The 57,326-nt window shown below is 43.7% G+C and carries 54 protein-coding genes and 2 tRNA genes (2 of these 56 only partly in view); 24 read left to right on the top strand and 32 right to left on the bottom strand.

The genetic code is table 11. From position 1 onward, the window contains the following. On the top strand, positions 1–392 hold the 3' portion of the coding sequence (locus ACPD8L_RS15375; protein ID WP_423944355.1) for a toxin-antitoxin system YwqK family antitoxin. Its footprint begins 250 nt before the window's first position; the window shows 392 of its 642 coding nt (coding positions 251–642); the start codon falls outside the window, past its left edge; its stop codon occupies positions 390–392. Between the two features lie 53 nt (positions 393–445). On the opposite strand, the gene ACPD8L_RS15370 is transcribed toward ACPD8L_RS15375, so the two are convergent. After that, entirely contained in the window at positions 446–634 is a 189-nt protein-coding gene (locus tag ACPD8L_RS15370; RefSeq protein ID WP_423944352.1) for a hypothetical protein, read from the bottom strand. A gap of 252 nt (positions 635–886) precedes the next feature. Here ACPD8L_RS15370 and ACPD8L_RS15365 point away from each other — a divergent pair, with 252 nt between their 5' ends. Next, on the top strand, positions 887–1,765 hold the full coding sequence (locus tag ACPD8L_RS15365; RefSeq protein ID WP_423944349.1) for a DUF5694 domain-containing protein: 879 nt from the start codon (positions 887–889) through the stop codon (positions 1,763–1,765). Positions 1,766–1,913: 148 nt separating this feature from the next. Then, positions 1,914–2,783, top strand: a complete 870-nt coding sequence (locus ACPD8L_RS15360; protein ID WP_423944346.1) for a polysaccharide deacetylase family protein — start codon at positions 1,914–1,916, stop codon at positions 2,781–2,783. A 99-nt stretch (positions 2,784–2,882) separates the two neighbouring features. Here the strand turns inward: ACPD8L_RS15360 and ACPD8L_RS15355 are convergent, their stop codons facing one another. Next, entirely contained in the window at positions 2,883–4,466 is a 1,584-nt protein-coding gene (locus ACPD8L_RS15355) for a spondin domain-containing protein (protein WP_423944344.1), read from the bottom strand. 226 nt (positions 4,467–4,692) lie between these two features. Here ACPD8L_RS15355 and ACPD8L_RS15350 point away from each other — a divergent pair, with 226 nt between their 5' ends. From ACPD8L_RS15350 to egtD, 4 genes are read left to right on the top strand one after another with little or no spacing between them, the layout of a single operon-like run. Then, positions 4,693–5,406 (top strand): response regulator transcription factor, encoded by a 714-nt coding sequence (locus ACPD8L_RS15350; RefSeq protein WP_423944341.1) that lies wholly within the window; start codon positions 4,693–4,695, stop codon positions 5,404–5,406. A gap of 10 nt (positions 5,407–5,416) precedes the next feature. Continuing rightward, positions 5,417–6,910 carry an ATP-binding protein gene (locus tag ACPD8L_RS15345; RefSeq protein WP_423944339.1) on the top strand — a complete coding sequence of 498 codons (1,494 nt, stop codon included), beginning with the start codon at positions 5,417–5,419 and terminating at the stop codon, positions 6,908–6,910. A 35-nt stretch (positions 6,911–6,945) separates the two neighbouring features. Next, positions 6,946–8,106 (top strand): ergothioneine biosynthesis protein EgtB, encoded by a 1,161-nt coding sequence (egtB, locus tag ACPD8L_RS15340; protein WP_423944336.1) that lies wholly within the window; start codon positions 6,946–6,948, stop codon positions 8,104–8,106. Between the two features lie 16 nt (positions 8,107–8,122). Continuing rightward, positions 8,123–9,088, top strand: coding sequence for an L-histidine N(alpha)-methyltransferase (gene egtD / locus ACPD8L_RS15335; protein ID WP_423944334.1), 966 nt, complete (start codon positions 8,123–8,125; stop codon positions 9,086–9,088). 62 nt (positions 9,089–9,150) lie between these two features. On the opposite strand, the gene ACPD8L_RS15330 is transcribed toward egtD, so the two are convergent. Both ACPD8L_RS15330 and ACPD8L_RS15325 read right to left on the bottom strand, forming a co-directional pair. Then, entirely contained in the window at positions 9,151–9,447 is a 297-nt protein-coding gene (locus tag ACPD8L_RS15330; RefSeq protein ID WP_293302996.1) for an isoamylase early set domain-containing protein, read from the bottom strand. A gap of 156 nt (positions 9,448–9,603) precedes the next feature. After that, positions 9,604–10,683, bottom strand: a complete 1,080-nt coding sequence (locus ACPD8L_RS15325) for an aminotransferase class V-fold PLP-dependent enzyme (RefSeq protein ID WP_423944331.1) — start codon at positions 10,681–10,683, stop codon at positions 9,604–9,606. Positions 10,684–10,737: 54 nt separating this feature from the next. Here ACPD8L_RS15325 and ACPD8L_RS15320 point away from each other — a divergent pair, with 54 nt between their 5' ends. Together ACPD8L_RS15320 and ACPD8L_RS15315 are read left to right on the top strand one after the other, a co-directional pair. After that, on the top strand, positions 10,738–11,130 hold the full coding sequence (locus ACPD8L_RS15320; RefSeq protein WP_116217288.1) for a 2TM domain-containing protein: 393 nt from the start codon (positions 10,738–10,740) through the stop codon (positions 11,128–11,130). Then, complete coding sequence (locus ACPD8L_RS15315; protein ID WP_421810880.1) at positions 11,127–11,618, top strand: dihydrofolate reductase; 492 nt, start codon at positions 11,127–11,129, stop codon at positions 11,616–11,618. The genes ACPD8L_RS15320 and ACPD8L_RS15315 overlap by 4 nt, the downstream gene beginning before the upstream one ends. 3 nt (positions 11,619–11,621) lie before the next feature. Here ACPD8L_RS15315 and murI read toward each other — a convergent pair whose 3' ends face one another. The 8 genes from murI to ACPD8L_RS15275 form a co-directional block, all read right to left on the bottom strand. Then, the gene (gene murI, locus ACPD8L_RS15310) at positions 11,622–12,401 is read right to left on the bottom strand and encodes a glutamate racemase (protein WP_423944327.1); all 780 of its coding nucleotides are present in this window, start codon (positions 12,399–12,401) and stop codon (positions 11,622–11,624) included. 95 nt (positions 12,402–12,496) lie between these two features. After that, positions 12,497–13,006: an OmpH/Skp family outer membrane protein gene (locus ACPD8L_RS15305; protein ID WP_293303006.1), complete on the bottom strand. Its 510-nt coding sequence runs from the start codon at positions 13,004–13,006 to the stop codon at positions 12,497–12,499. Positions 13,007–13,049: 43 nt separating this feature from the next. Then, positions 13,050–13,886, bottom strand: coding sequence for an OmpH/Skp family outer membrane protein (locus ACPD8L_RS15300; protein ID WP_116217284.1), 837 nt, complete (start codon positions 13,884–13,886; stop codon positions 13,050–13,052). 100 nt (positions 13,887–13,986) lie between these two features. Next, a complete protein-coding gene (locus tag ACPD8L_RS15295) occupies positions 13,987–16,659 on the bottom strand; it encodes a BamA/OMP85 family outer membrane protein (protein ID WP_423944323.1) in 2,673 nt (890 codons plus the stop codon). Beyond that, complete coding sequence (locus ACPD8L_RS15290) at positions 16,631–17,374, bottom strand: isoprenyl transferase (RefSeq protein ID WP_423944635.1); 744 nt, start codon at positions 17,372–17,374, stop codon at positions 16,631–16,633. Before ACPD8L_RS15290 ends, ACPD8L_RS15295 begins: the two co-directional genes overlap by 29 nt. 1 nt (position 17,375) lies before the next feature. After that, on the bottom strand, positions 17,376–18,059 hold the full coding sequence (gene porG / locus ACPD8L_RS15285) for a type IX secretion system protein PorG (RefSeq protein WP_116217281.1): 684 nt from the start codon (positions 18,057–18,059) through the stop codon (positions 17,376–17,378). A 112-nt stretch (positions 18,060–18,171) separates the two neighbouring features. Next, the gene (locus ACPD8L_RS15280) at positions 18,172–19,053 is read right to left on the bottom strand and encodes an NAD kinase (protein WP_116217280.1); all 882 of its coding nucleotides are present in this window, start codon (positions 19,051–19,053) and stop codon (positions 18,172–18,174) included. A 1-nt stretch (position 19,054) separates the two neighbouring features. Next, a complete protein-coding gene (locus ACPD8L_RS15275; protein WP_423944318.1) occupies positions 19,055–19,711 on the bottom strand; it encodes a CBS domain-containing protein in 657 nt (218 codons plus the stop codon). A gap of 86 nt (positions 19,712–19,797) precedes the next feature. Here ACPD8L_RS15275 and ACPD8L_RS15270 point away from each other — a divergent pair, with 86 nt between their 5' ends. The 7 genes from ACPD8L_RS15270 to clpX all read left to right on the top strand — a co-directional run bounded on the left by ACPD8L_RS15270 (position 19,798) and on the right by clpX (position 26,894). After that, positions 19,798–20,514 carry a pyridoxine 5'-phosphate synthase gene (locus ACPD8L_RS15270; RefSeq protein ID WP_423944316.1) on the top strand — a complete coding sequence of 239 codons (717 nt, stop codon included), beginning with the start codon at positions 19,798–19,800 and terminating at the stop codon, positions 20,512–20,514. After that, a complete protein-coding gene (locus ACPD8L_RS15265) occupies positions 20,514–21,284 on the top strand; it encodes an alpha/beta fold hydrolase (RefSeq protein WP_421810875.1) in 771 nt (256 codons plus the stop codon). The genes ACPD8L_RS15270 and ACPD8L_RS15265 overlap by 1 nt, the downstream gene beginning before the upstream one ends. A 137-nt stretch (positions 21,285–21,421) precedes the next feature. Continuing rightward, a complete protein-coding gene (locus tag ACPD8L_RS15260; protein ID WP_423944313.1) occupies positions 21,422–22,939 on the top strand; it encodes an SGNH/GDSL hydrolase family protein in 1,518 nt (505 codons plus the stop codon). A 79-nt stretch (positions 22,940–23,018) separates the two neighbouring features. Beyond that, positions 23,019–23,363, top strand: a complete 345-nt coding sequence (locus ACPD8L_RS15255; protein ID WP_116217275.1) for a phage holin family protein — start codon at positions 23,019–23,021, stop codon at positions 23,361–23,363. Positions 23,364–23,461: 98 nt separating this feature from the next. Continuing rightward, a complete protein-coding gene (gene tig, locus ACPD8L_RS15250) occupies positions 23,462–24,784 on the top strand; it encodes a trigger factor (protein WP_421810873.1) in 1,323 nt (440 codons plus the stop codon). A gap of 90 nt (positions 24,785–24,874) precedes the next feature. Then, entirely contained in the window at positions 24,875–25,555 is a 681-nt protein-coding gene (gene clpP / locus ACPD8L_RS15245; RefSeq protein WP_116217273.1) for an ATP-dependent Clp endopeptidase proteolytic subunit ClpP, read from the top strand. A gap of 103 nt (positions 25,556–25,658) precedes the next feature. Next, positions 25,659–26,894, top strand: coding sequence for an ATP-dependent Clp protease ATP-binding subunit ClpX (gene clpX / locus ACPD8L_RS15240; RefSeq protein ID WP_116217272.1), 1,236 nt, complete (start codon positions 25,659–25,661; stop codon positions 26,892–26,894). 3 nt (positions 26,895–26,897) lie between these two features. On the opposite strand, the gene ACPD8L_RS15235 is transcribed toward clpX, so the two are convergent. Together ACPD8L_RS15235 and ACPD8L_RS15230 are read right to left on the bottom strand one after the other, a co-directional pair. Then, entirely contained in the window at positions 26,898–27,437 is a 540-nt protein-coding gene (locus tag ACPD8L_RS15235) for a hypothetical protein (RefSeq protein ID WP_116217667.1), read from the bottom strand. Between the two features lie 163 nt (positions 27,438–27,600). Continuing rightward, complete coding sequence (locus tag ACPD8L_RS15230) at positions 27,601–29,115, bottom strand: GH3 auxin-responsive promoter family protein (protein WP_293303033.1); 1,515 nt, start codon at positions 29,113–29,115, stop codon at positions 27,601–27,603. Positions 29,116–29,212: 97 nt separating this feature from the next. Here ACPD8L_RS15230 and ACPD8L_RS15225 point away from each other — a divergent pair, with 97 nt between their 5' ends. The 3 genes from ACPD8L_RS15225 to ACPD8L_RS15215 all read left to right on the top strand — a co-directional run bounded on the left by ACPD8L_RS15225 (position 29,213) and on the right by ACPD8L_RS15215 (position 31,097). Continuing rightward, positions 29,213–30,007 carry a DUF2797 domain-containing protein gene (locus tag ACPD8L_RS15225; RefSeq protein WP_421810872.1) on the top strand — a complete coding sequence of 265 codons (795 nt, stop codon included), beginning with the start codon at positions 29,213–29,215 and terminating at the stop codon, positions 30,005–30,007. A gap of 95 nt (positions 30,008–30,102) precedes the next feature. Further along, positions 30,103–30,294, top strand: a complete 192-nt coding sequence (locus ACPD8L_RS15220) for a hypothetical protein (protein ID WP_421810871.1) — start codon at positions 30,103–30,105, stop codon at positions 30,292–30,294. Between the two features lie 38 nt (positions 30,295–30,332). Then, positions 30,333–31,097: a DUF6090 family protein gene (locus ACPD8L_RS15215; protein ID WP_421810870.1), complete on the top strand. Its 765-nt coding sequence runs from the start codon at positions 30,333–30,335 to the stop codon at positions 31,095–31,097. A gap of 31 nt (positions 31,098–31,128) precedes the next feature. Here the strand turns inward: ACPD8L_RS15215 and ACPD8L_RS15210 are convergent, their stop codons facing one another. From ACPD8L_RS15210 to sppA, 3 genes are read right to left on the bottom strand one after another with little or no spacing between them, the layout of a single operon-like run. Beyond that, positions 31,129–33,816 carry an AsmA-like C-terminal region-containing protein gene (locus tag ACPD8L_RS15210; protein WP_423944307.1) on the bottom strand — a complete coding sequence of 896 codons (2,688 nt, stop codon included), beginning with the start codon at positions 33,814–33,816 and terminating at the stop codon, positions 31,129–31,131. A gap of 36 nt (positions 33,817–33,852) precedes the next feature. Continuing rightward, entirely contained in the window at positions 33,853–34,560 is a 708-nt protein-coding gene (locus ACPD8L_RS15205; RefSeq protein ID WP_421810868.1) for a queuosine precursor transporter, read from the bottom strand. Positions 34,561–34,563: 3 nt separating this feature from the next. Continuing rightward, on the bottom strand, positions 34,564–36,324 hold the full coding sequence (sppA, locus tag ACPD8L_RS15200) for a signal peptide peptidase SppA (protein ID WP_423944304.1): 1,761 nt from the start codon (positions 36,322–36,324) through the stop codon (positions 34,564–34,566). Positions 36,325–36,393: 69 nt separating this feature from the next. On the opposite strand from sppA, the gene folK reads away from it, so the two are divergent. Further along, positions 36,394–37,539, top strand: a complete 1,146-nt coding sequence (gene folK, locus ACPD8L_RS15195) for a 2-amino-4-hydroxy-6-hydroxymethyldihydropteridine diphosphokinase (protein ID WP_423944301.1) — start codon at positions 36,394–36,396, stop codon at positions 37,537–37,539. Positions 37,540–37,641: 102 nt separating this feature from the next. Here the strand turns inward: folK and ACPD8L_RS15190 are convergent, their stop codons facing one another. Further along, entirely contained in the window at positions 37,642–38,196 is a 555-nt protein-coding gene (locus ACPD8L_RS15190; protein WP_423944299.1) for an RNA methyltransferase, read from the bottom strand. A gap of 282 nt (positions 38,197–38,478) precedes the next feature. Between ACPD8L_RS15190 and mutS the strand changes: the two genes are divergently transcribed. The 3 genes from mutS to ACPD8L_RS15175 all read left to right on the top strand — a co-directional run bounded on the left by mutS (position 38,479) and on the right by ACPD8L_RS15175 (position 41,333). After that, entirely contained in the window at positions 38,479–41,061 is a 2,583-nt protein-coding gene (gene mutS, locus ACPD8L_RS15185) for a DNA mismatch repair protein MutS (RefSeq protein ID WP_423944296.1), read from the top strand. Positions 41,062–41,135: 74 nt separating this feature from the next. Then, positions 41,136–41,208: transfer RNA gene (locus ACPD8L_RS15180), tRNA-Gly, on the top strand. A gap of 40 nt (positions 41,209–41,248) precedes the next feature. Then, positions 41,249–41,333 (top strand) — tRNA-Leu (locus tag ACPD8L_RS15175). Positions 41,334–41,418: 85 nt separating this feature from the next. On the opposite strand, the gene ACPD8L_RS15170 is transcribed toward ACPD8L_RS15175, so the two are convergent. From ACPD8L_RS15170 to ACPD8L_RS15110, 13 genes are all read right to left on the bottom strand, one after another. Beyond that, a complete protein-coding gene (locus ACPD8L_RS15170; protein ID WP_423944293.1) occupies positions 41,419–41,727 on the bottom strand; it encodes a hypothetical protein in 309 nt (102 codons plus the stop codon). Between the two features lie 6 nt (positions 41,728–41,733). Continuing rightward, entirely contained in the window at positions 41,734–43,755 is a 2,022-nt protein-coding gene (locus tag ACPD8L_RS15165; RefSeq protein ID WP_423944290.1) for an AAA family ATPase, read from the bottom strand. A gap of 160 nt (positions 43,756–43,915) precedes the next feature. Next, positions 43,916–44,527 carry a hypothetical protein gene (locus tag ACPD8L_RS15160; RefSeq protein WP_423944287.1) on the bottom strand — a complete coding sequence of 204 codons (612 nt, stop codon included), beginning with the start codon at positions 44,525–44,527 and terminating at the stop codon, positions 43,916–43,918. Then, a complete protein-coding gene (locus tag ACPD8L_RS15155; protein WP_423944285.1) occupies positions 44,506–44,817 on the bottom strand; it encodes a hypothetical protein in 312 nt (103 codons plus the stop codon). Before ACPD8L_RS15155 ends, ACPD8L_RS15160 begins: the two co-directional genes overlap by 22 nt. 18 nt (positions 44,818–44,835) lie before the next feature. Further along, positions 44,836–45,153, bottom strand: coding sequence for a hypothetical protein (locus ACPD8L_RS15150; protein WP_423944283.1), 318 nt, complete (start codon positions 45,151–45,153; stop codon positions 44,836–44,838). Beyond that, complete coding sequence (locus tag ACPD8L_RS15145; RefSeq protein ID WP_423944281.1) at positions 45,137–45,388, bottom strand: hypothetical protein; 252 nt, start codon at positions 45,386–45,388, stop codon at positions 45,137–45,139. The genes ACPD8L_RS15150 and ACPD8L_RS15145 overlap by 17 nt, the downstream gene beginning before the upstream one ends. 116 nt (positions 45,389–45,504) lie before the next feature. Next, positions 45,505–45,768 carry a hypothetical protein gene (locus tag ACPD8L_RS15140; RefSeq protein WP_423944279.1) on the bottom strand — a complete coding sequence of 88 codons (264 nt, stop codon included), beginning with the start codon at positions 45,766–45,768 and terminating at the stop codon, positions 45,505–45,507. A gap of 392 nt (positions 45,769–46,160) precedes the next feature. Next, on the bottom strand, positions 46,161–46,439 hold the full coding sequence (locus ACPD8L_RS15135) for a helix-turn-helix domain-containing protein (protein WP_423944277.1): 279 nt from the start codon (positions 46,437–46,439) through the stop codon (positions 46,161–46,163). Between the two features lie 86 nt (positions 46,440–46,525). Further along, positions 46,526–47,260, bottom strand: coding sequence for a hypothetical protein (locus ACPD8L_RS15130; RefSeq protein WP_423944274.1), 735 nt, complete (start codon positions 47,258–47,260; stop codon positions 46,526–46,528). Then, positions 47,253–48,587: a tyrosine-type recombinase/integrase gene (locus ACPD8L_RS15125; protein WP_423944271.1), complete on the bottom strand. Its 1,335-nt coding sequence runs from the start codon at positions 48,585–48,587 to the stop codon at positions 47,253–47,255. The genes ACPD8L_RS15130 and ACPD8L_RS15125 overlap by 8 nt, the downstream gene beginning before the upstream one ends. A 359-nt stretch (positions 48,588–48,946) precedes the next feature. Beyond that, entirely contained in the window at positions 48,947–50,503 is a 1,557-nt protein-coding gene (locus ACPD8L_RS15120; protein WP_423944268.1) for a purple acid phosphatase family protein, read from the bottom strand. 250 nt (positions 50,504–50,753) lie between these two features. Further along, the gene (locus ACPD8L_RS15115; RefSeq protein ID WP_147300825.1) at positions 50,754–52,202 is read right to left on the bottom strand and encodes a hypothetical protein; all 1,449 of its coding nucleotides are present in this window, start codon (positions 52,200–52,202) and stop codon (positions 50,754–50,756) included. A gap of 17 nt (positions 52,203–52,219) precedes the next feature. Then, on the bottom strand, positions 52,220–55,033 hold the full coding sequence (locus ACPD8L_RS15110) for a TonB-dependent receptor plug domain-containing protein (protein ID WP_293303062.1): 2,814 nt from the start codon (positions 55,031–55,033) through the stop codon (positions 52,220–52,222). Positions 55,034–55,552: 519 nt separating this feature from the next. On the opposite strand from ACPD8L_RS15110, the gene ACPD8L_RS15105 reads away from it, so the two are divergent. Next, positions 55,553–56,806, top strand: a complete 1,254-nt coding sequence (locus ACPD8L_RS15105; RefSeq protein ID WP_423944265.1) for an NRAMP family divalent metal transporter — start codon at positions 55,553–55,555, stop codon at positions 56,804–56,806. 1 nt (position 56,807) lies between these two features. Here the strand turns inward: ACPD8L_RS15105 and ACPD8L_RS15100 are convergent, their stop codons facing one another. Next, positions 56,808–57,326 carry the final stretch of an OmpA family protein gene (locus tag ACPD8L_RS15100; protein ID WP_423944262.1) on the bottom strand. Its footprint extends 1,428 nt past the window's final position, so only the last 519 of its 1,947 coding nucleotides appear in the window; its start codon lies off the right edge, out of view; its stop codon occupies positions 56,808–56,810.

Genomic DNA, 57,326 nt, shown 5'->3' with positions numbered 1-57,326 from the left:
ACTCGGTTTCTGACTCAATATTGATAATCGGAACACGGAAATACAGAATACTTGAGTATTCCCAAAACCAATTCTCCATGGAAGAGGTGGGCGATTTAGTTGTTTTCAAAAAGAAATTGGAGTTTATACGAACCGACAAAAACATTGAACCAATTCCTTTCAATGAGAAAATAGCTGAATTCCATAAAAATGGAAACCTTAAAACTTCTGGAGAAAAGGAAAGCGGCTTTGAAAACGGGATATGGACCGAGTGGCATGAAAATGGACATGTGAAGTCGGTCATTTACTATAACATGGGGGCACCCCTAATGACTTCCGAGTTCAACCAAAAGGGAGAATTAATCTCAAAAAGCTGGTTCGATTTGAATTCAAACTCAGTTCGTACAGATTAAGAACGCATTTTAACATTACCACAATTCACCTCAACCTTCCATACCCAAAACCACTACTCCCTCAACCAACCCCCAATCCCTTTTAGGGCCTCCACCACACTTTGTACTTCCCTTCGGGAAAAGGTATCCTCTTCCAGATAGAACAGCATCACCACCCCAAGGTCCAAAATATCGGCCAATTGGGCCGGGGTACCGTAGCCTTCCTTGATAAACTTCTGTAATTTTTCATTCTTTTGGGACATGCCCCAAATGTAGATAAGCTTTTGGTTTTAAGGGTCATAATAAATTATGACTGCCAAAAAAAACTAAAATTTCCGCCAACACTTACACGCTGCACACCATTGCCCATGCCCTTGATATTGATCTTAAGGAGCTTTTCAGTTTTAAAAAGTAAACCGTCCGTTCAGATAGAATGTACCAAGAATGCAGTTTGGCCAACCACGCAACTGTAACAAAACCTCACCCCCCTTATCTTTACAAAAAACAGCACTACCATGACCCTAAAAATTCTATGGGCTTTTGCCGCCGCGTTGTCTTTGGCAAATTGCAGCACCCCTACCGAAAAGCCTAAAAGCCAACAAGCTCCTAAAACAAAACAAGCCCTGATCATTGGCACATTCCACTACAACAATCCCGGTGCGGATGTGGCCAAGACCAAGAATTTTGATATTATGGGTTCCGCCGCCCAAGATCAATTGGAAGAAATTTCGGAAAAAATCAAGGACTTTGCCCCCGATAGGGTTTTTGTGGAATGGCCCTACGATGAACAATCAGAACTGGACTCCCTATACCAACTGTACCTAGAGGACCGTTATTTTTCCAACGACAGCCTTTCCAACTTCTATTTAAAAAATGAAATCTTTCAATTGGCGTTCCGCACGGCAAAAAAAATTGGACTGCCCAAGGTAACCGCCATAGATTACAACAACACCGAATTTCCTTTTGATAGTGTAATGACCGTAGTGGCCACCCAAAAACAAAAAATTCTGGAAAAAGAGTTCAGTGAGGGTATACAACAGTTTACCCAAGTGTTTGATGAAAAAATTGAATCTGGTAGTTCTTTGTTGGAGCTCACCTACTACCTCAATACGGAAGAAATGCGACAGTTGAGCAATAAATTCCATACCCAGACCCCGCTTTTGGTGGGTGACCAGACCAACTTTATTGGCCCTTACCTTGCCGCGGAATGGCACAAGCGAAATCTGTACATGTGGTCCCTTGCACAAAAGGCCACCCAAAAGAACGACCAGCGCATTGTACTCTTGCTTGGCGCCAGTCATATTGCCACAATCAAAGATTTTATTGATCAAAATAAAGATTGGGGCACCGTGGAACTTGAGGAGCTCTTCAATTTTCAAGATCAAAACCATTGATTCTTGTATTCACGAAGAAAATTTGTCCAAGAGCACACGGTCTTTACCAAAAAGAGCGCCCAAACTATGTTTGTACACCTTTCCCAATTTCAAAATTCAGTACCTTTATCTCTCCAGATAATCGACCTTTACAATTTCCTTTGCCCATATGAACACAGCCCAGATGCTTGGTTTCCCAAAAGGGACCAAACTGTTGATCATCCATGCAGACGATGCCGGATTGTCCCATTCCGAAAACCAGGCCACCATACAGGCCCTTTCCACCGGATCCGTAAATTCCTATAGCATCATGGTGCCCTGCCCGTGGTTCCATGAAATGGCGCTTTTTGCCAAAACACACCCCCAATTTGACCATGGCGTGCACCTTACCCTGACCTGCGAATGGGAAAATTACAAGTTTGGCCCCGTACTGCCCGTCCATGAGGTTCCCAGTTTGGTGGATGAAAATGGGCATTTCCCCAAAAAGAGGGATGTTCTTAAAAAACATGCGTCCGCTACTGAAGTGGCCAAAGAGCTTTCCGCACAGATCGAAAAAGCTTTGTCCTATGGATTACGGCCCACCCATATTGATTCCCATATGTACAGCGTGGGTTCGGATTCTGCATTTTTTGAAGTGTACCGGGAGCTTGGCAAAAAATATAACCTCCCCGTACAGGTCAATGCACAACTCCTTAGCATGGTGGGACTAGACCCCAATACCATCATTCAGGAAGGTGATTTTCTGGTGGACCAAGTGCATTTGGGTTCCTATGACCATTTTGAGAAAGGACAATTGGGCAATCAGTACATGGACATCTTGGATAATTTGGCGGAAGGTCTCAATGTGATCTTGATCCATACCGCTTTTGATGACCGCGAGATGCAGGGCATCACCATAAACCATCCGAATTTTGGTTCGGCATGGCGACAGATTGATTTTGATACCTTCACCAGTGAGGCGGTAAAATCGAAAATTGAAGAAAACGGCATCAAATTGATCACTTGGGGAGAGATCAACAGCCTTTTGGCCCGTCATTGACATTTCAGCTTTACCATAATAACAAAGAACGCCCAAACTTTGTTTGGGCGCTCCGACCAACCGGTCAACCTACATGTGACATTCCCTTTCACATAGCAATTAATTGACGGTGATGGTCACTCGTACCAAGTGTTCAATGGAGGGAACATTGTCCGCTATCTCGGTCTCCTCGGCCACCAGACCATTTTCTTCAGCTCCCGTATCAGGTCCGCTTTGTCGTGGGGCTTGGTCCGCTCCGGCTCCCGGATATTGGTCCACTTCGGTCCCGGAATCATAAATACTGAGTTCCAAGGTGATGTCGCCAGAAATTGGAGTCCCGTTTTCAAACAGGGCAATGCCTTCGGTTCCCACTACCCAATCGTTGGACTGTCCCAACATGGAGGCAAACGAGAGCATGTCGCCGTTTTCGGCAGTGAACTCAAAACTGAAGGAATCCCCGGGGAAGATTGGTCCAGGGCCCGCTGCCCCCACCGGCGTGTTGAAAATATTATCGTATCCAGAAGGGTCGGCATCCTCCGCCAAGGCCTCAAAAGCCTCGGTAGAAGCCACGCCTTCTTCAAAAACCGGGTTGTTTATGCCAAAAGCTCCGGGCGCAAACGGGGATACATACCCGCTGTTTTCATCCAACTCCATAACGGTGATTTCGTTGTTGCCGTCCTCGGCCATTCGCTCCAGCCCTTCGGAGGCCGCCATCCCTTCTTCAAAGAATGGGGTTTTATCAGCTCCATGGACTACCCAGGCACCGGGTGCAAACGGCGAAACCAAACTGCACTCATTGGAAATATTGTGAATGGTCAAGGTAAACTCGGTACCTCCGTCATGGGAAAGTTCTACCTTGATCATACTGTCTACTTCAGGATAGGTGAATCCATCAGCTATGTTTTCAATCAACTCCACGGTTCCGTTTTCGTCCATTCCGGTATCGGGTTCGGGCTGTCTTGGGGCTTGGTTGGGTCCAACACCGGGCTCTTCGTTCACCTCGGTCCCGGCATCCCACAAGGCAACCAGATAGGTTACGTCCCCTGTTTTGGCAACGCCATCCTCATCATACAGTCGGATTCCGTTTTCGTAGGGTGCAAAGAACAGGTCGTTGGATTGCCCCAGCATGGTGGCAAAATTCAAGTAGTGCCCTATTCCTGCATTAAAGGTGTACTCTACAGACTCTCCCGGAGGGATTCCCGCGGTGGCCCCAGTGCTGAAATACGACTTGGGGGCGATCACGTTTTCAATGGTCACCGTAAAACTGGCGCTTGGGTTGGCGCCCCGGGTCACCATAATACTATTGGAGAGATCGTACTCCCCAGAGAGGTCGTTAAGGCTCATACCGGCTTCCAGTCCTTGCAGTCCATCTTCATAGACCACATGGTAAATAAAGCATACGCCCACTCCGGCTCCATCAAAATCCACTCCTTCCAAGGCTTCCAGTGTTGGGGGAAGTCCCAAAATCATATCGGAATCATCCGTGATCACAAAACCACTGTTGCTGCCCACCAGTCCGCTGGCATCCAAGGCAACTCCGCTTACCATATCGGGGGTTCCGTCAACAGTGAATGTAAAAGGTCCGCCGGAAAGCGTTCCCGCATCAAGTACAACAGGCTCTACTACCTCGGAGTCGTCATTACTACATGAAACCACCAAGACACCTATGCACATAAACATCAATGCAAATTTTAAGTTGTTCATTATTGCTGTTTTTAAGGTTATGGCACAAATGAACCGCACAGATGTTGCAGAAGTCTCACATAAAATTCAAAATTATTTACTTGCTGATTATCAATATTTTACATTAAAAAAAGTGTGTTTTTGTAAAGATTGGGGCAAAAAACAGACTTTTTAAGGGACGTGCCGTATAGAATGTTTAGAAAACGGTGAACATTCTGTGATACTTTGTGATTTAATTAGTGCTACCATGAAAAAAGTGTTGATAGTTGAGGACGATGTGGAAATCATCCATCTTTTGGAGATACACCTTAAAGATCTAGGTTGTCAAGTCTTGTCGGCCACAAGGGGAGATTTAGGTCTTAAAAAAGCCATTAACGAGCATCCGGACCTTATTATTCTGGATGTGATGCTCCCGGAAATGGACGGTATTGAAATCTGCCAAAAAATACGGGCCAACAATGTTACTTCGCCCATAATGATGCTCACCGCCCGTTCCGAGGAAATTGACAAGGTATTGGGATTGGAAGTGGGTGCCGATGACTACCTCACCAAACCCTTTAGTGTGCGTGAATTCATTGCACGGGTAAAGGCCATTTTTAGGAGGCAAAAGATGCAGGTGAAGGAACCTGTATCGGAAAGGAATGGAAAATTGATGCATTTTGACAGCCTATCCATAGACATTGAACTGCGCAAGGTGATCATGGACGGCAAAAAGATAGAGCTCTCGCCCAAGGAGTTTGAACTCTTGGTGCTCCTATCCTCCAATCCCGGTAAAAGTTACGACCGCACAAAATTGTTGAACATGATCTGGGGCTATGATTTTCATGGATACGAACATACCGTGAACTCGCACATTAACCGATTGCGCTCCAAAATAGAACCCGATATGGGCAATCCAAAGTTTATCCTGACCACTTGGGGCGTAGGGTACAAGTTCAATGAAGAACTCATGAAAATCTAACCGACCTATCATGAAAAACAATATCCTTTCCACCAGATTCATCCTAAAGCTCATGCTTTCCTTTATGGCAATTTTAGTACTTGCCGGTGTTGGGTATACTTTTATCTCTTTTTACCTCTCCAATAAGTATTTTAACGAGACCACACAGCGTTTGCATGCCAATCTGGCCCAAGACCTTATTGATGAAAAATTCAAGGACACCCACCCTTTTGATTCCACGGGAACGGTGAACAAAGCTCTTTTTGGGGACATTATGCACGATATGATGGCCGTTAACCGTGCCATTGAGGTCTATTTGTTGGATAACGAAGGGCACGTGCAATACTCCGTAGTACTGGACCACGATGCCCCAGAAACCAAAGAAAAAAGGGTGAACCTTATTCCAATAAAAAGGTTCATTGCCGAAAATGGTTCCCATTACATTTTAGGTGATGACCCCAAAGATTTGGAAAAACAGACCATCTTTTCAGCGGCACATTTTAAAAAAGAAGGCCATGAGGGGTATATCTATATTATTTTGGCCGGGGAAGACTTTTTGGCCACCCGAAGTGACCTCTTCAACAGCTATTTTATGCGTTTGGGGTTGGGAGGGTCCCTACTCACTTTGGTCTTTGCGACCCTTTTGGGCATTCTGGCCATTTGGTACCTTACCCGAAGTCTCAGAAAAATCATTTATGCGGCAAAGCGTTTCCAGCAGGGCGATTTAAAATATCGCATAGAGAATGCGGAAAAGACCGACTTGGCCAATGTGGCCAGTACTTTTAACAGCATGGCGGATACCATTCTGGCCGATATTGAAAAAATAAAATCCGTGGAAGAGTTGCGGCGGGAACTCATTGCCAATATTTCACACGATTTGCGCACTCCGTTATCCATCATCCAAGGATATATTGAAACGCTGCACATGAAGGACCATACGCTTTCCCAAAAAGAGCGGGAAGAATACCTCAACACAATTTCCAAAAGCAGTGAAAAACTGTCCAAACTCATATCCCAGCTTTTTGAATACTCCAAATTGGAAGCCAATCAAATCCAACCTCAAAAAGAACCTTTTCTCATCAGTGAATTGGCCAATGATATCCATAGAAATTATTCGTTGCTTGCCAAACAAAAGAATATTGACCTAAAACTGTCCATGGCCGATAATATCCCCTTGGTCTTTGCGGACATCTCATTGGTGGAGCGCGCCATTCAAAACCTTATGGACAATGCCTTAAAGTTCACCCCTGAACAAGGAACGGTCACTGTTAAGATTGAAACCTTGAACAAACATGTGCAGGTCACCATCCAAGATTCAGGGCCGGGCATTACCAAGGAAAATCAAGCGTTGATCTTTGAACGTTACCGCCAAACCAAGGTGGGGCAGGAAAAAGAAGGGGTGGGTCTTGGACTTGCCATTGTAAAGAAGATCATGGAGATACATGATAGCCATATCAAAGTATTTAGCAAACCTAATGAGGGGACTTCCTTTAGTTTTAGCCTTCCCGTGCATGCCATGAACTAGGGCATATTCCTTATCTTTAAGCAAACACATCCATTATGATCCTTACCGATGCCTTGTTGGATTTCTTTCTGGAAACCCGGCAACACACCGAATCCATTTGCCAACCATTGGAGATTGAGGACTATGTGGTACAGCCCATTGTAGATGTGAGTCCGCCCAAATGGCACTTGGGGCACACTACTTGGTTTTTTGAGGAATTCATCCTAAAACCGCACGCCAAGGACTACCGGGAATTTCATGCCGATTTTTCCTTTGTCTTCAACAGCTATTACGAAACGGTGGGCAAACGGGTGGTACGTTCCGATCGGGGGAATCTCTCCCGACCTTCGGTAAAAAAGGTGTACGAGTACCGAAACCATGTTACCCAAGCCATCAGGGATTTCTTTTCAGGGCCGCAGAGCGAAGAACTGCAGGCTGTTCTGGAAATCGGTATCCATCACGAAAAACAACACCAAGAGTTATTGCTCACGGACATCAAATACATTTTGGGGAACAACCCGCTATTGCCGGTCTATTTGGAGCAGTTTATAGACCACCCCAAAGAGGTACATGCGCAAGATTGGATCGCTGTTGATGAAGGGCTGTATGAGATTGGCCATGCCACTGAATCTTTTTGTTACGACAATGAGTTGGGGCGGCACAAGGTGTATCTTCAACCCTATGAAATTTCCAACAAATTGGTCACCAACGGCGAGTTTATAGCGTTCATTTTGGATGGGGGCTATGACCGTTTTGATCTTTGGCATGCTGAAGGTTGGGACTGGGTCAATCAAAATCAGATAAGGTCACCACTATATTGGCACCGAATAGATGGGGAATGGCACCACTACACGGCCCAAGGGCTTCAAAAACTGGATTTGGAGACCCCTGTGACCCATATTTCCTATTTTGAGGCCTTTGCCTACGCCCAATGGAAGGGCCATCGCCTGCCCACCGAGTTTGAATGGGAGGCGGCACAGGCATTTTTTCCTTGGGGCAAGCGTTGGGAATGGACAGAAAGTGCCTACCTACCCTACCCCAACTACCAAAAACCGGATGGTGCCTTGGGTGAATACAACGGCAAGTTCATGGTGAGCCAAAAAGTGCTTCGTGGCGGCTCTGTGGCCACGCCCGAAAAACATACACGGCATACCTACCGTAATTTTTTCCATCCACAATTGCGCTGGCAGTTCACTGGATTAAGGTTGGCCAAATAATTTCGACTCATCCATTATGCGAAAAACTCCAACCACGTTCAACTCTATTTTTGAGCAAGAAGTGTATGAAGGTCTCACGGCACATCCCAAGCGCCTGTCCTCCAAATATTTTTATGATGAGGTGGGCGACAAGCTCTTTCAGGACATCATGGCCATGCCGGAATATTACCTTACCAATTGTGAGTTTGCCATTCTGGAAAACCATAAAGATGAGATCGTGGACCTCTTTAAGGCTGATGGGAGTGCTTTCAGCCTATTTGAATTGGGGGCCGGGGATGGCAAAAAGACCAAGATCTTGCTTCGGCATCTTATTAAAAGTGGGGTTACGTTTGATTATAGGCCCATCGATATCAGTCAGAATGCCCTTGACCAGCTCGAACAATCTTTGCATGAGGAAATTCCCGAGGTGGAGATCAACCCAATACAAGGCACTTATTTTGATACGCTCCGCGATATTGGAAACAGCAATGGTAAACGCAAGGTGATTCTATTCTTGGGCTCCAACATTGGCAACCTATTGCATCCGCAAGCAGTGGAGTTTCTTGGGAACCTTAGAAATTCTATCAACAAAGGGGATTTACTCTTTATGGGTTTCGACCAGAAAAAGAACCCGCAGACCATTCTGGATGCCTACAACGATAAAATGGGCATTACCGAAGCGTTCAACAAGAACATTTTGGCCCGTATCAACAAAGAAATGGGAGGTAATTTTGAGCTGGACAATTTTCTGCACTGGGAAGTCTATGACCCTGAGACGGGAACCGCCAAAAGTTATCTGGTCTCAAAAATAGGACAGGAGGTTTGGATAGAAAATTTGGATTTGGAGGTTTCCTTCAAACGTTGGGAAACCATCCACACCGAAATTTCACAAAAATACGATGACGAGGTTGTGGCCTGGCTGGCCCGTGAGGCAGGATTGAAAATGACCACCTCGTTCTCAGATAAGGAAGATAACTACAAGGACTATGTCTTCACGAAGTGATGCTTGGTAAGTAAAAAAAACCACCATCAGGGTTGGGGCTCCCCAATGGTGATCGTGATGGGTTATACTTCCAGAACGGCGTTCTCTGCTCCGGCGTAATCGTTCCATTGGAAACGATCGGCCTCCTCATCGTTGGTATAAGCGCCGTCTATAATGTATCTAAACTCGTAAGCGTTCTCTGTGGGAAGGTCAAAGGTTCCCTTGAAGGTTCCGTTCTTCAATTTCTTCAATGTGCTGCCCTTGGGATTCCAATTGTTGAAATCTCCCACTACCGCAACTTTCTCGGCCTCTTCTGCAGGTACTGAAAAAGTAACCTTGCAAACTGGCTTGCTCTTTAGGTATTGTTTTTTTATTGCCATGGTACTAAAAATTAAAATACAGGACAAAGCAATACATAAAACCGCTTATTTACAATAAGTTACCATCGATTTATCATATTGATAAAATCTGCCTAACCATAAGATCACTTTTGGTAAAATCGGTGGATGGATTTTCTCAAAAAGAAATTTCGGGCTTTAGTTCTTCAACAATTTTGCAATCGTCTCAATTTCCTCCTCCGTATTGTAAAAGTGAAAACTCAACCGGATGCCGTTCCCTCGCAGGGCACAGACCACTTCTTCCTTGCTGAGCTTATTGAAAAGTCGTTCATCTCCCTTTATGTTGAAAATGGTACTATGCCCCTGCCGTTTTGCAACAGCCTCTTCCAAGAGATCCAGTTCCATAAATTCGGTTTTGGCCTTTTGGGACAGTTTGTCCAAGTGGGATTCTATATGTTGCATGCCGATGTCGTCCAAAAAATCCAACGAAAACTGCAGGCTCCCAAAATTAAAGGAATCCAAATGCCCGGGCTCCAAATACTTCCCAAACGGAATGTTCTCCCTTTTGGAGGCGTCCCGGTCCACGGAACCATTACCAATGGTCTTTAGATCAAATCGGTCCTTTGCCCCATCCTTGACCAGCACAAACCCATTACCATAGCCGGCCAACAACCACTTGTAGGCACTGGTCAACAAAACATCTATTCCAGAATCCTTAAAACTAAAATCTTGGGTGCCGCAGAATTGGGTGCCGTCCGCTATGATCAAAAGATCAGGGTGGTCTTTTTTGAGCTGTTTCAAAAAATCGAGGTCTATCTTAATGCCATTGATCCATTGCACGAGGCTCAAGGCCAAGACATCAAATTTTCCCGTTTTTACTTTTTCAAGGATGTGTTCTTCCATCCGCTCATCAATCTCTACATACTCCCTGGGAAAGTTCCGTGTTTCGAACGGCCAGTTCAGGGAAGGATAGTCATTGTTCAAGAGCAAAACCCTTTGGTCTTTTGGCAGACCTTCCAAAAGCATGTTGAGCCCCAGACTGAAGTTGGGCACCAAGGCCACGTTTTCGGCCTTACACTGAAAGAACTTCCCCACCGTATCCTTGATCTGGGGCATACGCTCAAAACTCTTCGCCTTCATATCGCTACCGCCGATCAGGTAATCCAGATCGTGCCCTTGGCGCCATTCCATTAGATCTTCACTTAACAATCCCGTTGCGGCCGTGTTGGCATAGATGCATTGGTTGAGCACGGGGAATTTTTTTCTTAGGCTTTGCATGACTGAGGTTTTGGATACAATTGCGTTATCTTTGTTGTTAAAGATAGCCATTCCATGTTGTCCTTTGGTAAAAAGAAAAAGTCGCAGATAGATGTGGAGCAACACGAACTTTTGGAGTATGCGCAGAAACGCATCAAACAGAAGAAACGGTTGTTCTCCCACTTTGTCATTTTTTTGATCGGTTGCGTGTTTTTGATCTTGATCAATAAGATTTTAAAATATGGAGAGGCCTATGATTGGTTTGTCTGGGCGATTCTATTCTGGGCCTTTTTGTTGGTGCTGCACACCTTCAATGTTTTTGTGACCCATAAGTTCATGGGGCAGGATTGGGAACGCAAACAGCGGGAACGGTTGGTGGAACTCCAGAAAAAACGCATTTCGGAAATCCAGAAGGAAATCGAGACCGATTTTCCCCTCTCCAACATCAATAAAAAAAAAGATCTGTGAAGCGACTCATCATTATAGCCGCGGCCGCCGAAAACAATGCTTTGGGCAAGGACAACGATTTGGTGTGGCACCTACCTGACGATTTTAAGCGTTTTAAGGCCCTTACCACGGGGCATAAGATCATTATGGGCCGAAAGACCTTGGAGAGCTTCCCCAAGGCCCTGCCCAACCGGGAGCACATCGCCATTACCCGTGACACCAACTACACCCCAAAATTTCCCTGTACGGTGGTGCATTCGCTTGAACAGGCCATTGACTTGGTGGATGATAACGAAACCGCCTTTATCATTGGGGGTGGGGAGATTTATAAACAGTCCATGGCCGTTGCCACGGATATGGAGCTCACCCGGGTACACGATACTTTTGAGGCCGATACATTTTTTCCTGAAATGGATTCGGATCAATGGAGGCTGGTAAAAGAAGAGCATCATCCGAAGGATGATCGGCACCAGTACGCCTTTACTTACCTTACCTATACCAAGCTATAAGCGTTAAAAATCCAGATAGGCCACTTGAGCACTGGGGTCATTGACCAACTTCTGGAGCACTTCCGTTTCCTTGTTGGTATACAGCATGTGCCTGGGCGCACTTTCGGTAAGCTGCAACAGATTGTTTTTTTCCAGGACCGCCTTGGTCTGCCTTGCCACGGCTTCGCCAGAATCAATAATCGTGATATGGTTGGGAAGCATTTCTTTCAGCAGGGGTATCAGATACGGATAGTGGGTACAACCCAATACCAGACAGTCTATATTTTGTTCCAGCATGGGGTCCAGATATCTTTTAAGAAGCTCCTGCATGGCCGTGGAATTTACCTGACCTGCCTCTATAAGTTCCACCAATCCTTTTCCTTCTTGCTCCAGCACGGTAATCCCCTCTGCAAACAGTTTTGAGGTGTTGTGGAACAAACTACTGGACAAGGTGCCCTTGGTGGCCAAAACCCCCACCTTTTTGGTCTTGGTATGAAGGGCGGCCGGTTTTATGGCGGGTTCTATCCCAATGAATGGAACTGCAAAATTGGCCCGTAGATGATCAATGGCATTGGTGGTGGCGGTATTGCAGGCCACTACAATGATCTTGCAGCCGTGTTCCAACAAGAACTCGGTATTCTTGATGCTCAATTGGGTAATCTCCTCTTTTGATCTTTCACCATAGGGCGCGTTGGCACTGTCCGCCAAATAGAGAGTGTGTTCGTTGGGCAGCATCTTTTTGATTTCCTTCCAAATGGAAGTGCCCCCAACCCCTGAGTCAAAAATACCTATAGGTCTTTGCATGTTTAAAAATAACCACTGTTGCGGTTTTGACATAAAAAAACCGCTTTACCTTTTGGGAAAAGCGGTCTATCCTTATTCTTCGGACAATATATTTCTTAGAATCCCAATTCTTGCTTAACGGCAGGCAAAAGGTCTTTTCCTTTGGCCACGATCAAGCTCAATCCTGGGCTGGCATCGATTACATAATCAAAGCCTTGTGCTGCGGCAACTTTTTCTATGGCTGCCTTGGCCTTATCGGAAATGGGTGCGAACAGTTCTTGTTGTTTTTTCTGCAATTCTTGCATGGCGGTTTGTTCCGCTTCCTGAATATTCTTTTCGAAACCTTGAAGTTCTAGAGCTCTTTGTTCGTTTTCCTCATTGGTTTTTGAGGTAGCCTCATTTTGGTATTGGGTCAACTTATTTTGAAGCTCTTTCATGGAGCTTTGTATATCTGCTCTGTAAGTTTCCTGTAATTTCTTCAACTCAGCTTGCGCAGCCTTCATCTCCGGCATTTCAGACAACAATTGTTGCACATTGATGTGGGCAACCTTGCTCTGCGCATTTACAAAACCCGTAGCCGCTACAAACAAAACTAGGGCTACTGCAATCTTTTTTACATTTCTCATGGTTCTAAGTTACTATTTTGATGTTAAATTAAGTGTTTCAATATTATTGTTGTATTGAATCCTTTTCTTGTTCCTGCGCTTTTTTCCGCTCATCCAATTTGGCCTGGCGTTTGGCTTCGCGCTCTTCCAATAATTTTTGTCTTCTGGCCTCGTAGGCTTTCTTGCGTTCCTCTCTCAGCTTCAACTGTTCGGTCCTCCTATCCTCGGCGGCTTGGGCCTTGGCGTCCCGATTCTCTTCTGCCTGCTCTTGGCGTTCCCTCAAGGCATCGCTTATCTCATCATCTGCCTCTTCTTCCTCTTCCATGAACTTCTGCAACCTGTTCCTTTCTTCCTGTTTCTTGTTGGAAGCGCTCACTTTTCTTGTGCGGCCTATCTCCCGTAGGACCAAGTCACTGATATCGTGCCTTTTTTCGGAGTACAACATTACAACATCTGCCGATTTATCAAAAATAAAATCGTATCTTTTATTGCCTCCGATTTTCTGCACCTCATTGAAAACCTGGTCTTGAATGGGCTGAATCAATAACTGCTTCTGCAAGACCAAATCCCCTTGGGGTCCAAAACGGTCTTGTTGGTAATCCAACATTTCCTTTTCCAAAATCTGGATTTCCTCTTCGCGCTCAGCAATGAGTTCATCCGTTAAAAGGACTTTTTCCGCCATTAAATCTTTCTTCATCTGCTCAACCGTACTCTGTTTGAGCTCGATTTCCTGCTTCCATTTTTGTGCCTTGGCCTCCAGTTGGGTGGTAGCTTCCCTGTATTCCTCCACATTCTCGAGGATATATTCCATATCCACATATCCTATGCGCACTCCCCGCTGTGAAAAGCCGTAAAAGGAAGTCATCAAAACGATTAATGACAAAAGAACTTTGGTATTCATCTTTGTTTCCGCTTTTTTACATAGAAAATATCGTGCCAAAATAACTAATTAATTCAAAACAAGTTACTTATAAAATCAGCAAAGCCCTATTTTCCTTAGATTAAAACTGCTGCCCGATGATGAAGTGCGTTTGCCAGCCACTGGGTCCTGTTGATTGTGGTCTGGCGTCTGTGTCGAAGCCATATCCAAAATCGATTCCCAAGAGTCCGAATGCCGGCATAAAAATACGTACCCCCACTCCGGCAGATCTTTTTAATTCAAACGGATTAAACTCATTAAAATTGTTGAATGCGTTTCCTGCTTCCAAAAACGATAATGCATAAATCGATGCCGAGGGTTTCAAGGTAAGCGGATAACGGAGTTCCAAAGAATATTTATTGTAGATGGTACCCCCATCTTGCTGTAGACTTCCTGTAATGGCATTGGTAATGTACGGGGTAAGTGCCTGGTTCTCGTATCCCCTCAACTGTACCACGTCCCTTCCGTCCAAGGTGAAGTTTCCAAGGCCATCCCCACCCACATAGAAACGCTCAAAGGGAACCGCTCCTATGTCATGGTTATAGCTTCCCAAAAAGCCAAACTCGGCATTGGTACGCAACACCAGTTTATCCACCAAACGGGTATACCAATCTCCTTTGAACTTCACTTTATAGAATTCGAGGAGTTTAAAGCGCTCTTCTTCATTTCGTTCCAACTCATCGCTCAATTGGGCAAATTCCAATTGCTCTTCTATGGAGGAAGGATTCGTGCCAATTTCAAAAAGCCTTTCGGTAGCCGACTCAATATCGTTCTTAAGCTGCTTGTAATCCTTGTTGCTAAAGAGTGAATACGGTGGGGTAAACTTGGCGGTCAACTCAAAGTTAGATCCCGTCAACGGGAAAATCCTACTGGGTCCTTGTGAACTTCGGGATATACCAAAGGTATAGCTCAATGCATTGGAACTACCATTACCAAAATTAAAGAGACCAAGGTTGTAGTCGTTAAAATCGTATAACTGGTAGCTCAAAGAGTGGGACACCGTGAAGAAATCATCGGGCCATTGTACCCTTTTGGCCAAACCTGCCGAGACCCCTGTTATAGAGAATCCACGATCTTTCTGTACATCAATCCTTCCTCGGTTATCATACCCGGTGGCAAACTGCTGTGTCCTAGATAGGGACAAGTTAAACCGAACTGGTTTTTTACCGCCCAACCATGGTTCGGAGAAGTTCAAACTGTATACACGGAACGATCTACTGGCCTGCAAACGGAGTGCAAAGGTCTGTCCGTCTCCCATGGGAACGGGCTTGTAGGCCTCTCCGTTAAAAATATTTTTCAAGGAGAAGTTACTGAACGAAAGTCCCAACGTACCTATGAAACCTCCACCACCAAAACCACCTTGCAATTCGATCTGGCTAGATCCCGCTTCAACTAGGCTATATTGGATGTCCACTGTACCGGCATTGGGGTCCGGGTTTTGAATGTCCGGAACAATCTGTTCTGCATCAAAGAAGCCCAACTGCCCCAATTCCCTGATACTACGAACAATATTGTCCTTGCTGTATTTTTGACCGGGACGGGTTCGCAATTCCCTAAAAATCACATGGTCGTTGGTCTTATCATTACCCACAACGCTCACATGATCCAAAAAGGTCTCCTTACCTTCTATGATCCTAATTTCAAAATCTATGGTATCGTTCACCGCGGAAACCTCCACGGGATTGATGCTGGAAAACAGGTATCCATTGTTCTGGTACAGATTCGTCAAATCTTCGGCATCCGGTTTGGAATCATCCGCAATACGTTTTTTGAGCAACACCCCATTGTAGGTCTGTCCCTTACGGATTCCAAGGACTTGGCTCAATTGCCTATCCGTGTAAACCGTATTTCCAACAAAGTTGATATCCCCAAAATAGTACTTGTCCCCTTCCTCTACCTTGATCTTAAGGTCGATGTTCTTTTCATTGACTTTCACAAAGGTATCCGAAAGCACCCGTGCATCCCGATATCCCCGTTCCGCATAGGCATCCACCAAACTGGAAAGATCCTCGTTGAAGTCGGCCTTGATGTATTTTGATTTTTTCCAGAAACGGTAAATCTTTTTCTTTTTGGTGTTCTTCATCGACTTGCGAAGACGCTTATTGGAAAGCTTGTCATTTCCTTCAAAAACAATACTCCTGATCTTTACCTTATCTCCTTTTTTGACATTGACCACCATGTTCTGGGTATTGACCTCGGAAGTGTCTGCCACGGTAGCGATATTGACCTTGGCATTGAGGTACCCTTGCTTTTTGTACTTGTTCTGAAGGTAGTTCTTGGTGTTGGCGATTAAGCTTTCGGTGATTTTCTTCCCTTTTTTAAGGTCTGTATCATCCAAGATACTCTGCACCTTTCTCTTTTTTACCCCATAAACAGTTACATTGGAAAGCGTGGGACGCTCCAAAATGTTCAATTCCAAGAAAATCTTGTCATCCTCTATCTTAGTGTAATACATCTCCACATCACTGAACAGCTCCAAGCTCCACAGTTTCTTGATCACGGCACTGATCTCGTCCCCTGGCACGGTTATGGGTTGCCCCACACGCAAACCGGTGTACGTTTTAACCGTTTGTTCATTATAACTCTGAAGACCGGTAACGGTGAGTCCTCCCAAAATGTATTGTTTTCCATCCTCAAATGAAGTTTCCTGGGCAAAGCTCTGGCCGGTAAAAAATAATAAGGGAAGGAGTAGTTTCAGGTATTGCAGTATGGAATTTTGTCTACCCTTAACTGAGTTGTTCGCTAGTTTTTCCAAATCGTCGTTCTCTATTTTGGTAACTTAATATTGCTTCTACCAAATGATGCTCTCTAAAATCAGGCCAAAATACATCAATAAAATATAATTCGGCATAGGCAATTTGCCACAGTAAAAAATTACTTATCCTGCGTTCTCCACTGGTACGGATAAGCAAGTCTACATCTGGCATGAAATGCGTGTAAAGATGTGTATTTATAACGGTTTCGTCAATATTTTCGGGTGAAATTATATTATTTTTAACTTTGATAGCTATCTCTTTTACAGCAGTTTTCAACTCTTCCCGGGAGCCATAACTAAGGGCCAAGGTGAGGATCATTCCCGTATTTTCCGCTGTTTTTGAAATAACCTCCGAAAGTTCTTTTTGGGCCTTACTGGGCAAGGAATCTATGTTCCCAATGGCCATTAGCTTGATATTGTTCTTATTAAGGGTCTTTAATTCCTTCTTTAAAGAAGACACCAGAAGTTTCATGAGGGTTTCCACCTCTATTTTGGGCCTGTTCCAGTTCTCAGTGGAAAATGCATAGAGTGTAAGGCACTTTATCTGCAATTTGGCACAATTCTCAACGGTATTACGCACGGCCTCCACCCCGTTTTGATGGCCAAATACACGAAGTTTCCCTCGTTGTTTCGCCCAACGGCCATTGCCATCCATAATGATGGCCACATGTTCTGGAAGTGGTTTGTCTTTGTTAACGTCCTCTAGCGTGTGCATGTCATTGAAAACAATCCTGGCAGGGTTTTCGTCCAAAGGTATACGTTAATGTAAAACCTGTGAAGACGTACCAGTCATCGCTCAATATATTTCCGAACCTAAACTGCTCGAAATTGGAACCTTCAGGGTTACTTGCGTCCAAATTGTCCGTAAATGTATATCTGGCCCCAATTTCGGCACCAAGAATCAGGAATTGATTTAACCGATACTTTGCCCCAACCGTCATTGGAATTGCAAAACTACCTTCTTTTTGGTTAATATCCTGCACCTGGAGGGCATCAAAATACATAAAATCATATCTGAAGTAGCTGAAACCCGTGTATAGATAGGGGGTGAAGGCGGGTCCAAGTTTGTGAAGATTATACTCCACAAAGTTAAATTCAATCCCCAATGAGGCTTCAAGAACAGAATTGTCCATCTCATACTCCCGCTGTTGCCGGGAAGGCATACTGGATTTGGAATCGTCCGCGGTAAAGGTCCCATACAACACACTGGCACGCCATGCATACCGTTTACTCTTGTTCCATTTAAAAAGACCTCCAAAAGCCGGGCCCGAAGGCAAGATATAGTTTGTGCGACCTACATCGCCCACCATATTGGCGCCACCTGCAAAGATTCCCACTTCGTAGGTCTGTGCCCCCAGTTTAAACATACTGCATAGAAAAATAGCCAAAACTATCCGCATACCAGTCAAAAAATTACGCAAGTTAAAAGTAAAGGAAAGTCAATAGGCCCACAGTTATATACATTCTCCCTTGTTAAACAGTTTTTAGCTCCTTTTATTGTTTGTGAGAGGCTCAATTCCGTTTGTCCTCCCCCCAAAGCAATTTATTTCGAAGTGTTTTTAGAAAGCTTTCGGATGTGTACTCTATCATTTTGACCGTAAAGTCCGATTTCCGTATCCTAATTTCCTTGCCGTTGGGAATATCCGCAATCCTGGAATCCAACGATACCAAATGGGTCTGCTCCCTGCCTGAAACCTTGAGGCGTATCTGGGTGTCATCCGAAATGACCAGCGGACGTGCATTAAGATTGTGCGGGGCGATCGGGGTGAGCACCAAGGATTTTGCCGATGGCGCAATGACCGGCCCGCCACAGCTCAATGAATATCCCGTTGAACCGGTTGGAGTGGAAACAATGAGTCCGTCTGCCCAATACGAAGTAAGGTATTCATCGTTCAAATACGTTTCCACCGTGATCATGGAAGTCGTGTCCTTACGGCTCACGGTAACCTCGTTCAAGGCAAAATTAAGATTCTCGAACTCGTTCAGGTCCGGATTCACCTCCACTTCCACCAAGGTCCGCTCCTCCACCGTATAGTGTCCGGCCACAAACTCCGTGACCAGTTTACGCACGTTCTCTTTTTTAAATGTTGATAGAAATCCTAATCTTCCCGTATTTACACCTACAATGGGAATACCATAGTCCTTTATATAGGTCACTGCACGAAGCATGGTCCCATCACCTCCAAAACTGATGAACATATCAAAGGAGGCATCCAATCCTTTGGATTGTGTATAGGTACCATGAATACGTCCGGTAGTACAGTCCGAAACCAGTTCATCAAAATTTTTCTCGACAAAAATCTCTGCATTCACTTTCTGCAGTTCGTGCAAAAGCTCCAGCATGCTGGTTTTGTCCTCTTCCAAAAAAGCTTGTCCGTAAATAGCGACCTTCATGCTAAACGTTAAGGTATTTTTCCAAATAATCCGAGCGCTGCTTCAGATCCTCCATGAATTGATCATCACTGTTGCCAAAGACAATGGTATAATTGTACCGTCTAAAGGTCTGGGCCACTTCATTCAGTCCTTGGGCTCCTATTTTAAGGGTAATCTGTACTACATCGTTTTGGGAGTCCGTGATAAAAGCCCCTAACAAACGGGCGTTGTTACTTTCCACAATTTGGGCTATTTCACTAAAGGAATAGTCCTTGATGCCGGTCGCGACCACAAGAATGGCCCCGGGTTCACTGAAAAAGGGTGTATCAATAAATAGGCTCACTACATCCTCAAGGTCGTAATAGCCAATAATGGTTTGGTTTTCATCCAAAACCGGAAGAATATTGGCCTCGTTCCTTGAGAACATTTCCAGTACATCCAACCAAGAGGTTTCCTTGGTCACGAAAAAACTTTCCAGATCAAACCTAAAAGCGTCAATTTTCTTTTCAGGTTCAAAACAGGCCAGGTCATTTGCGGACAAAAGTCCCAAATAGACTCCATTTTCGGTGACAGCTACATGGGAGAAGGTCGTCTCTTCAAAAAAACGAATGACTTCCTTCAAGGTCTCCGACACCTCAAAAACGGGTACTGTGTTTATTATCTGGCTCTGAATCTGCATGTCATTTCTATTAGGCGCAAAATACTAATTTTAAATCGCAAAAGGCGTGCCTAATTCTTATTTTTGCCCATCTAAAAGAGAACTTCATGACAAAGTTGAGTGTTAACATAAACAAACTGGCAACTTTACGGAATTCGCGGGGAGGCAATGTGCCCAACCTGATCACCTCGGCCAAGGATATCGAGTCTTTTGGTGCGGAGGGCATCACCATCCACCCCCGTCCGGACGAGCGCCATATTCGTTATCAAGATGCGCGTGACCTTAAAAAAGTGGTCACCACCGAGTACAACATAGAAGGAAACCCCATTCCCAAATTCATAGATTTGGTGCTTGAGGTAAAACCCACTCAGGTAACCTTGGTGCCAGATGCCGAGGATGCCATTACCTCCAATGCCGGTTGGGATACTCTAAAGCATAAAGATTTTCTGGTCGATGTCATCAAAACCTTCAAGGAAAACGGAATCCGCACCTCCATTTTTGTGGACCCAGATGTGAAGATGGTGCAAGGAGCCGCTGAAACTGGAACAGACCGTATTGAACTTTACACCGAGAGTTTTGCCCATGATTTTGCCCAAGGCAACAAAGAAGCAGGCATAAAACCCTTTGTGTATGCTGCCCAAATGGCCCATGAATTGGGACTGGGGATCAACGCAGGGCACGATCTAAGCTTGGACAACATAAAATATTTCAAAGCACATATTCCCCACCTCTTGGAAGTTTCCATTGGGCACGCCCTGATTTGCGAGTCCATTTATTTGGGCATTGAAAATGTGGTGAACATGTATCTAGACCGATTAAAGTAATGGAGTCATTGCATTCAAAAATATTGGGCGAAGGCACTCCCCTACTTATTCTTCATGGCTTTTTAGGGATGTCGGACAATTGGAAAACCTTGGGCAGTCTATATGCTGACAATGGGTTTCAAGTGCACCTTATTGACCAGAGAAACCATGGAAAAAGTTTTCACTCTCCCGATTTCGACTATGAGCTGTTGGCCAGTGATGTGATTGCCTACATGGACCATCACCAGATTGAATCTGCCCTCATCCTAGGGCATTCCATGGGAGGAAAAACAGCCATGCAAATCGCCACATCGCATCCCAATCGCGTTACCAAGCTTATTGTTGCGGACATTGCCCCCAAGTTTTATCCACCCCATCATCAATACATTGTTGATGCATTGGCACAATTGGATTTCGAAAAAATTACAAGCAGAAAAGAGGCTGATGAAGCACTTTCACTGCACCTCAAGGACTTTGGCATTCGGCAGTTCCTTTTAAAGAACCTCCATTGGGTTGAACCCAAAAAATTGGGATTCCGTTTCAATTTTGAAGTCCTAAAAAACAAAATGGAAGAAATTGGGGACAATATTGGTGCGACCGCTTCCTATGATGGACCCGCACTTTTTATTCGTGGAGATCGCTCCGAATATATCCTCCCCAATGACTATCCCGAAATCAAAAAACACTTCCCAAAAGCCGTCATTGAAACCGTGGACAATGCCGGACATTGGCTCCATGCGGAAAACCCCAAACAATTCTTTGAAAAGACATTACACTTCATGAATTCTTAAAATTGAGGGTTTTTTATTATGCATGCATAATTTTTTCAGCCATTTTATTGCCTGTATAACAATTTTGATATAGATTTGATTAAATGCGGTTTAACCCAAAATTTAACATAAGCTAACTCAATAAATACAGTTTAGATATGAAAAAGTTATTTGCCTTGCTTCCGTTCTTGGGCCTTTTCTTGGTTTCATGTGAAGACAATACCCCAATTATCGAGGAAACAACAGATCCGATAGAATACACTGCCGGAAGTGCTGATTTCACAAAATATGTGGCGGTAGGAAATTCACTTACTGCGGGCTTTTCGGACAATGCGCTGTTCATGGCAGGACAAGAAGCCTCTTTCCCAAACATGTTGGCCACTAATTTTGCCTTGGTCGGAGGGGGAGCGTTTGAGATTCCGTACATGGCGGATAATTTGGGAGGTGCTACCATAAATGGTGAAACGGATCTGAACATGGATGGAAGTCCCGACATTGGCAACCGATTGATTTTGGCTTTTACCGCTGATGGCCCCTCACCTACCCCGATTTCCGGACAAGGAAGTACTGAAATCACCAATAAGCTATCCGGCTCTTTTAACAACATGGGGGTCCCTGGTTCCAAAAGCTATGAGTTACTGGCACCTGGTTATGGTAGCCTGGCAGGTTTGGCTTTGGGCGCCGCCAACCCATATTTTGTCCGCTTTTCCTCCTCGGAAACCGCCACGGTGGTTGGGGATGCAGCAGCGCAGGGAGCTACCTTTTTCTCACTATGGACCGGAGCCAATGACATTCTTTTGTATGCCACTGGTGGTGGTACTGGGATAGATCAAACCGGAAACCTGGACCCAAGCAGCTATGCCAGAAATGACATTACGGACCCCAATGTATTTGCAGGTTCCCTTGATGCCATGCTACAAGCCATGACGGCAAACGGAGCCGAGGGCGTTATTGCAAATCTCCCCAATGTAACCGATATTCCTTATTTCACTACGGTTCCCCACAATCCTGTGCCTTTGGATGAAGCTACAGCCGCTTTGTTAAACGGGGCTTACAATGCCTATAATCAAGGGTTGCTATTGGCACAAAGCTTTATGTTGATAGATGCAGATGAAGTAGCCAAAAGAACCATCTCCTTTTCGGCAGGAGACACCAATGCCGTGGTACTATTTGATGAAGACCTTACTGATTTGACAGGGGTCGACCCAGGCTTGGTCAATATGAGACAAGCCACCGCAGAAGATCTTTTGGTACTCACCTCAAGCAGCTTCATTGGCACCTTGGCCAACCCCGCGGACCCCACCTCCATCAATGGCGTGGCCGTGCCGTTGGCTGATAAGTGGGTACTGACTCCCGAGGAGCAAGCTTCTGTTGAGACCGCACTTACCGCCTACAACCAAACCATTGAAGCATTGGCAACGGCCTATGACCTAGCATTCGTGGACGCCAATTCCCTCTTGAACGATTTAAAGACCACCGGTTTTCCGCAAACAGATGGAAGTGTCGTCACGGCAACCTTTGCCACAGGCGGTGGATTTTCATTGGATGGCGTGCACCCATCCCCACGCGGATACGCAATACTGGCAAATGCCTTTACAGCGGCAATCAACGCCAAATACGGTTCCAATTTACCTAACGTAAACCCATTGGATTATACAGGATTATACATTAATTAAGAAGGAACCATATTTAATTTCATTATATTAAAGGCACCGTTTTTACGGTGCCTTTTTTCAACCCTAAAATCATAACCCTATGAAATTGATCCTAAGACTTTTATTGAATGCACTGGCCGTTATCATACTCTCCTATGTCCTGCCCGGCGTGGGTGTGGATTCCATGATGACCGCAATCATAGTCGCCATAGTACTTAGTGTCCTGAACTTTTTGGTAAAGCCCATACTTGTCATTCTAACCCTACCGATCACCATTGTGACCCTGGGTCTTTTCCTCTTGATCATCAACGCAATCATTATTCTAATAGCCGCCAATCTGATTGATGGGTTTCAGGTAACCAGTATTTGGTGGGCCCTAATTTTTAGCCTTTTGCTCTCGTTTTTGCAATCCATTTTACACTCTGTTCTGAAAGAAGATGTATAGAATTCATTTTGTTTGGCATTCAAGGCTTTAAAAAGTTGCTGCCAAACGGAAAATGCATTACTTTTGCCTCCCATTTTTGAATAGCAAATAGGTAGGAGATGAACATTACTAAAGAGCAGATTGACAATCTTAATGCAGTTGTAAAGGTCGAAATCAGCAAAGAGGATTATCAGGAGAAGGTAGACAAAATCCTAAATGATTACAGAAAACAAGCCAATATCCCTGGCTTTAGAAAAGGACAGGTCCCCATGGGGCTTATCAAAAAGCAGTACGGCAAAGCCGTTTTGGTGGATGAGGTGAACAAACTGTTGCAAGACAATCTGAACAAATACCTTACCGAGGAAAAGTTGGATGTGTTGGGCAATCCCCTTCCCAAACAACAGGAAAATTTTGATTGGGACAGCGAAAATCTTGATTTTGAATTTGAATTGGGATTGGCCCCAAACTTTGACGTTCAGTTGAAGACCAAAAAAGCCGTAACCCAGTACAAGATCGTTGCCGACAAAAAAATGATCGAGGAACAAGTGGAACGTATCCAGAAACAATACGGAAAACTGGTTTCCAAAACCAAAGTAGGCAAAAACGACGAAATCACTGGAACCTTTGTCAACGAAGCAGAGGAAATAGAGCATAAAACCACTATTGAACTTAGCAAGGTAAAGAGCAAGAAAGCCACCGATGCCTTGGTGGGTAAGAAAGTTGGGGAATCCACAACCCTTTCCACAAAAGGATTGTTCAAGGAAGATTACCTGTTGTCCAGTGCATTGGGAATCAGTGCGGACAAGGCTGAAAAATTGAACATTGACGTAACCTTCACCATTGATGAAATCAATGAAAGGGAACCTGCCGCTCTAGACCAAGAGCTGTTCGATAAATTGTTCGGAAAGGACAATGTAAGCTCTGAGAAAGAACTTAAGGATCGTATCAAGGAAGATTCTGAAAAGCAGTTTGAGCAACAAGCCGATCAGAAACTGCTGAACGATGTCACTGAAAAGCTTATTGACGAGACCAAATTTGAACTCCCTGCCGAGTTCCTAAAAAAATGGATCCAGATCAGCGGTGAAAAACTTTTGACCGATGATGAAGCCAAGGAAGAGTTTGAAAAGTCTGAAAAAGGACTTCGCTACCAACTTATTGAAGGCAAAATTATCCAAGAAAACGACCTTCAGGTTCAGTTTGATGAACTGAAGGAGTTTGCCAAAGGCTTCATTAAATCCCAAATGGCACAATACGGCCATATGGACCCCAAAGAGGAGGAGTTGGAGAACATTTCCACTAGGGTTTTGGGCAACCAGGACGAGGTAAAAAGACTCTCTGAACAGCTGATGAGCCAAAAACTATTGGACCTCTATAAGGAAAAGGCCAACCTAAAGGTGAAGGAAGTCAGTTATGACGACTTTATCAAGGAAGCCTACAGCTAATCTTGGGCTAAAAGAAAATTAAGTATCTTTACGGTGCCGAAAAGCTGTTTTTTCGGCACCTTTTTTTTAAGAAAAATTCAACATCATCCCATGGATTACGGAAAAGAATTCAAAAAATACGCTACCCAACACCACGGCATCAATAGCATGCATTATGACAACATCATGAGCAGCATGTACCCCGTGAACATGACCCCGAACATCATTGAGGAACGCCAATTGAATGCCATTGCCATGGATGTTTTCTCGAGATTGATGATGGATCGCATCATCTTTTTGGGAACGGGAATCAATGATCAGGTGGCCAATATTGTGCAGGCACAGTTACTTTTCTTGGAAAGCGCCGATGCTTCCAAGGACATCCAGATATACATTAACTCCCCAGGTGGAAGCGTATATGCCGGATTGGGAATTTATGACACCATGCAGTTCATAAAACCAGATGTTGCCACCATTTGTACGGGCATTGCCGCGTCCATGGCTGCCGTACTCCTTTGTGCCGGTCAGGAGGGAAAAAGAAGTGGCCTAACCCACTCCAGGGTCATGATCCACCAACCTCTATCAGGAGCACAAGGACAGGCCAGTGATATAGAGATTGCAGCCAAAGAGGTGCTCAAGATAAAAGATGAGTTGTATGAGATCATATCCAAACACTCTGGGCAGTCTTTTGAAAAAGTGTACGAAGACAGCGATCGAGATTACTGGATGAAGGCCAAAGAGGCCAAGGAATATGGTATGATCGATGAAATTTTGGTCCGGGAAAAATCCTAGGACAAAGAACCGAAACCCAATAAAAGCAACCCCATAACGTAGACCAAACCCATTTTTTTTGCGTTATTAGTGGTTGGAACATATATGTTGATTTGATATTGATATGGCAAAGGAAAACTTGGAATGTTCATTTTGTGGTAGAAAAAAGCCTGAAACCAATCTTCTGATTGCAGGGCTCGATGCGCATATTTGTGACCGTTGTATAGAACAGGCACACAGTATTGTTGCTGAGGAATCCAAACAATCCAAAAACCAAGATCTATCCTCCGAACTGGTCCTAAAAAAACCAATGGAGATCAGGGACTTTTTGGACACTTTTGTCATTGGACAGGAGCGTACCAAAAAAGTCATGTCCGTTGCGGTCTACAATCACTACAAGCGATTGTTGCAACCCAAGAGCAAGGACAACGACGTAGAAATCCAGAAGAGCAACATCATCATGGTAGGGCAGACCGGGACCGGAAAGACCCTGATTGCCAAGACCATTGCCCGTATGCTCAATGTTCCCTTGGCCATTGTTGATGCCACGGTACTTACCGAAGCAGGTTACGTTGGGGAAGATGTGGAAAGCATCCTTACCCGTTTGCTCCAGGCTGCTGATTACAACTTGGAAAAAGCCGAAAGGGGTATCGTTTTTATAGATGAGATCGATAAGATTGCACGAAAGAGTGATAATCCATCCATTACCCGAGACGTTTCGGGAGAAGGAGTACAACAGGGGCTTCTAAAATTATTGGAAGGTACCGTTGTGAACGTTCCACCTAAAGGTGGACGAAAGCATCCCGACCAAAAATTTATCGAGGTCAATACCGAAAATATTCTTTTTGTAGCTGGTGGTGCCTTTGACGGTATCGAACGTATCATCACCAAACGCTTGAACATGCAAGCTGTTGGATATAGCGCATCAAAAGCGGAAGAAAAATTGGATCAGGAAAATATCCTCCAATACATCATCCCAAAAGATTTGAAGGAGTTTGGTCTTATTCCGGAAATCATTGGTAGGCTACCCGTGCTCACGCACATGAACCCTCTTGATGCAAAAACCTTACGAGCTATCCTAACAGAGCCCAAGAATGCCATCATCAAACAGTACGAAAAACTGTTCAACATGGATGGTATAAAGTTCACCATCACCGAACAAGCCTTGGACTACATTGTGGAAAAGGCTGTGGAATACAAGTTGGGCGCCAGAGGACTTCGTTCCCTTTGTGAGGCAGTTTTTACGGATGCCATGTTCACCCTTCCCAGCAGTGATGAGACCGAGTTCAAGGTAACCAAGGCCTATGCCGAGGAAAAACTTTCCTACGAGACCATCAAAAAACTAAAAGTAGTATCCTAAAGGTTAAATCGCTTTTCGGGTAACTTGCTCCAAGAGCTCCATACATACTTGGGAGATGATTTTCTCATCAGAATACAACTGATGGCCAAAATTTGGAACCACAGTTAGGTCTGCCCCTATCTTATTGGCCCAATCATGGGTCGGCTTAAATTCATCAGATTCACCATATACCAAATTCAAGGAAGTATTTGGGCTATCATTCTCCAATCGAATCCTTGTGGCCGAAATGGCCGTCAATGATTTCATGGGCAAGCCCTTTAAAGCTGCCTTGTACGCTATGGTACCCCCGGTGCTGAACGCGAGATAATGGGCCGGCTCCGATTCCTTCTTTAACAAGTGGGCCACTGCAGTTTCAATGCCACCTTCCACGAAAGCCCTATGTATATTCTCTTCTGTGGATATGGGCACATCAATATTGCCCAATTGCTGACTGTCATAAAATACAATATCATAGTATTGTTGCAGGTATCCAAAGTAGGAAGCGATCCAAAGTCCCTTCTTGGCTCCCCACATATCTGAAACAACGACGAGTTTTTCTGCCATGATGTAATGGTTTAGTGTGTTTACAAAGATTTGCGTGGGGAATTTCAACATTAAACGTAGAAAGACCATTTTTATTTGTCCAAAAGAAACCTTTGTTCGATAAAAGGTCAAATATTACGAAAACGTTTTCGTAAAACAAGGATAAACTACAAAACAAGACAATTTATTGCATATTCATTTGCAGCAATTCGTCCAAATAAGCCCTTTCATTGGACAATCGTGGTATCTTATGTTGCCCCCCTAACTTGTTTTTGGACTTTAACCAATCGTGGAATAGATTTTTGCGTGCCATGTGTACTTTAGGCATCTTTAAGGTAATGTTGTTGTACCGTTTCGCTTCATAATCGGAATTCAAAGACTTAAGTGCATTGTCCAAGAACTCGGTAAAGTAGGCGATATCTTCCGGGGGTTTCCTGAACTCAATGATCCATTCATGGGCCCCTTTCTCATTTCCGGTCATAAAAATGGGTGCTGCCGTATAGTCCATGATCTCCGCATCGGTTTTCTGGCAAATCTGCTTTAGGGCCTCCTCGGCATTTTCAATGATCAGTTCCTCGCCAAAAGCATTGATGTGGTGTTTGGTTCGACCAGTGATCCGTATCCTGTAGGGATCCTTGGAGGTGAACCGAATAGTGTCCCCTATTTTATAGCGCCAAAGTCCGGCGTTGGTAGTGATCACCATGGCATAGTTGACCCCAAGTTGCACTTCCCAAAGTGGAATGGCATTTTCTTCATTTCCATAGGAATCCATGGGGATAAACTCATAGAAAATCCCATAGTCCAACATCAAAAGAAGGTCATCTGAGTTGTTCCTATCCTGAATGCCAAAAAAGCCCTCGGAGGCATTGTAGGTCTCATAGTAATTGAATTTTTTTCGTGGCAGAAGCTTTTTATACTGGTCTTTGTAGGGTATAAAACTTACCCCTCCGTGAAAATACACCTCAAGGTTTTCCCATATCTCAAACAAATGGTTCTTGCCCGTCTTTTCCAACACTTGGTTGAGCAATACCAACATCCACGAAGGCACCCCCGCCAAACTGGTCACGTTCTCTCGGATGCTCTCCTCTATAATGGCCTCCAGTTTGGACTCCCATTCGCTCATCAACGAAACCTTGTTGCTGGGGGTGCTACTATATTCGGCCCAAAGGGGCATGTTGTCGATCAGAATAGCGGAGAGATCTCCAAAAAAAGTACCATTGTCCTCATAAAGTTCCTTGCTCCCCCCCAATCTAAGGCTCTTCCCTGTGAACAATTGGGAATTTTCGTTGTTGTTCAGGTAAAGGCACAACAAATCCTTGCTAGACTTGTAATGACAATCCTCCAAAGCTTCCATGCTCACCGGAATAAACTTGCTCTTGGCGTTGGTGGTACCACTACTCTTGGCAAACCATTTAATGGTTGTGGGCCAAAACAGGTTCTGTTCTCCCTTTCGGGTTCGTTCAATCAGCGGGGCAATATCCTCATAACCCACAATGGGCACCCTGTTCTTGAATTCATCATATTTGGGCATATCCTTAAAGCCATATTGCTTCCCGATCATGGTGTCTTCGGAAAAATCCATTAGATGGCGCAATACCTCATCCTGAACATCCAAGGGGTACTTTAAAAAAAGTTCTATCTGGTGATAACGCTTCCGTAGTAACCAAGAAGCAATGGAATTGAATAATGGTATTGGCATTTTAGGTATATTTAACCAAGAAATTCAGTTGGGTGCAATAGCTAAAATAGCTTTTCTGCCCCGCATTTTCAAATCAGTTTTAAACATTCATTCCGCTATGCTTTACGAAGGGGTCCTGCGCAAGATGCAAACCGAAAATAGAAGTCCCATCCAATATTTTTTGGTCTTTGAGAACGATTTCATCAACATGAACCAAGCCTTGAACAAAGAGGTTCAGATTGATTTCATCAAATTCCAATGCCTGAATTGCGGACAGGACCGACCCATTTACCGACAAGGGTTTTGCAAGACCTGTTTTTATGAAACCCCCACCGCCGGGGAATGGATCATGAAACCCGAGTTGAGCACGGCCCATTTGGACCAAGAAGATCGTGATCTGGAGTTTGAAAAAAGGATGCAATTGCAACCCCACATTGTCTATTTGGCCAACTCTAGCAATGTAAAGGTGGGGGTGACCCGAAAATCGCAGGTGCCCACCCGTTGGATCGATCAAGGTGCCCACGAGGCCATTGAAATTGTGGAAGTCCCCAACCGTTATCTGGCCGGTATCACGGAAGTGGCCCTAAAAGACCATGTGAGCGACAAGACCAGTTGGCAGAAAATGCTAAAGAACGATATAGAAGATCTGGACCTGACCGAATGGCGCAGTAAACTAAAACCTTATATCCCTGAAGAAGTTTCCCAATATTTTATTGAGGATAATTCCGAGACCAACCTAGAGTTCCCCGTACTGCAATACCCAGAAAAAGTAAAAAGCCTCAACTTGGACAAAACCCCAAGCTACAAGGGAATGTTGAAGGGCATAAAAGGGCAATATTTAATTTTTGAGGACAATACCGTATTTAATGTAAGGGGTAGTGAAGGGTATTATGTAGGGATAACGATCAACTAAACAGTTTTAGGTATCTTACAAAGCAAATCTGTAAAAATCTAATAACTTACACACAAACTCAAGAAATGCCAAAAGAATCCCTTCATACTCTCAAAATGCTGAAACGCATTGAGAACCCGTCCCAGGAAGTACAGGGTTCATTGGATTTTTTGGAGCAATCCGTGAAAACCAAAACAAAGGAAAGTTTACTTGACCTAATGTCCATCGGTGATGTTATTGGCTATGACGAACTACAGGACAGCCTTAAGGAAATGGTCAATTTTTTGGAAAAAATGAAGCATAAATAGCAAGGTCTTGTAGAGAATTTTGACCTAATCAACCTCCCATGCTAAAGTTCTTTAGAAAAATCCGGCAGCGTCTTATTGCTGAAAAAAAAATCAGCAATTACCTCTTGTATGCCCTTGGGGAAATCGTCCTTGTAGTGATTGGTATTCTCATTGCCTTGGCCATTAACAACGCCAATGAACAACGAATCAAACGGGAAAAAGAACAGGTGTACCTCAAGGGGTTAAAAGAAGAGTTTGAAACCAGTAAATTGAAACTGGAGGAATTGATCAGATTCAATACAAACAGCTACAATGCCGCTATTGAGATTGTAAAGATTATGGACCAAAAAGAAAGTCCTTCGGAGCAAAAACTATCCGAACTCTTCGTCACGGCCTTTGCCTATGATATCTTCTTTAACCCCAACAACTCCCTTCTCAATGAAATGATCAATTCCGGAAGCCTTAAGGACATCAACAACAACTCCCTAAGGATTAAGCTGACCAATTGGATCGCCACCATAGACGACATTTCCAATCAAGAACAAATGCAGGACGAACAACGAAACAGTACGGTCAATGCTTTTAGGGATGAAGGTCATAGTATCCGAACCATCCTGGACCATACCGGCATGTCCGAAAAATTGGGAATCCCTGTGGATGAAAAGGCCATCAGCAATTTATCCGTATTGGAATCCACTACATTCCAAAACAATATCCTGATGTTTATCATTACAAGTCAATCCACGGAAACGGAGCATTACAACCCATTGCTATTTCAGTTGGAATCCATTCTTAAAGTCATCGACCAAGAGTTGGAACAATAAAAAAAGGTGCGGTTAAAACCGCACCTTTTTTTTAATTGACTGTATCCTTTTTCTTTTTCAACAATCCCCCTAAAATGGATTTGGCTGTATTCTTTACCGGGTCCTCCTCGGTCTTGGTGGTTGTGGTATCTTTTGCTTTATCACCGCCCAAAAGGTTCCCCAAGGCCTCTTTAACCCCAGAAGATTGGGTGGCAGTGGAATCGGTATTGTCTTTCTTGAACACATCGGACAACAGGTCCTTGGCCTTATCTTTTCCTTGATTGACCAATTTCTGTTTTTGGATTTCCACCAGTTTCGTGGTCAAGGTCTTTACGCTGGAGCTCAAATCGGTGGTCACGGTTGGACTGGTAAAATTCCCTCCTATGTTTGCCGTAACAGGAATGGTGACCTCCTTTAAACTTTCATCGTTCATCTGCGCAATGAGCTTGTTCACCTCACTACCCAGATACTTGGCCGGCACATCCAACGTGGCTTTGTACTGCATCTGACGGTCAAACGAATGGCCTCCATCAACATTTACGGCAATATCCTTATAGTTTACGGTGAATGGTTTCACCTTTACCGTACCGTTTTCAAAACTCAAGGCGGTCTTCAATCCCTGTAAATCAAGGTCCTTGGTATTCAAAAAGTTCAATTTATTGTCCAAGGCCGAAAGCAAGGGTGCTTTCTGGGCATCCACTTTAGTGGATAGGAGTTCTGCCAACAAATCCCCTGAAATAGTGGCCAAGTTGGGTGTGAAATCGTCTTTCAGGTTTCCACCGATCTTAATTTGGGAATTGAGTTTTCCCTGGAGTGCCTGTGCCAAGGGGGTAAGTGTCTTGAACAGTTCCAAAGCCTGGAATGATTCCCCAATATTAAAATTGCTCATCCCCAAGTCCATGTTGAAGGTTGAGGCCGCTTCTTTGGTGGACACCGACCCTTTCATCCCCAAAGTACCTCCAAAAAGGTCCGAGGTAAGATTCTGAACGGTGGCCGTTTCATCCTTGATGGTCAGTTTACCCTTAACGTTTTTTAATTTTAGGTTATCATACAGTACCGTACCTGCCGTGGCGTCAATGGTACAATCCAAAAAGGATGGGATTTTGATACGTTCCTCCCCTTCTGGAGCGGTAGTGGTCCCATTCTGATCTTCACTCTCCACTTCTTCCTCAACCATAAAATCGTTCAAGGCAAAAGTGTTGGAGGCCAGCAAAAAGTTCCCTTCCACTTTTTCATCATTGAACATAAACCCGAGTAAGTTGGTCAATGTACCCTTGGCATCAAAATCCGTGCTTCCCGTTTTTCCTTCAAAGGAATCCAAGGTTACCGTATTGGGATTAAAGGTGACCGAAGCGGTATTGATGGCCACCGGATTCTTGAGTTCCTCCGAAGCGTATTCAAACCCCGAGACCGATGCCTTCCCTGTTGTTTTGGTGTTCTGGTAACGTTTCTTCTCCAACGATTCCATATCAAAGGCCGTGGTCACATCCGCATTCAGGATACCCTTTAGATTGTAATCCTCGGGTACGGGATAGGCTTGGGAAATGTTGGCCAGATTGATTCTGCCATCCATGTGGGCATTCACCTTGGTATTCCCCATAAGGTCACGGATCTTGGAGGTCAAATTGAATTTGTCCTGATCTATGGTAAACGACAATCGTTTGATGTCCACATAGGTATCCTCGGTGATTCCCGTAGTATTGTTGATTTCCGTATCGATGAACACATTCTGCACCGATTTGGGCAGGTCTGGATACTTGAAAGAGGCATTTTCGGAATTGATCTTGATGTTGAACGCAGGAATGTGCGTATCATCCACAATACCCTTGAACTGCCCGTTCACCTCAAAATTTCCAGTAGTCTGTACCGTCTCTATATTTTTGGAGTACACCTCTGGAATCACGGCCAAAAAGTTCTTAAAGTCGGAAGATGGGGTTTTGAAGGTTACATCCACTTCCTGATTATCGTCATTCAACTTTACAAAACCATCAAACACCAAGGGCAATTGGTTTATCATCGCCTTGTTCTCCAAAAAGGAATACTTGTTTTCCTTAAGGTCAATATCAATCAGGGCATCCAAGGAAACCTTATGGTTGTTGAGATACTTTGTGCTGTCCATTTCAAAAGACACCAAAGCATCGGTCAAGGTCTTTAACTGCGATTTTTCCAAGGAAAGGTCCCCGGTTCCCGAATGGTTCATTTCCAACAGGGCCAAACGCATTCCCGTGGCCATATCATCATAGATGATTTCGGAATTGGTAATGGCATAGGCATCCATAGCCAAGGTAAAATTGCCCCCCGAGTCTTCAGATGCATCGGTCGATGCTGACTCATCTGCCTTACCAATGTCGTAATTGGCATTCTCGTTTTCATCCACTTTTATGTGGAGTTTGGCCTTGTCCACATTTAAACTTTGGATCACAATGGGCTCCTCTGCCGATTTAAAGAGCTCCTTAATGGACAGTTTCAACTCAATTTCCCCAGAGGCAAATAGGGTATCCCCTTCAAAAGGCGCCTTGTTGACCAAAGAAATGTTGGTGAGCTCCACATTGGCATTGGGAAAGCTTTTGAGCAAGCTCAAATCGGCCTCCTCAAAATCCAAAGTGGCATTGATACTGTTGTTGACCTTGTTTTTGATGATCTGCTCAATCTTTCCCTGAAGGAAAAAGGGCAGGGCAATGATCAGGGCAAGTAGGATAAGTAGGGTTATTCCGGTAATCTTCAGGACTTTTCTCTTCATAAGATGATGTTTTACAACAAATTAAAGGAGAAGATTTCAATCCAACGGAATCTCTTCCCCTATTTTTAAGTTAAATCTTTTCCGCATCAGATATACGAAAAAATAGAGCAGAGGGGTGTCAAACAGCGCTATGATCACCTTGAAAACAAATCCACTGATGACCAATCCGTAGAACTTGTCCCAGGGCAATACCCCAAAAATACAGAGGAGGCCCACCACGGTAAACGTATCCACAAACTGCGATGTGAAGGTTGAAAAATTGTTCCGAAGCCATAACATCCTGCCATCGGTCATCTTTTTCCAGAAATGGTAAATGGAAATATCGATGTACTGCGCAGCCAAATAGGCCAACATGGAAGCCAAAACACCCAAAGGGGACAAACCAAATACCTTGGTGAAGGTAACATCATCCACAGGCGAGGAGGGTATGGCCGGCACATAATTGCCCACCAAAATGATCGCCATAGAAAACACCGAGGCAAAAATCCCGGCAGTTACCACCTGATTGGCCTTTCGCTTTCCGTAAATCTCGGAAATAAGGTCCGTGATCAAAAAAGTGATGGGATAGGGCAAAATCCCCACCGAAAGCTCAAAAAGGGGCGCCCCAAAAACAGTGACTTCCCCAAAGGGGTTCCAATAAAAGAACTTTTGAAAAATAAGGTTGGACACCACCAAGGAAGTGATGAACAAGGCTCCCATATAGAGATAAATCGAAAACGCTTTTTTCTTATCTGCTTGCGTCATTCGTTATTTAATATTGAGACTGAAAGGCATCCGGGCCTGGATTCCTTTTTGTTCCGAGGCTTGTTTGAATTCCTTTAGGATTTGATAGGCTTCGCCACCGATTTCTTCCTTGATCAGTGACGCTTTTATTTTGGACTCCATGCCGCCCAAATCGTCCATGAACCGTTCAAAATTGGACTTATATTTGGGGTATTTCCGAATACCATAATTACCTAACCCGGCCATATCTGCTGCAGCGGCTATGGCGTCGTCCAAATTACCGAGTTCATCCACGAGTCCATTGGCTTGGGCATCCACCCCACTCCATACCCTACCCTGGGCCAACGAGTCCACTTGGGACAAGCTCATCTTTCTTCCCTCGGCCACACGTTGCAAAAAAGTGTTGTAGGTATCCTCTATTCCTTCTTGTACCACATCCCGGAACGAATCGTTCATCGGTTCAAACAGGGAATAGTCCACGGAATTTTTGTTGGTACCCACTTGTTCGGCATTGATTCCTATGTTTCCTGCCAGTTCGTGGATATTGGGAATGGTCCCAAATACCCCAATGGAACCAGTAATGGTGGTAGGTTCCGCAAATATTTTGTCTCCGGCCACTCCAATATAGTACCCGCCGGATGCGGCCACGTTTCCAAAGGAAACGACCACCGGTTTCTCCGCCTTGGCCAGTGTAATTTCACGCCAGATGATATCGGAAACCAAGGCACTGCCGCCCGGGGAATCCACCCGAAGTACGATAGCCTTGACATCTTTGTCATTTTTTGCCTTGTGCAGGGCATCCACCATAAGTCCCTGCCCCAAAAAATCCTTTCCGCCATCCCCATAAAAGATTTCTCCTTGGGCATAGATCACGGCTATTTTATCGGTACCCGTATGTACTTTTTCCCAATGGGCCAGACGAACGTATTCTTCAAATTCAATGTAGTTCAAATCTTCACCTTGACTTACCCCCATTGCATTGCGCAATAGGTTTTCGTACTCATCAAAATGCAGATCCCCATCAATCAATCCGGAAGCTACTGCATATTTTGGGGTTCTGCCTCCCAAGGTGTCTGCAATGATATTTAGGTTTTCACGGCTTATGTTTCGCGTGGCCGATACATCCTCCACAATAACATCCCAAATGGAGGTGATCAATTCTTTGATCTGCAAACGGTTTTCCGCACTCATGGTATTGGACAAAAAGGGTTCCACGGCACTTTTGTACTTCCCATGTCGGATAACCTCCATTTTTATCCCCGTTTTTTCCTGAAAATCCTTGTAATAGAGGATTTCCGTGGAAAGCCCCTTAAAATCCAATGTCCCAACGGGGTTTAGGTACACCTCATCGGCCACACTGGCCAGATAGTAGTCTTTTTGGGTATAAAAATCCGAATGGGCCATCACAAATTTCCCGGAAGACTTAAAATCCAACAGCGCTTCCCGTATCTCCCGGGTCTGGGCCACCCCAGCCTGCAAAAAACTGGTGGTTAAGCTAATGCCCCTGATATTGGCATCTTCCTTGGCCACTTTTATGGCATGGATGATTTCGTCCAACCCCAATTCCTCGTCCCAAAGACCGGCAAAGGGACTGTTCTCGTCCTTTCCGGTATAATCCATGATCGGTGCCATAAAACGCAACTCCAGAATCGAGTTCTTTTTTACCACCACTCCATCTTCCATATTGCCAATCAGGGCAATAAAAATGAAAAACATCCCCATCACAATTCCAAAGGCCACCAAAGATCCCAAAATGGAGGCCAAAAGGTTTCTTAAAAAGTTCATCCAGCATAAATTTATTCCACCCCAAATATAACCATTGTTGCATTGTTTTGTTTACTTTGTCCTTTTGATATGGGTCAATCTCAACACGTATATCTTTCACTGGGCAGTAATCTGGGCAATCGGTACGCAACGCTCCAAAAGGCGCTTTTTCGGATTCAACGTGAGGTAGGTGATATTTTGGCCATTTCTTCGGTTTATGAAAATCCGGCTGTGGGGTTTGAGGGTGATGATTTCCTGAACATCTGCATTGCCTTGGTAACCCCGTTGCCCCCTTCGGAACTTTTACAGGCGGTTTTACGGATTGAAAAGGATTTTGGCAGAGATCGTACGCAAAATACGGGCTACCAATCCCGTACCTTGGATGTTGATATCATCCTTTATGGGAAGCAAATCATTGACACACCCGATTTGATCGTCCCCCACCCGCAGATGCAGCATCGGAAATTTGTACTGAAACCCTTGGGCGATATTGCTCCACAGTTATATCACCCTGTACTCAACAAAGACATACGCAACTTGTTACAGGAGTGTAGGGACAAGAGCAAATTGAAGAAAACCTCGTATAAGTTGTTTCGAAACAGGTCGGGGCTTTTTTCACAACTGCAGTTTATTGCCATTGAAGGGAACATTGGTGCCGGAAAGACCACCCTTTCCAAAATGATCGCCGAAGATTTCAATGCCAAATTGGTATTGGAGCGTTTTGCGGACAACCCCTTCCTTCCCAAGTTTTATGAAGACCAAATGCGCTATGCCTTTCCGTTGGAAATGTCCTTTTTGGCGGACCGTTACCAACAATTTACCGATGACACCTCCCAATTTGACCTCTTCAAGAACTTTATGGTAAGTGATTACGATATCTTTAAATCGCTCATTTTCGCCAAAATCACCTTACAAGCCGATGAATTCAACTTGTACCGAAAGGTCTTTAGTTTTATGTACAAGGAGGTGAAAAAACCGGATATTTATCTATATCTCTATCAAAATACGGAGCGTCTTTTGGCCAATATCAAGAAAAGGGGACGGGATTATGAGCAGAAAATAGACCCTGTATATTTAGAGAAAATTAATCGGGGATACCTTGATTTCATTAAGACCCTGCCCAACCAGAACAGTATTGTGCTGGATTTGAGCGAGCTGGATTTTGTCAACAATCCATCGGATTATGAAATCATTCTGGAACGGTTGGAAGACAACATCCTCTCCCTATCTTTTTAGCAAAATTTTTAGAAAATGTTTGGATATAACGAATGGTTTTATTTTATTAGACGCCGCTAATCGAGCAACTAACTAACTCAAACTATATATTTCCGCCCTGATTTATTCAGGGCTTTTTTGTTTTTGGGAGTCATGTTTAGCCCATAGATCCCACACAACTATCCCTGCACTTACCGATATGTTCAACGAGTGCTTGGTCCCAAACTGCGGGATTTCCAAAACCGTATCGCAGGCCGTGACCACCTCTTGGGAAACCCCTTTTACCTCGTTTCCAAAAATCAGGGCCAGGGTTTCATGGGGCTTGGATTCAAAATCATTCAGCATGGTGGCATTTTCAGCCTGTTCCACGGCAATGGTATGGACGCCCATCGTTTTCAATTCACCTACCAACTCCAAGGTGCTTTCCCTATACGCCCAATCCACACTCTCCGTGGCACCCAAGGCGGTTTTACGGATGTCCTTATGGGGTGGGGTGGCGGTAATACCACATAAATATATTTTTTGGATTCGGAACGCATCGGCCGTACGGAACACCGAACCAATATTGTTCAGGCTTCGGATATTGTCCAACACCAATATGATCGGTGTTTTTTCCGCTTCCTTGAACGCTTCCACATCCAATCGTCCCAACTCACTGTTTTCCAGTTTCCGATTCATTTTTTTAACCATTCCGTCCAAAATATCAACAAAAATTTTTGATGGATGATGAAAACGATATATTCGTTCCAACATCCCGTGGTGTAAGGTGTTTTGTTTGACAAAATCCCTAACCAATGGTTTTTTGTCGTCTTGAGCGCAGTCGAAAGGTCAACAAAAAACATCTCGACTGCGCTCGATGTGACAACGAGTTTTATAATCAACTTTACCCAAACAGGGCAAAAATAAAAGAATAATATCGCTTTGGCAGCCAAGAACAAAACAAAGAAGGTTACCCCTTTAATGCAACAGTACAATGCCATCAAGGTAAAACATCCTGATGCCCTATTGCTGTTCCGTGTTGGGGATTTCTACGAGACTTTTGGTGATGATGCGGTGAAAGCTGCCAAGATCTTGGGCATTATCCTTACCCATAGGAACAATGGCGGCGACAAAACGGAATTGGCAGGTTTTCCGCACCACTCCCTGAACACCTACCTCCCAAAATTGGTCAAGGCGGGGCAACGCGTGGCCATTTGTGACCAGTTGGAGGATCCCAAACAGACCAAAAGCATTGTAAAACGTGGGGTAACGGAACTGGTAACCCCGGGGGTGGCCCTTAACGATGATATCCTTTCTGCCAAGAGCAACAACTTTTTGTGTGCCGTTCACTTTGGAAGGACCAAAATGGGAATTTCCTTTCTGGACATCTCCACAGGTGAGTTTTTAACCGCGGAAGGTTCTGCGGAACAGATGGACAAGTTGCTCCAAAACTTTGCCCCCAATGAGGTATTGGTCTCCAAAAGCCACAAAAAAGAGTTTGTGGAGGTTTTTGGCAACCAGTTCCACAGTTTCTTTATGGAGGATTGGATTTTCCAAGAGGATTATGCCCAAGAGAGCCTCAACAACCATTTTGGGACCAAAACCCTTAAGGGTTTCGGGATAGAACATTTGGGCCAAGGCATTATTGCTTCCGGCGCGGTACTGCATTACCTGTCCGAGACACAGCACAGTCGACTGCAACACATCAATAGAGTCCAGCGTATTGCAGAAGAGGAATATGTTTGGATGGACCGATTTACCATCCGTAATCTGGAACTGTACCATTCCCCCCACCAAAATGCGGTTACGCTTTTGGACATCATCGACCGGACCCTCTCCCCCATGGGCGGAAGATTGTTGAAGCGTTGGTTGGCCCTTCCCTTAAAAAACAAGGAACGGATTCGGGAACGCCACCAAGTGGTCGCCCATTTAAAAGATCAGGAAGAATCCCTCGAAAAAATACAGCATTGGATCAAACCCATGGGCGATTTGGAACGACTCATCTCCAAACTGGCCACAGGAAAAATCAATCCCAAGGAAGTGGTACAGCTTAAAAATTCCTTGGAAGCCTTGGTCCCCATCAAACACTTGGCCCAACAGAGTCCAAACACCTCTTTACAGCGCATTGGGGAACGTTTGGATGCCTGCGAGGCCCTTCGGTCCAAAATCAAGGAGGTTCTCAATGAGGAAGCCCCTGTAAACCTGGCCAAAGGCCATACCATTGCCCAAGGGTATTCGGATGAGTTGGACGAGTTGCGCAACTTGGCTTTTTCCGGGAAGGATTATCTGGACAAAATGTTGGAGCGGGAAACCAAGGAAACGGGTATTACTTCACTCAAAATTGCCTCCAACAACGTTTTTGGCTACTATATTGAGGTGCGAAACACCCACAAGGACAAGGTCCCGGAAAGTTGGATCCGCAAACAGACCTTGGTCAATGCGGAACGCTATATCACCGAAGAGCTCAAAGAATACGAAGCCAAGATTTTGGGGGCCGAAGAGCGCATTCTTATTCTGGAACAGCAGTTGTTTGAACAGCTTTTGATGTGGATGCAGGAATACATTGCCCCTGTCCAGCAAAATGCCCATCTGATTGCCCAATTGGATTGCCTATGTGGATTTGCCCAACTGGCCAAGGAAAATGGCTATGTGGAACCCGTGGTTGATGAATCCACCGAACTCCACATCAAAGAGGGACGGCATCCGGTCATTGAAAAACAATTGCCCTTGGGCGAGAGCTATGTGACCAACGATGTACTCCTGAACCGGGAGGAGCAACAGATCATCATGATCACCGGGCCCAACATGAGTGGTAAATCGGCCATTTTACGGCAAACGGCCTTGATTGTACTCTTGGCGCAAATGGGAAGCTTTGTGCCCGCCTCAGAGGCCAAGATTGGTCTAGTGGACAAAATTTTCACCCGTGTGGGGGCCAGTGACAATATTTCCATGGGCGAATCCACCTTTATGGTGGAAATGAACGAAACGGCCTCCATCCTCAACAATTTATCCGAGCGTAGTTTGGTTCTTTTGGATGAGATTGGCCGGGGCACGAGTACCTATGACGGTATTTCCATTGCGTGGGCCATATCGGAATACCTCCATGAGCATCCGGCACGCGCCAAGACCCTTTTTGCCACCCATTACCACGAGCTCAACGAGATGACGGCCACTTTTTCCCGAATCAAAAATTACAATGTATCGGTAAAGGAATTGAAGGACAATGTGCTTTTCCTTCGGAAATTGGTACCTGGGGGAAGCGAACACAGTTTTGGAATCCATGTAGCCAAGATGGCCGGCATGCCCCAACAGGTGATCCAAAAGGCCAATAAAATCCTTAAAAAGCTGGAAAAATCGCATTCCAGTGAGGAAATGACGGATAAACTCCAGATGGCCCAAAATGAAATGCAGTTGAGTTTCTTTAATTTGGACGACCCCTTGTTGGAGGAAATCAAGGAGGAAATCCTTCATTTGGACATAGATACGCTGACCCCGGTGGAAGCCTTGATGAAATTAAACGAGATCAAACGTTTGCTGGGTAAAAAGAAAACAGCATCCTCTTAAAAAAATTCTTTCTGTTTTAGAGAAAAACATTAAATTTGCATCCGCACTGAAAAAAGTGCAGGGTTCTTTAAAATGCGAAAATAGCTCAGTTGGTAGAGCATCACCTTGCCAAGGTGGAGGTCGCGGGTTCGAATCCCGTTTTTCGCTCTAAAACGCTGCTTGCAGCGTTTTTTTGTTTCAAGTCCAGGCTCGAGTGGTGGAATTGGTAGACACGCCGGACTTAAAATCCTGTGGGCATTTTGCCCGTGCGGGTTCAAGTCCCGCCTCGAGTACAGAAACCCCTGTTTTTACGGGGGTTTTTAGGTTTTAAAGTTAACCTAAGGTTAACTATTTAGCCAATCAGTTCTTTTCTTTTGACTAAAAAACATCTGGATGGTCTGAGAATACATTGATGAATGTTCCATCATAGCTGTAAAAAAACTCCAATGCTTCTACTACAACTTCATTCTTAACAACATGGAATCTCTGATATGCACCTTGCAAATTATCTCCAAATTGATGATTAGCAATTATCTCTCTCGATTGAATATCATTTTGATCCACTTTATGAAATTTCATTAATGCCTCTTTTGCCCTTAGTAGCTCTGGCATCGCCCTAAGTTCAGCCTCCTCTGCATTATCGGTTGGATTATTATTTTCAATAGCTTCCCTGTACTGTAAACACATCAATTTTTATTTAAGCACCTTGTTTATAACCTGAATTAAGTTCTTCCAGTTTTCCAACTCCCCAGCAGTTAACTTAGAGGAATCATTAGTTTTGCACCATTTTAAATAATACTTGGCCAATCTATATTTACTGAAATCAGGCACTTCAGCTTGAAAAATATCCACAATGGGCCTCGATGGTTGCGCATCAGAAGTTGGTTTGCAATCCACGCCATATTCAGATTTAACTATACCTATTAAAGTCTCTCTTAGCATGTCTTCAATTTCTGCTTTTGGTATTCCCGAACAGTAGTCTTTAGTTCTTAGAATCCTTTTGTTACCTAGGGTGTGAACCAAGTTTTCTTGTTGCGCAGCTTGGTCCCCAGCAGCATCAGAATCAAGTAAAGCGGCTATCTTTAATTTGTGGGCATGTAAAATAGTGGCATAGTAGACAACCTTACCAGCGGAATTTGCAAATACTAAGGCAATCTTCTCATCTAAATCAACCACCTTATCTTCCCTAAGTAATGATGAAGTAGCTTCAATATACCAATAATCCGTTAAGCCCTCTAATATTAGGTTCTTTTGTTGACTAAATAAACTCTGTGCCAAATCATATCCTAACGCTTCTTGTAAAGGCAATAATCCGGCGGGGTCGCTGGATGATATAGTGGAGTGAACTTTAGTACCTACTTTTCTGTCCTTTAGTTCAACTACCCTAACTATGTCTAATTCATCTGGACCTACCAAAAAAGGCGAGTGCGTGGTATATATTGTTTGATTGGTTTCTGACAACCTCGATATTGTCTCCCTAAAATCACGTTGCTTTAATCCGTGCAAGCTCATACCAGGCTCGTCTAAAAGTAGGATTGCATTCTCGTGTTTGTCCATTGCCTCTGCAAAGAAAACAACAAAGAAAGATACAAGCCATTGGAAGCCCTCAGATCTTTGATCCAACTCTATTTCTACACCTAATTCGTCAACTATTACTACTGATAAGTATTGTGCGTCGGCAGTTATTCTAATTTCATCAGCTTCGGGTCTGTCTGGGTTAGGGTTCCAAATTGTTCTTATTTCTCTTGTTAATTCAATACCCGCAGCATTTAATTGATACTTTCTTCGGTCTAAAGTGTCCTTATATTTTTGCAAAGCATCTGCGTCTCCTGCATCAGGACTTTTAGTACTACCAATTTTAGATAACTCCCTTGCAGTAAAACCTAACAATTTCAACAAACATAAATTACCATAATCGTAATAATCGTCATCTAATAATCCTTGCTCGACTCTATCGGCTAGATGCTCCAAGTGTATCGAGGGCTTTACTTTGAAATAATTGTTGAAAAGAACAAAAACAGGTTCACGACGAGCTAAAGTTGACAAAACTTCATCATATGCCTCATTCTTTTTTATCTGCTCAACTATTTTGGCGTGTCTTTCTTCCTCTTTGTGATTGTCCTCATCAATCAGAGCAAACTTATCATCCAAAAACTTAAGTAATGCCTTAGAGTTTTGAGTTTTGAAAATAGTGGAGTCCGAAAACTCGTTGATTATCTTGGCAAGCTCCTCACTAGGCTTAGTTTTTGTGGTTTCCACCCCCTCTTCATCAATAAACTGCTTGTCTAAGTGGGCAATTGTTCTAAGTAAATCCTTCTTTACATCTCCATAAGTTGTTCGTTTGGGAGCATCCAGTAGTTTGTGAAATCCCTCATCATTGAGCATACGCCAAGTTACGTAAGTGCATCCATGAAACTCGCTAGGGATTTTAGCCTTGTCATCTTCATCAAGTTTAAAATAGCCCCTCACTACCTCTACATTCTCTGGCTTTACTTTACCTGTAGTAATATTATTATATAGAGAACGAGGGTAATCCCTAATTACATCAAATCCCTTGACCTCCTTCGGTCTATTAAGTTGCTGTAATGCTTTTAACAGTACGGTCTTACCTGCTTCATTCGGGCCGACCATTATCGTTTTTAACTCCTCAATTTCAAATTCTCCAGTATCTACTATGCTCCTATAATTCTGGACTCTGGCTTTAACTAATCTCATTTTACTTCAATAAATTTAAATGAACCATCAAAAACTAGGGGGAGTAATTTTTATTGATGTAATATACCTAAAAGTACGGAAATAACTGACAAAAAAACCGCCCCCAATAAATGAGGACGGCTTTCCATCTAAGAAAAAACAAAAAAGAGCAAACTAAAGACTATGCCCGCATCTGGGCAATCTTTCTCGTATTTGGTACAAACACCTGGTCTTCCTTCCTTGCCGATGTCAACTGAATCAACTTTGGAAGGGCGTTTATCAGGACGTTTCTTTCATTGTAGCTGATCAATCCCTTGTTGAATCCATCATTGAGGACACCACACAGCGATTCGGCCATTTTCAGGGCTTCAGACTGCATTTCGTTCTTTGTGAAAAAGGTATTGCCCTCTTTAATCTTTTCAACGCTGTCAGGGGCTAATTCAAGACCGTTATCGGTAATAACAAAGCCGCCAACCGCGTGGTAGCGATTCGGAACATTTGCAAGTGCATCCTTCGCAGCATATCCGTTCAGCCCCTGGAGTTTTAATATCGTGTCCACGTCTCCATTGGGGAACCCATATTCGTTACGTATCATGCTTTCTAATGCGCTCCATCCCTTTTCTAGCAATTCTTCCTTCTGTTCCTTAGAAAGTGGCTTAGGGAGCAGCTTTCCCGCTTCGTTCAAAGCGTTGCTTGCTTCATCCGCCCATTGCTGATACTGATCGATAGTCCTTTCAATTACTTCATCATTCCGATAAAGAAATTCCCGTGTTACTTGCTTTGTTGTTTCCATTTTGATTTGATTTTTCTGTTATTCTTCCTTTTGTTGATAAACTGCTCGACCTGGGCCACCACTTGTTCAGTAGCCTCAATAACTTCCACCACTATCCCATCTTCAGCGATAATAGTTTCCCCTCCGGGCATAAGGTAGGTGCCAGTTGCCTTCTGGCCATCCAGGTAAACTTTATCACCTTCTTGGGGATCCTCACCTGCGATAAGGTCAGGGAAAACCAATTCTTCGGCCAGGACCGTTTGAAATGTCTGTTCTGCTTTGGGCTTCCAGAGCCGTCTCGTTGCTTTCATAGTTTTTAGTTTTAAATGTTAGTAATCTGTTCTTCCTATACTTTTTTTGATTGACTTTGCTTCTTCATTCGTAATTGTGCTGTATATGGTGATGGGGGCAATCATCAAATGATCTAAGCTGTACTCTTTCAAAAGTTTTATGTAGTGATCAATTCGCATACGCCCGTCTTTCTCCAAATCGATTGTGCCGCCCAGTTCTTGAACATATTTAGTGACCTGGTGGGGAACCTCAACAAAGGGGTCATTATCAAATATGCAGGGTATCGGTAACAATCCCGGTCTTTCTGGCATATCGGCCAGAGACTTCATTAATTCGAGTTTAGTCTTGTCCTCCATACTGCTTTAGATTTTTCTTAATCTGTGCTTTTTCAAGGTCTGCAATACGCTTTAATCGTTCACCTCGGCTTAATTGGAGAAAGGCTTGTACATCGAAAGAGATGTCCTCTACTTGGCTTCTATTAAGACGGGGAAGCACATATTCTAAGAGAGAAATAAATGCGTTCACCCTATCCTTGGGCGAGAGCTCCTTTAAATCACTCAAAATCTCATCATATTCACTATCAACCAACATTTGGATTCTACTACGAATTGATGCAGTGGTTTTGTTGGGCGTACCTTTCCTGGATGATTTAGATCCCGCTTCTGCTGCTGTATTACTATCAAATGGCATAGCTACTTCATGTTAGTTTAACTTCCTTTTGGATAAGCCAGAATGTAGGATGCAACTAATTCGGCAGCTTCCTTGGCAAGTTTTGGGTTATCACTATTGGTGAACTCAAGTAACCTAATTGCTAAAATCTCATCCATCTTCATTTTTATTGTAATACTGCCATCAGAGTGTTTCTTGACCACATCGGCGGCTGGTATTATCAACTTCCCTTTGCCTTTAATCAATTTCAAAAGGGCTTCAGTAATCGGCCTTTCGTTTTTAACTGACATCTGTTCTTTCATCTTTCTTTGTTTTAATCTTACTGTTTAGATAATGCTCGGTTGCTGAAGGGTATAGCAAGCCCTAAGACTTGCATATACCTAATCTTTCTGTCCAGCGTAAAGCCTTCGGAGCATATCAGGTCCCTTTTTCTAACATGATTGAAAAGGGTTTCGAGCTTAATCCGCATCATGCTGCTTTGAGTAGGGCCATCTCGATTTCGCATTGGCCTGGTGGTTTCTACTCGCCTCATTCTACCACCTTTATAAAAGTTCCCCGAATCGTGTCAAGTGGACGCATAAAGGAACTTTCTACGTTCCTATCTACATTCCAACTATTGCAATCACTATCTTTGTCATAGCTACAGTTATGTAAAAACCCTCGTTGGCGTCCAGGCCGTTAGAGGGTTTTTTGATTAATTATCGATGGGTTGGATTGCAGCCAACAACTCACTCCTTTTGAAGTAGGTTTTTCTACCTAGTCCGTATTTCTGGATTTTACCTAGCTTTTCCCACTTCCATAAAGTCGTCTTTGAGCAATTCAAAAGGCTCATGGCCTCTTTAGTTGTCAAGTTCTCCTCTTGTTGAGGTTCTTCTTTCTTGGATTGGGAAATGGCTTCTGCAACAATGGATTTGATATTGTCCAAAAGCTCATCGGGTGAAATTGCGTGAAGTGTAATCTGCTGTGCATCCATAGTTGTAATCTTTAACAATGGCCGCAAATTGCAAATTTGGCTTTGGTACTAAACCCCAGTACCAGTACTGATTATAGTACTATTTTTTAATCTGGTTTGATTTCGTTCATAATAGCTATAAAATCGGGGGATACTTCTTTTCCTTCTTTCTTAAGCTCCTCTGCTACTATAGAACATCTTTGATAAGAACTGTTTAATGAAAATATACTTTTTCCGCCTCTATATTTGTTTTCTCCTAAAGAATCTGAAATATATGGTCTAAAGGCTTCAGGCTTTGTTTGAGGAAATAATTTTTTGGCGATTTCTGGGGCTGATAAATTTTGCTTACTAAGTTCCTGTATCTCACCTGTGGCAAACTTTCTCATTACCTGGTACGGTATGGTATCTTTCCACTTTTCAGCCTTCTTTTTACCTGAGTCATCGGAAACAAATTGACTTTCGATATCCTTTTCAAACTCAGCAATATCCTCCAGGACTATATCAACATCTTCATTAAGGGTTTTAAGTTTTTTAATTCTGGTCCTTGTGAGTGAATTATATACCCGAATTTCCTTTTCAGTGAGTTGACTACTGACATGAAGATAAATTTCCTTCCAACGGTCAAGGAACGCCCCAAGCTCGTCCATTTCTTTCATACCCGCATCGTACTTTTTCAACCGCTGGATATGGAGCCGTCCGTTATCCTTAAACTGTTTTACATAGAAGTCATCCCCAAGCTCGTCAATTTCTTTCATTGACATATCCTCTATTCGTTTATGCCATTTCGTTTTAATAATTTCTCTTTGGCCCAGAAGCTTTTTTGATTCACTTTCATCACTCATTTGAAGCAGATTTAATCACGGTGAAACTTGGCTCCTTGTTTTCTTTGCTTTGGAGCTTTTGAACATAATCGGCAAATTCATAAGCGTAATCATCAGGTTCCTTCCCAATGTATTTGTAGAACATCCTTTCGGTTGAATGGCCAGTTGTTTTGATCAGTATCGGTGTTGGTATAATCCCGAAAAAATTTGATGCAAAGGAACGGCGGCAAACGTGGCTGCCGATCAATTCATATTTAGGGTAAATCCCTTTCACGGATGGTAATATCTTTGCCGACTTTCCTTTTTCTTTTGAAGATGGCCGCTTCCTTCCGGGTGTTGGTTCATTTATCTCTGCCTGCTTACAAATCTCTTTGATATGGGTGTTGAACTTCTGAAGCGAGATCTTATAGGGAAATCCATCGGCAATCGCTTCCTTGGCTCTTGGGGTCAATGCCACGCTAACCCTTTTACCAGTTTTCTTCTGCCTTATCGGAACAATAACCACTCCATTTTTCTCAATGAATTGGCTTTCTTCAACATCCAACAAATCACTGCCACGCTGCCCAATCTGACAGCCAAATAGAAGCCATTTACGGGCATTTCTCAAAGCCTCCCCCTCTAGCTCTGTATTCTTTATTTTCTCCTGTTCCAGGTCAGATAAAAAGATGATTTCTTCTTCCGTCTTGGCCTCGCTCATGGTAGTTATCAATTTCCAGGTATCGGACGTAGGGATTTGCCTCATTTCAGCATCTTTACAGACGGTTTTCAGGTTATCAATATTCTTCCCTATATAATTGGTGGAATAGTTCTGGGAATAAAGCCAGTCCTTGAATTCATTGGAGAATTCAATGGTTACTTGGTTGACGTGGATTTTGGCCCTCTTGTATTCCTGGAACCTTTCAACAACACCCAGAAAGGTTTTGTACCCCTTTATCCTTCTTTCGGACAATCCAGCCTTCTTCTGTGAATTCTCCCTTCTATGGGCCGTATCAATAATATGCTGAATGCAAACCGTTAACAGCCTTCTATCCTTCTCGGGTACTTTGTTATGGTGATTATCGATTTGTTGCTGTAACCAATTGCCATCAATCCCATATCCAGAAGATTCAGCTTCGTTTAGTTTTTCCTTAATATAGGTGGAGAGTTTTTCAAGCTTAATGTTAACATTCTTACTGTTTACATCATTCTTCTTGGGCATCCCCGTAGAGCCTAATGGGGCATTCCATTTCTTAGGACTGATACTAAGGCTAGATTTCCGTTTGAACACCTTTCCCCTACCTATGGAAAGCTGTACAATTATGTTAGCTGGGTCTTGTCTACCTTGAATTAAGAACTTTACCGTGGCCATAATTCAGAATTTATATGACCAAAGTTAACCTTAAATCACCTATGCAGTTAACCAAAAGTTAACCGTTTTTGAATTTTTATGAACAAATAAAAACTGTAGCGAACAGATTTAGACCCATATATAGAGGGATAATAGGCATTTAAGAAAATTACGGTTTATTGAATTTCACTATTTAACGTACCGCCTCGAGTACAGAAATCCCTTTTAACTTACTGGTTATTAGGGATTTTTATTTTAGCCACACACAATCGTTATAGCCTATCATTAAAGTTATGGTCTATTTGGATTCGGGTAGGAACAATGCCTCCAGAATTGTACCCATTGTCTTTTTCAAAAGTAACCTGACTTAAAAAATCAAATCAATCCAAAATTGTTCCGTTGACGTCCAACGAGAGTTCTTTCCTCTCCTCTCCTTTGTCCAATCGGACCTTATATCCGGTAAAATCCTTATCGTTGACGAATGTCACCCGTGACACTTGAAATCCAGGGTATTTTGACAATACCAATTGCTCCAATTCTTTCGGCAGGGGATCTTGGTAAGGGATGGTGTTGGAAAATCTCCGCTCCGCAATGGCCTCATTGTTTCTTTCCACAAACTCATTGGGCAAACCTTCTTTTTTAACCAAATCGAACGCATCATACAATTCCCCAATAGCCGTATACGATTCAAAGGATAATCTATTATCCTCAATGGTGATTACTTGGAACAATTGGGTGTTTTCCGCGGCCCGATCTCTTTCAGCATCATACCCTTCCCATGCGTTTTTACGCAAGCCGTACATTTTACCACCACTTACGGAAACCACATATACCGTTCCTGTCTTGTCGCGCATATTTACCCCATCCAAAACATTCTCATTGGGAGAGACCCTACCCCGGGCGTAACTATGATCGTGACCCTGTAGGACAAGATCAACCTTATGCTTGTCAAAAATGGGTTTCATCAACTCTCGCCATTCTTTATTGTCCCTGCCATCCGAGGCAGAAAACAAGGGATGGTGAAAGGTAACCACCTTCCACTCCTTATCTGTTTCAGAAAGTACCTTATCTACCCACTCGGCTTGTTTTTGATGATCTGTATTGCTGTTCAACCCAATGATTCTCATGTTCTGATAATCCATATAATAGGCTGTTTCCTCCAATCCTTCCGGGCCATTTTTTGGAAGTGTAAATTGATGTTCCCATTGTACGGACAGGCTCCTTTCAGTAGCTTCGGGACCTAAATTCCGATATTCGTGGTTTCCTGGAATTGGAAAAGCACCGATGGAGGCGTGAATCCACCCGCCTGCATCAAACCATTCCTGCCATTGCTGCTCGTTATGGGCATTGTTCACCAAATCCCCGGCATGAACAATAAATTTTGCATCTGGAGCTTTTTTATAGCCTTCCCTAATCAAGCGCGACCATAGTTCCAGGATAAAGTTTTGCGTATCCCCAACATATAAAAATGAAAACTTGTCCTTACTTTCCTCCGGCGCTGTCTTGAATTGAATCCATTCACTCCATCGCTTGCCATCCCCGACACGATAGGCATAGGTGGTGTTACTTTGTAAGTCCGTAAACCATACCGAATGGTAATTTGCCAATACTTCGGCCTCATCGATATTTGTAGCATCAAAAGTGTTGGTAACCGCTTTTATGGTTTGTGCGTTCCGCCAAAATTTAGGAGCGGCGGTTGCTATTGCAACCTCGGCATAGGCCGCGTCTATTTCAGCTGTAGTACGCCAAGTAACACTGGCCGATTTTGCAGGGTCTTCACCATAGGAAAGGACAATTCTATCAGGATGTTTTGTGGGCTTACGCCATTCCAAATCAAACTCAGGAGCCTTATAGGTGCGGGGCAGTTCTTGCCCCAAACCCGTATTCATCACCACAAGTCCAAAAAGTAAGATTATTCGTTTAAGTTTTATTGCCATAACAAGGTGCATTTATTCTTTTTAAAAACACATAGGATATGCAACCCAGATGCAGCCTATACATGGTTGTATCTCCTGCAATAAAATAAACAAACTAAGTGGAACCGACCATCCTTCTTAAGGTTAAGTTTTGGTCAATATTTTTCTATTTTGACCTTGGTCGAAATTGATTTTCAATCCGTGCTTTCGCAAACAAAAAATGGCCAGTTAAAACTGGCCACTTTCTGAGCTATATCAAATAATAGATATATTAATGGAAAGGCAATACAAATTCTGAAGACTTATTAGCCACCAAAATTTCGTTTACATTTACCGCAGTGGTTGCCACTCCGGTTCCTGCATCATAAGTAATTGCATCCAATTGGGTCTTGATCGCATCAATAAATGGAGGAATCAAGGCAACTGTTCCCAAGTCACCATCAGAAATATTTTCATTCTGCAACACTTCATTCTCATCAACAATCAGTTTCAATCCCATATCCACAAAACGAAGTCCTTCGGCAATGAATACCTCTTGTCTTGTTCTGTACAACAACTCCAAACCAGCATCATCAGCAGTAAGGCCTGCAATTTCACCAGCCGTCAAAGAAGTTCCTGAAACAGAAGGAACATCCACATCTCCACTCTGTCTGTCCAATACAAGTCCTGCACGACCATTTACAACCACAGTTGCATTGTCTGGTCTAGAACCAGGGGTATCCTCGGTTCTTCCCTCAATGGCATCATCAACGCTTCTTACTTCACGGGTTGCAATCAACTCCAAAAGTTCAGTAAGGTTAGCTTGCGCAGCAGGCACATTGCTATCCGCCAAATTGGCTTCGGCCAAAATCAATAGGGCTTCCTCTGCCTTCAGATAGTGAATGGGAGCATCCTCTTCATCAGAAAGGTAGGAGTACTTGGGATCCAAGAAATCCAAGGTGGGCAGTGGCTGCAAATCGTCAAAGGTTCCCCTTTGGTACAATGCATCCTCGAACCTATTGTCAGACTGTGTTCCATTTGGCACCAAATCAGGAGCAGCCGCATCATATCTAACGGTATTATCAAACGTTCTGCTAATGGCCAAGGCATTATTGGCAGCAGCTACCGCAGCAGCTTTATTGCCCAAATAATAATTGGCCCTTGCTTTTGCCAAGTGATATTTGGTTTCGCTACCATTTAAGCCAATGGCAATATCAAACTGCGCAATGGCATCCTGATAATGTTGTGCAGATGCTACCATTGGGCCTAGTGGCTCCTGTGGTAACGCTGGAAAATACATGGCAGAGTATAGATAGGCCATTCCCAAGTAAAAATTGTAATCTGCCTCAATGGCTGTTGTATACTCGGAATCGGCGGGTCCTACGGTCTCCAACCCAAAAATGGCCATTTCACGAAGACGTGCCACTTCACGGGTAGCATCCCTAAGGTCTGGATCGGCAGGTTGAAACTCCAAATTGTCCAAAAACTGGTTAAAGAAAGTTTCGGTGTTCACATAATTGTCCGAACCCAATTCGGCCAATACCAACATCTCGTTGTATACAAAACCCATATTTCTTTCTATTCCGCTTAACCAAATAGCAGAAGAATTCGGCTGTCCAACAACGGATTGCTCAGAAAGCGTGGGGTTCTCCACATCGGTGAAATCCACTACGCTACTTAAGTCATCAGTACAGTTCAGTAAAGAGAGTGCTGCGACTGTTATTAAAACTATTTTTTTCATATCCTTTTTTTATTCGATTAAAACTGAAATCTTAGGGAGCTCATGAAAATCCTTGGGGCAGATTCGGTTCCATACGCAAATCCACCACTAGCGAACCCATTCTGTGCTGTAATACCTGAACCTGTTGCTTCTGGGTCAAAGTCCCCAGCGGTCCAGTTAAATGGATTTGTCACAGTAACACCAAACTTAACGCTTGAGAAAGGCTTAAGAACATCCCCAAAATTATAGGAAGCACCAATGTTTCTGATCTTGAAGAAATCGTTATCAAAAACAAAGTAGTTTACATAGTTGAAAGGACTGGTAGTTCCCACCAAATCCTCTGGGATACCTGTATTATCAACTCCACCCAAATGTCTTAGCAAGAAGCTCAAATCCGTGATCTTACCTCCGTATTGATAGTCACCGGAGACAAAGAAATTGACCTTATCCTTCCAAGAATAGTTCAAGTTGATGGTACCAAATTTAGGAGCAAATGTTTTACCCAAAGCACTGTTGGTCTCAAAACTGTAGGAACCATCATCCTGACGAATGGCAGCGGTACCCCTAAGGAAACCAAGGCTTTCCCCTTCAGCAACAACAGATCCCAAAACGTTGAATCCACCAACTACGAATGGTGCTGCACCACCGGTATCCACAACATTGTTTTCGTTGGTGTTGTAAGACACGGTCAAGTCCAATTGATGTTCTGGAGTTTGAAGCACGAATGCCCTCATTTCAAATTCCCAACCTTTGTTTTCCACTTCACCAATGTTGGCAATTTGGTTCTGAGATCCTTCAGATGGTGGCTTTACAGGAGTAAACAGTGCATCTTCGGTGATTGATTTATAACGCGTTCCGCTAAAGTTCAAGCGATTGCCAAAGAATCCAAGCTCAACCCCAAATTCTGTGGTTTTAACGGTTTCAGAAATCAAGTCATCGTTCCCTGGGTTTGCAAAAGAAAATGCAGGAACACCCAAGTACGGGCTTAACTCAAAGGTTTTATCCTGAGAAAAAGGACGGGCAAAGTTTGTAGCCTCACCATAGTTTCCTCTCAACTTCACAGTGGATATAATATCACTGATACCACTGTCCCTGTAAAAGTCATGGTCAGACACGTTATAGGTTAAACCTACTTTAGGCAACAACAAAGGTTTGGTGTTGGCACCAGCAGAGGTGTTTTTATCCAATCTTCCACCAAATTCCAAGAAAGCTACATCATATATACCAAGGTTTTCCAAGAAATACAATCCGTAGTTGGCATTCTCCAATACATAATCCGAAGCGGATTGGGTTGGGAAGAAGTCAATCTTTCTTGTTCCATCAACACCTCCCGATCCATCCAATCGGTTTTGTCTATCCGTAGTCCTGAAAAACTGTCCACCCAAGATGGTCACGAAAGAAAAGTTATCCGTTTCGGCCCTATGGGTCAAGTTCAAATCACCGGTAACCACAAAATTGTTTCGGATCACCCTGGCCAATTCAGCTTGGTCAGTTGTTCCAGGAGCAACCACGCCAATGGCCACTTGAAAGGCATTGGATTGCAAGTTCTCCTGAGTTGTGGTCCTGTAATCAATACCTACTGTTGCATTGGCCTGAATAGAGCTGCTAATGTCGTAGGTGAATTTATTGGATCCCGTAAACCTGCTGGTCCTACTGGTAATGTCCACAAGGGAGCCTACCTCATCGGAATTGGCAAGTACTGCCGCCCATTCTGCATCGGTCATTGCATCCAAGTCCCCAAAGGAACCTCCTTCAAAGTTACCGAAACGTGAGAAGCTCGTGTTGGCATTGTAATCCAAATTGGAATCAAAGCTCACATAAGAGAATGAACCTTGGTACTTGAAGTTGTCCGTTACGTTGGCCGTATAACCAAAAGTAAAGGTTCTTCTTACCTGCTCATTAAGCTTGTTGAAACCGTCATCCTTGTAAAGACTTCCTCCGAAGTTGTACGAGAATTTCTCTGAACCTCCACTGAACCCTACGCGGTATTCTTGTGAGAATCCAGGAGCAAAAAGAGCTTCAGCGGTCCTATCATACTTTAAAAAATCTTCGGTTCCCTTGATCACACCCAAACGGCTTTCAAAAAAGGCAGTAGATCTTCCAGCCTTACCCTTTTTAGTAATGATCTGGATTACACCGTTTGCAGCATCCGCTCCATACAGCGTAGTAGCGGCACCACCTTTAATGTACTCGATCCTTTCAATGGACTCCACTGGGATATCGGCAAGTGCAGAAACGTTGGCTCCCCCTGTATCAAGTCCAAGACTTGGGTTGGAGTTCAAATTATCCACACGCACACCGTCAACAATAACAACGGGAGTAGACGAGCTAGCCGCCGAAATAGGTCCTCTTGTCCTAATGATAGAGGCCGTACCCGGCTGACCAGAACTCATACGGATCTGGGCACTGGGAGCAGTTGCCTGCAACATTTGGTCAATCTGGTTGGAAGGAAGTCTATCGATATCCTCAGAATCCAACACGTCCACGGTAGTAGATAGCTTTCTTTTGGCTATCCCGGAACCTTGACCCGTTACAATAACTTCTGCCAAAGCTTGGGCATCATCCTCCATTTGTACATTAATGGTACTGGACGCCCCAATAGTTCTTTGAACACTTTTTTGGCCAAGATAGCTAAACCTCAACACCTGTCCCTCACTGGCAGCGATGACATAGTTGCCATCAAAATCTGTCTGTGTTCCATTAGTGGTACCGACCACTACAATGGAAACACCTGGAAGGGGCAGATCGTTTTGGTCAGTTACATTTCCTGTAACTGTTTTCTCTTGCCCAAAAGAAAAAGACATACACAGCACCAGGAATGGCGCTGCAATCCACATCAACTTGGTTTTCATTTAATGATTTTTTTGAATTAGTCTGCAAAAATCCGCATAATTGGTCAATATTCCAAAAAAATGTAATATTATTCGATTTATTTTGAAATAAAATATTTACCGTAAAATGTTGATTTTTACTACAGTAGATGTAATACTTTAACACAATAGGTAGATGTGTTAAAATTTAGAGGGAAGGTGATCAAAACCCAAATTTTGGGCCATAATCCATCCTTTTAACATTTACCGTGTGCTGTGGCACACTAAGAAAAATATGTTGTGTGTTGTTTTTGAACGCCAGACTGTCACTATTGGCGTTTTTAGGGAAAATACCTTGGAAAAATTCCCTTACCTCTTGCTTTAAGGTCCTGCAAAGATACTACAGCATAGCGCCATTGCCAAATAATTTCAAGTCGGCATCAAGTTTTTAACATTCCCCATTTGAACCGACACACATAAAAAACTCTACATGAGACATTTATAGATTCTTTCCCGAAATGTTAAATTGTAGTACATTAGACCAATGCACATTACCATTACATGACAAAACCAAAATCGTTACTCAAGGCCTTGGGACCGGGACTATTGTTTGCCAGCATGGCCATAGGAACCTCCCATTTGGTGCTTTCCACTAAGGCCGGCGCCCAATATGGATGGATCATGGTCATCCCCATCCTTTTAGCCAATATCTTAAAGTATCCTTTTTTTGAATTTGGCATTCGGTATACCACGGTCACCGAAAAAAGTTTAGTGGAAGGGTATTTAAATTTGGGAAAAACATATCTGTGGGTCTATGCCTTTGTGACCCTTATTTCCACTTTCACGGTATTGGCTGCATTGTATGTGGTGACCGCTGGGCTGTTCATGAACCTTTTTGCCATTACCAGTCTGGGCGCAGGAACCATCTCACTATGCCTTTTTGTATTTATAAGCCTTTTATTGATTGTTGGGAAGTATCGTTTTTTGGAAAATTCGCTTAAGGCAGTCATTTCAATTTTGTTTGTCGCCTTATTGGTCACCACAGCACTGGTTCTGGACAAGGGTCCCGTACCCGAATCCCAATCCTACCTGCGCCCCGAAATATTCAATGAGGCCGGTGTTCTTTTCTTAATCGGATTGATGGGATGGATGCCCACTGCCGTGGAGGCCTCCGGCTGGGTAAGCCTTTGGGGAATGGAAAACCTCAAGACCATGAAAGAAAAGCCAACATTGAAACTAGCGCTCCAAGAGTTCAATGTAGGCTATTTTTTAACTGCCCTATTGGCCGTTTTCTTTTTGATCATTGGCTGGATGACACTCTACGGCACGGGAACCGAACTTAGTGGAAGCGCCGTGGTCTTTGCCGATCAAGTGGTAAGCTTGTTCACGACACACATTGGTAATTGGGCCTATCTCTTTATTGCCGTGGCCGCATTTGCCACAATGTTCAGCACATGCATGACCGCCCACGATGCCATTTCACGCGTGAGCCTTGATGTACTTGAAAAACTGTTCCCCAAAAAGGGATCTCTAAAAAGTAAAAATGCCTTTGCCGTTATGGTCCTTTGCATGGCATTGGTCAATTGGGTGGTAATCACACTTTTTGGCGCCAATATGGGTCATTTAGTGGCCTTGGCCACTTTTGTATCCTTTGTGCTAGCTCCTTTACTGGGATGGATGAACCTAAAAACTGTTATGGGCAAGGACATTCCAGAACCTTATAAGCCTAAAATAGGGCTACAGGCACTCACTTATTCGGGCATAGTCTTTCTATCCCTTTTTGCACTTTATTATTGCTGGATGCTATTGATGTAAACTACTCGTAGAGCACATTATCGTTGAGTACCACTATCAATGATCGTTGGTTCTGCTGATGCAGCATCTCCAAACAGAACACCCCGTTGGTACAATTGTTCAGGATTTTATCCTCGCCATATCCAATGGAATACAAAATATTGGTAGCGGGCACTCCATGCTCCACCAAATATTTTTTGATGGCATCCGAGCGCGCTTGGGTCAGCCTAAAATTGGTAGTACTCCCTCCCCTACTATCGGTGTACGTCTCTATACGCAACTGGACTGCCGGGAATTTTTCAACAAAATCCACAACCTTGTCCAACTCCGGTGTTATTCCCGGTGTTAATTGTGTTTCCCCTTTGTTAAAATAGAATTTATTCAGTTTTACCACTTTCTGACCTTCCCTATCTTCTACCAAATCATCATAAAACGCCACCTCAATGGGGAATGATGCATTCTCCAGACTCGCTAGATCATCTTCCGTGAAACGCTTGGAAAATTTGGAATAGCGCTCTTTTGAGGACTCCAATACCACCTC

Origin of the sequence: Flagellimonas algicida (assembly GCF_049629585.1) — a bacterium.
Classification (GTDB): Bacteria; Bacteroidota; Bacteroidia; order Flavobacteriales; family Flavobacteriaceae; genus Flagellimonas.
The sequence above is the reverse complement of the archived record's forward strand: the minus strand, read 5'-3'. Positions and strand labels throughout refer to the sequence as shown.

What these genes read in the sequence shown, in the direction of transcription:
- ACPD8L_RS15370 (WP_423944352.1), bottom strand. Translation starts at nt 634, where the DNA reads ATGTCCCAAAAGAATGAAAAATTACAGAAGTTTATCAAGGAAGGCTAC.
- ACPD8L_RS15365 (WP_423944349.1), top strand. Translation starts at nt 887, where the DNA reads ATGACCCTAAAAATTCTATGGGCTTTTGCCGCCGCGTTGTCTTTGGCA.
- ACPD8L_RS15360 (WP_423944346.1), top strand. Translation starts at nt 1,914, where the DNA reads ATGAACACAGCCCAGATGCTTGGTTTCCCAAAAGGGACCAAACTGTTG.
- ACPD8L_RS15355 (WP_423944344.1), bottom strand. Translation starts at nt 4,466, where the DNA reads ATGAACAACTTAAAATTTGCATTGATGTTTATGTGCATAGGTGTCTTG.
- ACPD8L_RS15350 (WP_423944341.1), top strand. Translation starts at nt 4,693, where the DNA reads ATGAAAAAAGTGTTGATAGTTGAGGACGATGTGGAAATCATCCATCTT.
- ACPD8L_RS15345 (WP_423944339.1), top strand. Translation starts at nt 5,417, where the DNA reads ATGAAAAACAATATCCTTTCCACCAGATTCATCCTAAAGCTCATGCTT.
- egtB (WP_423944336.1), top strand. Translation starts at nt 6,946, where the DNA reads ATGATCCTTACCGATGCCTTGTTGGATTTCTTTCTGGAAACCCGGCAA.
- egtD (WP_423944334.1), top strand. Translation starts at nt 8,123, where the DNA reads ATGCGAAAAACTCCAACCACGTTCAACTCTATTTTTGAGCAAGAAGTG.
- ACPD8L_RS15330 (WP_293302996.1), bottom strand. Translation starts at nt 9,447, where the DNA reads ATGGCAATAAAAAAACAATACCTAAAGAGCAAGCCAGTTTGCAAGGTT.
- ACPD8L_RS15325 (WP_423944331.1), bottom strand. Translation starts at nt 10,683, where the DNA reads ATGCAAAGCCTAAGAAAAAAATTCCCCGTGCTCAACCAATGCATCTAT.
- ACPD8L_RS15320 (WP_116217288.1), top strand. Translation starts at nt 10,738, where the DNA reads ATGTTGTCCTTTGGTAAAAAGAAAAAGTCGCAGATAGATGTGGAGCAA.
- murI (WP_423944327.1), bottom strand. Translation starts at nt 12,401, where the DNA reads ATGCAAAGACCTATAGGTATTTTTGACTCAGGGGTTGGGGGCACTTCC.
- ACPD8L_RS15305 (WP_293303006.1), bottom strand. Translation starts at nt 13,006, where the DNA reads ATGAGAAATGTAAAAAAGATTGCAGTAGCCCTAGTTTTGTTTGTAGCG.
- ACPD8L_RS15300 (WP_116217284.1), bottom strand. Translation starts at nt 13,886, where the DNA reads ATGAATACCAAAGTTCTTTTGTCATTAATCGTTTTGATGACTTCCTTT.
- ACPD8L_RS15290 (WP_423944635.1), bottom strand. Translation starts at nt 17,374, where the DNA reads ATGCACACGCTAGAGGACGTTAACAAAGACAAACCACTTCCAGAACAT.
- porG (WP_116217281.1), bottom strand. Translation starts at nt 18,059, where the DNA reads ATGCGGATAGTTTTGGCTATTTTTCTATGCAGTATGTTTAAACTGGGG.
- ACPD8L_RS15280 (WP_116217280.1), bottom strand. Translation starts at nt 19,053, where the DNA reads ATGAAGGTCGCTATTTACGGACAAGCTTTTTTGGAAGAGGACAAAACC.
- ACPD8L_RS15275 (WP_423944318.1), bottom strand. Translation starts at nt 19,711, where the DNA reads ATGCAGATTCAGAGCCAGATAATAAACACAGTACCCGTTTTTGAGGTG.
- ACPD8L_RS15270 (WP_423944316.1), top strand. Translation starts at nt 19,798, where the DNA reads ATGACAAAGTTGAGTGTTAACATAAACAAACTGGCAACTTTACGGAAT.
- ACPD8L_RS15265 (WP_421810875.1), top strand. Translation starts at nt 20,514, where the DNA reads ATGGAGTCATTGCATTCAAAAATATTGGGCGAAGGCACTCCCCTACTT.
- ACPD8L_RS15260 (WP_423944313.1), top strand. Translation starts at nt 21,422, where the DNA reads ATGAAAAAGTTATTTGCCTTGCTTCCGTTCTTGGGCCTTTTCTTGGTT.
- ACPD8L_RS15255 (WP_116217275.1), top strand. Translation starts at nt 23,019, where the DNA reads ATGAAATTGATCCTAAGACTTTTATTGAATGCACTGGCCGTTATCATA.
- tig (WP_421810873.1), top strand. Translation starts at nt 23,462, where the DNA reads ATGAACATTACTAAAGAGCAGATTGACAATCTTAATGCAGTTGTAAAG.
- clpP (WP_116217273.1), top strand. Translation starts at nt 24,875, where the DNA reads ATGGATTACGGAAAAGAATTCAAAAAATACGCTACCCAACACCACGGC.
- clpX (WP_116217272.1), top strand. Translation starts at nt 25,659, where the DNA reads ATGGCAAAGGAAAACTTGGAATGTTCATTTTGTGGTAGAAAAAAGCCT.
- ACPD8L_RS15235 (WP_116217667.1), bottom strand. Translation starts at nt 27,437, where the DNA reads ATGGCAGAAAAACTCGTCGTTGTTTCAGATATGTGGGGAGCCAAGAAG.
- ACPD8L_RS15230 (WP_293303033.1), bottom strand. Translation starts at nt 29,115, where the DNA reads ATGCCAATACCATTATTCAATTCCATTGCTTCTTGGTTACTACGGAAG.
- ACPD8L_RS15225 (WP_421810872.1), top strand. Translation starts at nt 29,213, where the DNA reads ATGCTTTACGAAGGGGTCCTGCGCAAGATGCAAACCGAAAATAGAAGT.
- ACPD8L_RS15220 (WP_421810871.1), top strand. Translation starts at nt 30,103, where the DNA reads ATGCTGAAACGCATTGAGAACCCGTCCCAGGAAGTACAGGGTTCATTG.
- ACPD8L_RS15215 (WP_421810870.1), top strand. Translation starts at nt 30,333, where the DNA reads ATGCTAAAGTTCTTTAGAAAAATCCGGCAGCGTCTTATTGCTGAAAAA.
- ACPD8L_RS15210 (WP_423944307.1), bottom strand. Translation starts at nt 33,816, where the DNA reads ATGAAGAGAAAAGTCCTGAAGATTACCGGAATAACCCTACTTATCCTA.
- ACPD8L_RS15205 (WP_421810868.1), bottom strand. Translation starts at nt 34,560, where the DNA reads ATGACGCAAGCAGATAAGAAAAAAGCGTTTTCGATTTATCTCTATATG.
- sppA (WP_423944304.1), bottom strand. Translation starts at nt 36,324, where the DNA reads ATGAACTTTTTAAGAAACCTTTTGGCCTCCATTTTGGGATCTTTGGTG.
- folK (WP_423944301.1), top strand. Translation starts at nt 36,394, where the DNA reads ATGGGTCAATCTCAACACGTATATCTTTCACTGGGCAGTAATCTGGGC.
- ACPD8L_RS15190 (WP_423944299.1), bottom strand. Translation starts at nt 38,196, where the DNA reads ATGAATCGGAAACTGGAAAACAGTGAGTTGGGACGATTGGATGTGGAA.
- mutS (WP_423944296.1), top strand. Translation starts at nt 38,479, where the DNA reads ATGCAACAGTACAATGCCATCAAGGTAAAACATCCTGATGCCCTATTG.
- ACPD8L_RS15170 (WP_423944293.1), bottom strand. Translation starts at nt 41,727, where the DNA reads ATGTGTTTACAGTACAGGGAAGCTATTGAAAATAATAATCCAACCGAT.
- ACPD8L_RS15165 (WP_423944290.1), bottom strand. Translation starts at nt 43,755, where the DNA reads ATGAGATTAGTTAAAGCCAGAGTCCAGAATTATAGGAGCATAGTAGAT.
- ACPD8L_RS15160 (WP_423944287.1), bottom strand. Translation starts at nt 44,527, where the DNA reads ATGGAAACAACAAAGCAAGTAACACGGGAATTTCTTTATCGGAATGAT.
- ACPD8L_RS15155 (WP_423944285.1), bottom strand. Translation starts at nt 44,817, where the DNA reads ATGAAAGCAACGAGACGGCTCTGGAAGCCCAAAGCAGAACAGACATTT.
- ACPD8L_RS15150 (WP_423944283.1), bottom strand. Translation starts at nt 45,153, where the DNA reads ATGGAGGACAAGACTAAACTCGAATTAATGAAGTCTCTGGCCGATATG.
- ACPD8L_RS15145 (WP_423944281.1), bottom strand. Translation starts at nt 45,388, where the DNA reads ATGTTGGTTGATAGTGAATATGATGAGATTTTGAGTGATTTAAAGGAG.
- ACPD8L_RS15140 (WP_423944279.1), bottom strand. Translation starts at nt 45,768, where the DNA reads ATGAAAGAACAGATGTCAGTTAAAAACGAAAGGCCGATTACTGAAGCC.
- ACPD8L_RS15135 (WP_423944277.1), bottom strand. Translation starts at nt 46,439, where the DNA reads ATGGATGCACAGCAGATTACACTTCACGCAATTTCACCCGATGAGCTT.
- ACPD8L_RS15130 (WP_423944274.1), bottom strand. Translation starts at nt 47,260, where the DNA reads ATGAGTGATGAAAGTGAATCAAAAAAGCTTCTGGGCCAAAGAGAAATT.
- ACPD8L_RS15125 (WP_423944271.1), bottom strand. Translation starts at nt 48,587, where the DNA reads ATGGCCACGGTAAAGTTCTTAATTCAAGGTAGACAAGACCCAGCTAAC.
- ACPD8L_RS15120 (WP_423944268.1), bottom strand. Translation starts at nt 50,503, where the DNA reads ATGGCAATAAAACTTAAACGAATAATCTTACTTTTTGGACTTGTGGTG.
- ACPD8L_RS15115 (WP_147300825.1), bottom strand. Translation starts at nt 52,202, where the DNA reads ATGAAAAAAATAGTTTTAATAACAGTCGCAGCACTCTCTTTACTGAAC.
- ACPD8L_RS15110 (WP_293303062.1), bottom strand. Translation starts at nt 55,033, where the DNA reads ATGAAAACCAAGTTGATGTGGATTGCAGCGCCATTCCTGGTGCTGTGT.
- ACPD8L_RS15105 (WP_423944265.1), top strand. Translation starts at nt 55,553, where the DNA reads ATGACAAAACCAAAATCGTTACTCAAGGCCTTGGGACCGGGACTATTG.